The 57,671-nt window shown below is 70.6% G+C and carries 47 protein-coding genes, 1 tRNA gene and 5 pseudogenes (2 of these 53 cut by a window edge); 32 read left to right on the top strand and 21 right to left on the bottom strand.

Annotated features, from left to right (window positions below; translation table 11 throughout):
• A protein-coding gene (locus ACIBJE_RS21645; RefSeq protein WP_396751018.1) for a phosphatase PAP2 family protein crosses the window boundary here: on the top strand, nt 1–587 show its 3' portion. 241 nt of this gene lie to the left of the window's left edge; 587 of the gene's 828 nt are visible here — the last part of the coding sequence; the start codon falls outside the window, past its left edge; it ends in the stop codon at nt 585–587.
• Between the two features lie 19 nt (nt 588–606).
• Here the strand turns inward: ACIBJE_RS21645 and ACIBJE_RS21640 are convergent, their stop codons facing one another.
• Nucleotides 607–1,059, bottom strand: a complete 453-nt coding sequence (locus ACIBJE_RS21640; protein WP_396750990.1) for a YbhB/YbcL family Raf kinase inhibitor-like protein — start codon at nt 1,057–1,059, stop codon at nt 607–609.
• A gap of 81 nt (nt 1,060–1,140) precedes the next feature.
• On the opposite strand from ACIBJE_RS21640, the gene ACIBJE_RS21635 reads away from it, so the two are divergent.
• Nucleotides 1,141–1,812 (top strand): maleylpyruvate isomerase N-terminal domain-containing protein, encoded by a 672-nt coding sequence (locus tag ACIBJE_RS21635; RefSeq protein ID WP_396750988.1) that lies wholly within the window; start codon nt 1,141–1,143, stop codon nt 1,810–1,812.
• Nucleotides 1,813–1,836: 24 nt separating this feature from the next.
• Here the strand turns inward: ACIBJE_RS21635 and ACIBJE_RS21630 are convergent, their stop codons facing one another.
• Nucleotides 1,837–3,057 (bottom strand): low temperature requirement protein A, encoded by a 1,221-nt coding sequence (locus ACIBJE_RS21630; protein WP_396750986.1) that lies wholly within the window; start codon nt 3,055–3,057, stop codon nt 1,837–1,839.
• 131 nt (nt 3,058–3,188) lie between these two features.
• On the opposite strand from ACIBJE_RS21630, the gene ACIBJE_RS21625 reads away from it, so the two are divergent.
• The 4 genes from ACIBJE_RS21625 to ACIBJE_RS21610 all read left to right on the top strand — a co-directional run bounded on the left by ACIBJE_RS21625 (nt 3,189) and on the right by ACIBJE_RS21610 (nt 6,190).
• On the top strand, nt 3,189–4,184 hold the full coding sequence (locus ACIBJE_RS21625; protein WP_396751016.1) for an LLM class F420-dependent oxidoreductase: 996 nt from the start codon (nt 3,189–3,191) through the stop codon (nt 4,182–4,184).
• A 1-nt stretch (nt 4,185) separates the two neighbouring features.
• Nucleotides 4,186–4,977, top strand: a complete 792-nt coding sequence (locus tag ACIBJE_RS21620) for an SDR family oxidoreductase (protein ID WP_396750984.1) — start codon at nt 4,186–4,188, stop codon at nt 4,975–4,977.
• Between the two features lie 83 nt (nt 4,978–5,060).
• Nucleotides 5,061–5,972: an SPFH domain-containing protein gene (locus ACIBJE_RS21615; protein ID WP_396750982.1), complete on the top strand. Its 912-nt coding sequence runs from the start codon at nt 5,061–5,063 to the stop codon at nt 5,970–5,972.
• 2 nt (nt 5,973–5,974) lie between these two features.
• On the top strand, nt 5,975–6,190 hold the full coding sequence (locus tag ACIBJE_RS21610) for a hypothetical protein (RefSeq protein WP_396750980.1): 216 nt from the start codon (nt 5,975–5,977) through the stop codon (nt 6,188–6,190).
• A gap of 94 nt (nt 6,191–6,284) precedes the next feature.
• On the opposite strand, the gene ACIBJE_RS21605 is transcribed toward ACIBJE_RS21610, so the two are convergent.
• The 7 genes from ACIBJE_RS21605 to ACIBJE_RS21575 form a co-directional block, all read right to left on the bottom strand.
• Nucleotides 6,285–6,614 (bottom strand): hypothetical protein, encoded by a 330-nt coding sequence (locus ACIBJE_RS21605; RefSeq protein ID WP_396750978.1) that lies wholly within the window; start codon nt 6,612–6,614, stop codon nt 6,285–6,287.
• Nucleotides 6,611–6,937: an ArsR/SmtB family transcription factor gene (locus ACIBJE_RS21600; protein ID WP_396750976.1), complete on the bottom strand. Its 327-nt coding sequence runs from the start codon at nt 6,935–6,937 to the stop codon at nt 6,611–6,613. Before ACIBJE_RS21600 ends, ACIBJE_RS21605 begins: the two co-directional genes overlap by 4 nt.
• A gap of 253 nt (nt 6,938–7,190) precedes the next feature.
• Nucleotides 7,191–9,656, bottom strand: coding sequence for a transglutaminaseTgpA domain-containing protein (locus ACIBJE_RS21595; RefSeq protein ID WP_396750974.1), 2,466 nt, complete (start codon nt 9,654–9,656; stop codon nt 7,191–7,193).
• On the bottom strand, nt 9,632–10,768 hold the full coding sequence (locus tag ACIBJE_RS21590) for a DUF58 domain-containing protein (protein WP_396750972.1): 1,137 nt from the start codon (nt 10,766–10,768) through the stop codon (nt 9,632–9,634). Before ACIBJE_RS21590 ends, ACIBJE_RS21595 begins: the two co-directional genes overlap by 25 nt.
• 12 nt (nt 10,769–10,780) lie before the next feature.
• Nucleotides 10,781–11,776, bottom strand: a complete 996-nt coding sequence (locus ACIBJE_RS21585) for an AAA family ATPase (RefSeq protein WP_396750970.1) — start codon at nt 11,774–11,776, stop codon at nt 10,781–10,783.
• Nucleotides 11,777–11,807: 31 nt separating this feature from the next.
• A complete protein-coding gene (locus tag ACIBJE_RS21580) occupies nt 11,808–14,444 on the bottom strand; it encodes a fibronectin type III domain-containing protein (RefSeq protein WP_396750968.1) in 2,637 nt (878 codons plus the stop codon).
• Nucleotides 14,445–14,615: 171 nt separating this feature from the next.
• Nucleotides 14,616–17,003, bottom strand: coding sequence for a tetratricopeptide repeat protein (locus ACIBJE_RS21575; protein WP_396750966.1), 2,388 nt, complete (start codon nt 17,001–17,003; stop codon nt 14,616–14,618).
• A gap of 264 nt (nt 17,004–17,267) precedes the next feature.
• Between ACIBJE_RS21575 and ACIBJE_RS21570 the strand changes: the two genes are divergently transcribed.
• The 5 genes from ACIBJE_RS21570 to ACIBJE_RS21550 all read left to right on the top strand — a co-directional run bounded on the left by ACIBJE_RS21570 (nt 17,268) and on the right by ACIBJE_RS21550 (nt 21,070).
• A tRNA-Leu gene (locus tag ACIBJE_RS21570) sits at nt 17,268–17,351 on the top strand.
• 201 nt (nt 17,352–17,552) lie between these two features.
• Nucleotides 17,553–17,945, top strand: coding sequence for a hypothetical protein (locus tag ACIBJE_RS21565; protein WP_396750964.1), 393 nt, complete (start codon nt 17,553–17,555; stop codon nt 17,943–17,945).
• Complete coding sequence (locus ACIBJE_RS21560) at nt 17,942–18,961, top strand: tyrosine-type recombinase/integrase (RefSeq protein WP_396750962.1); 1,020 nt, start codon at nt 17,942–17,944, stop codon at nt 18,959–18,961. Before ACIBJE_RS21565 ends, ACIBJE_RS21560 begins: the two co-directional genes overlap by 4 nt.
• Nucleotides 18,962–19,620: 659 nt before the next feature.
• The gene (locus ACIBJE_RS21555) at nt 19,621–19,806 is read left to right on the top strand and encodes a hypothetical protein (RefSeq protein WP_396750960.1); all 186 of its coding nucleotides are present in this window, start codon (nt 19,621–19,623) and stop codon (nt 19,804–19,806) included.
• Nucleotides 19,807–20,188: 382 nt separating this feature from the next.
• Nucleotides 20,189–21,070 (top strand): hypothetical protein, encoded by an 882-nt coding sequence (locus ACIBJE_RS21550; RefSeq protein WP_396750958.1) that lies wholly within the window; start codon nt 20,189–20,191, stop codon nt 21,068–21,070.
• A gap of 103 nt (nt 21,071–21,173) precedes the next feature.
• On the opposite strand, the gene ACIBJE_RS21545 is transcribed toward ACIBJE_RS21550, so the two are convergent.
• The 3 genes and pseudogenes from ACIBJE_RS21545 to ACIBJE_RS21535 form a co-directional block, all read right to left on the bottom strand.
• Nucleotides 21,174–21,608: a hypothetical protein gene (locus tag ACIBJE_RS21545; RefSeq protein WP_396750956.1), complete on the bottom strand. Its 435-nt coding sequence runs from the start codon at nt 21,606–21,608 to the stop codon at nt 21,174–21,176.
• Nucleotides 21,605–22,042, bottom strand: a pseudogene (locus ACIBJE_RS21540) (transposase); the annotation flags it as partial. The pseudogene ACIBJE_RS21540 and the gene ACIBJE_RS21545, both read right to left, overlap by 4 nt.
• A gap of 314 nt (nt 22,043–22,356) precedes the next feature.
• Nucleotides 22,357–23,052: a hypothetical protein gene (locus ACIBJE_RS21535; RefSeq protein WP_396750954.1), complete on the bottom strand. Its 696-nt coding sequence runs from the start codon at nt 23,050–23,052 to the stop codon at nt 22,357–22,359.
• 132 nt (nt 23,053–23,184) lie between these two features.
• Between ACIBJE_RS21535 and ACIBJE_RS21530 the strand changes: the two genes are divergently transcribed.
• Entirely contained in the window at nt 23,185–23,349 is a 165-nt protein-coding gene (locus ACIBJE_RS21530) for a hypothetical protein (protein WP_396750952.1), read from the top strand.
• A gap of 35 nt (nt 23,350–23,384) precedes the next feature.
• Here the strand turns inward: ACIBJE_RS21530 and ACIBJE_RS21525 are convergent.
• Nucleotides 23,385–24,163 (bottom strand): annotated as a pseudogene (locus ACIBJE_RS21525) (transposase family protein).
• A gap of 104 nt (nt 24,164–24,267) precedes the next feature.
• On the opposite strand from ACIBJE_RS21525, the pseudogene ACIBJE_RS21520 reads away from it, so the two are divergent.
• Nucleotides 24,268–25,562, top strand: a pseudogene (locus tag ACIBJE_RS21520) (IS701 family transposase).
• Between the two features lie 539 nt (nt 25,563–26,101).
• Here the strand turns inward: ACIBJE_RS21520 and ACIBJE_RS21515 are convergent.
• Nucleotides 26,102–27,109 (bottom strand): hypothetical protein, encoded by a 1,008-nt coding sequence (locus ACIBJE_RS21515; protein ID WP_396750950.1) that lies wholly within the window; start codon nt 27,107–27,109, stop codon nt 26,102–26,104.
• Nucleotides 27,110–27,257: 148 nt separating this feature from the next.
• Complete coding sequence (locus ACIBJE_RS21510; protein WP_396750948.1) at nt 27,258–27,527, bottom strand: WXG100 family type VII secretion target; 270 nt, start codon at nt 27,525–27,527, stop codon at nt 27,258–27,260.
• A 241-nt stretch (nt 27,528–27,768) separates the two neighbouring features.
• Here ACIBJE_RS21510 and ACIBJE_RS21505 point away from each other — a divergent pair, with 241 nt between their 5' ends.
• The 5 genes and pseudogenes from ACIBJE_RS21505 to ACIBJE_RS21485 form a co-directional block, all read left to right on the top strand.
• A complete protein-coding gene (locus ACIBJE_RS21505; RefSeq protein WP_396750946.1) occupies nt 27,769–32,154 on the top strand; it encodes an FtsK/SpoIIIE domain-containing protein in 4,386 nt (1,461 codons plus the stop codon).
• A 218-nt stretch (nt 32,155–32,372) separates the two neighbouring features.
• Nucleotides 32,373–32,615: a hypothetical protein gene (locus tag ACIBJE_RS21500; protein ID WP_396750944.1), complete on the top strand. Its 243-nt coding sequence runs from the start codon at nt 32,373–32,375 to the stop codon at nt 32,613–32,615.
• Nucleotides 32,616–32,696: 81 nt separating this feature from the next.
• Nucleotides 32,697–33,944 carry a hypothetical protein gene (locus ACIBJE_RS21495; RefSeq protein WP_396750942.1) on the top strand — a complete coding sequence of 416 codons (1,248 nt, stop codon included), beginning with the start codon at nt 32,697–32,699 and terminating at the stop codon, nt 33,942–33,944.
• A 309-nt stretch (nt 33,945–34,253) separates the two neighbouring features.
• Nucleotides 34,254–35,370, top strand: a pseudogene (locus ACIBJE_RS21490) (IS630 family transposase).
• 18 nt (nt 35,371–35,388) lie between these two features.
• Nucleotides 35,389–35,904 (top strand): annotated as a pseudogene (locus tag ACIBJE_RS21485) (IS701 family transposase); the annotation flags it as partial.
• A 712-nt stretch (nt 35,905–36,616) separates the two neighbouring features.
• Here ACIBJE_RS21485 and ACIBJE_RS21480 read toward each other — a convergent pair.
• Together ACIBJE_RS21480 and ACIBJE_RS21475 are read right to left on the bottom strand one after the other, a co-directional pair.
• A complete protein-coding gene (locus ACIBJE_RS21480) occupies nt 36,617–37,468 on the bottom strand; it encodes an ABC transporter ATP-binding protein (RefSeq protein ID WP_396750940.1) in 852 nt (283 codons plus the stop codon).
• Between the two features lie 109 nt (nt 37,469–37,577).
• Nucleotides 37,578–38,633: a hypothetical protein gene (locus ACIBJE_RS21475; RefSeq protein ID WP_396750938.1), complete on the bottom strand. Its 1,056-nt coding sequence runs from the start codon at nt 38,631–38,633 to the stop codon at nt 37,578–37,580.
• Nucleotides 38,634–38,974: 341 nt separating this feature from the next.
• Here ACIBJE_RS21475 and mpaD point away from each other — a divergent pair, with 341 nt between their 5' ends.
• From mpaD to ACIBJE_RS21450, 5 genes are all read left to right on the top strand, one after another.
• On the top strand, nt 38,975–40,384 hold the full coding sequence (mpaD, locus tag ACIBJE_RS21470; RefSeq protein ID WP_396750936.1) for a daptide-type RiPP biosynthesis aminotransferase: 1,410 nt from the start codon (nt 38,975–38,977) through the stop codon (nt 40,382–40,384).
• On the top strand, nt 40,381–41,592 hold the full coding sequence (locus tag ACIBJE_RS21465; RefSeq protein WP_396750934.1) for a cytochrome P450: 1,212 nt from the start codon (nt 40,381–40,383) through the stop codon (nt 41,590–41,592). The genes mpaD and ACIBJE_RS21465 overlap by 4 nt, the downstream gene beginning before the upstream one ends.
• 41 nt (nt 41,593–41,633) lie before the next feature.
• Nucleotides 41,634–42,650, top strand: coding sequence for an isopenicillin N synthase family dioxygenase (locus ACIBJE_RS21460; protein WP_396750932.1), 1,017 nt, complete (start codon nt 41,634–41,636; stop codon nt 42,648–42,650).
• A 34-nt stretch (nt 42,651–42,684) separates the two neighbouring features.
• On the top strand, nt 42,685–43,701 hold the full coding sequence (locus ACIBJE_RS21455) for a 3-oxoacyl-ACP synthase III family protein (RefSeq protein ID WP_396750930.1): 1,017 nt from the start codon (nt 42,685–42,687) through the stop codon (nt 43,699–43,701).
• Nucleotides 43,702–43,772: 71 nt separating this feature from the next.
• Nucleotides 43,773–44,828 (top strand): MupA/Atu3671 family FMN-dependent luciferase-like monooxygenase, encoded by a 1,056-nt coding sequence (locus tag ACIBJE_RS21450; protein ID WP_396750928.1) that lies wholly within the window; start codon nt 43,773–43,775, stop codon nt 44,826–44,828.
• Between the two features lie 47 nt (nt 44,829–44,875).
• Here the strand turns inward: ACIBJE_RS21450 and ACIBJE_RS21445 are convergent, their stop codons facing one another.
• Genes ACIBJE_RS21445 through ACIBJE_RS21430 form a run of 4 tightly spaced genes read right to left on the bottom strand, consistent with a single transcriptional unit; the run spans nt 44,876 to nt 48,177 of the window.
• Nucleotides 44,876–45,163, bottom strand: a complete 288-nt coding sequence (locus tag ACIBJE_RS21445; RefSeq protein WP_396750926.1) for an acyl carrier protein — start codon at nt 45,161–45,163, stop codon at nt 44,876–44,878.
• A 33-nt stretch (nt 45,164–45,196) separates the two neighbouring features.
• Entirely contained in the window at nt 45,197–46,357 is a 1,161-nt protein-coding gene (locus tag ACIBJE_RS21440; RefSeq protein WP_396750924.1) for an aminotransferase class I/II-fold pyridoxal phosphate-dependent enzyme, read from the bottom strand.
• Nucleotides 46,347–47,900 carry an AMP-binding protein gene (locus ACIBJE_RS21435; protein ID WP_396750922.1) on the bottom strand — a complete coding sequence of 518 codons (1,554 nt, stop codon included), beginning with the start codon at nt 47,898–47,900 and terminating at the stop codon, nt 46,347–46,349. Before ACIBJE_RS21435 ends, ACIBJE_RS21440 begins: the two co-directional genes overlap by 11 nt.
• 19 nt (nt 47,901–47,919) lie before the next feature.
• Nucleotides 47,920–48,177 (bottom strand): phosphopantetheine-binding protein, encoded by a 258-nt coding sequence (locus ACIBJE_RS21430; protein WP_396750920.1) that lies wholly within the window; start codon nt 48,175–48,177, stop codon nt 47,920–47,922.
• A gap of 702 nt (nt 48,178–48,879) precedes the next feature.
• On the opposite strand from ACIBJE_RS21430, the gene ACIBJE_RS21425 reads away from it, so the two are divergent.
• The 9 genes from ACIBJE_RS21425 to ACIBJE_RS21385 all read left to right on the top strand — a co-directional run.
• Nucleotides 48,880–50,517 (top strand): carbamoyltransferase, encoded by a 1,638-nt coding sequence (locus tag ACIBJE_RS21425; RefSeq protein ID WP_396750918.1) that lies wholly within the window; start codon nt 48,880–48,882, stop codon nt 50,515–50,517.
• A gap of 4 nt (nt 50,518–50,521) precedes the next feature.
• On the top strand, nt 50,522–51,292 hold the full coding sequence (locus ACIBJE_RS21420; protein ID WP_396750916.1) for a sugar phosphate nucleotidyltransferase: 771 nt from the start codon (nt 50,522–50,524) through the stop codon (nt 51,290–51,292).
• Nucleotides 51,274–52,422, top strand: coding sequence for a CDP-glucose 4,6-dehydratase (rfbG, locus tag ACIBJE_RS21415; protein WP_396750914.1), 1,149 nt, complete (start codon nt 51,274–51,276; stop codon nt 52,420–52,422). Before ACIBJE_RS21420 ends, rfbG begins: the two co-directional genes overlap by 19 nt.
• Nucleotides 52,419–53,696 (top strand): glycosyltransferase family 4 protein, encoded by a 1,278-nt coding sequence (locus ACIBJE_RS21410; protein WP_396750912.1) that lies wholly within the window; start codon nt 52,419–52,421, stop codon nt 53,694–53,696. The genes rfbG and ACIBJE_RS21410 overlap by 4 nt, the downstream gene beginning before the upstream one ends.
• A complete protein-coding gene (locus ACIBJE_RS21405) occupies nt 53,689–54,774 on the top strand; it encodes a nicotinate-nucleotide--dimethylbenzimidazole phosphoribosyltransferase (protein ID WP_396750910.1) in 1,086 nt (361 codons plus the stop codon). The genes ACIBJE_RS21410 and ACIBJE_RS21405 overlap by 8 nt, the downstream gene beginning before the upstream one ends.
• Nucleotides 54,774–55,478 carry an HAD family hydrolase gene (locus tag ACIBJE_RS21400; RefSeq protein WP_396751014.1) on the top strand — a complete coding sequence of 235 codons (705 nt, stop codon included), beginning with the start codon at nt 54,774–54,776 and terminating at the stop codon, nt 55,476–55,478. Before ACIBJE_RS21405 ends, ACIBJE_RS21400 begins: the two co-directional genes overlap by 1 nt.
• Nucleotides 55,475–56,887 (top strand): class I adenylate-forming enzyme family protein, encoded by a 1,413-nt coding sequence (locus ACIBJE_RS21395; protein WP_396750908.1) that lies wholly within the window; start codon nt 55,475–55,477, stop codon nt 56,885–56,887. The genes ACIBJE_RS21400 and ACIBJE_RS21395 overlap by 4 nt, the downstream gene beginning before the upstream one ends.
• Nucleotides 56,884–57,417, top strand: coding sequence for a chorismate--pyruvate lyase family protein (locus ACIBJE_RS21390; protein WP_396750906.1), 534 nt, complete (start codon nt 56,884–56,886; stop codon nt 57,415–57,417). The genes ACIBJE_RS21395 and ACIBJE_RS21390 overlap by 4 nt, the downstream gene beginning before the upstream one ends.
• Before the next feature lie 149 nt (nt 57,418–57,566).
• Nucleotides 57,567–57,671, top strand: the 5' end (the start) of a protein-coding gene (locus tag ACIBJE_RS21385) for an ABC transporter ATP-binding protein (RefSeq protein ID WP_396750904.1). It continues 1,680 nt past the right edge of the window; only the first 105 of its 1,785 coding nucleotides appear in the window; the start codon lies at nt 57,567–57,569; its stop codon lies beyond the right edge, outside the window.

The raw sequence follows: 57,671 nt of genomic DNA, 5'->3' as shown, positions 1-57,671 counted from the left end.
TCGGCGCGAACGTCACCACCCAGCTGCTCAAGTACGTCCTCGCCCGGCCCGACTACGGCATCGACCCGGAGCGGGCCGGGGTCGGCAACAGCCTGCCCAGCGGGCACGCCTGCGTGGCGGCCTCGGTGGCGGTCGCACTGGTCCTCGTCCTGCCCCGCAAGGTCCGGGTGCCCGGCGCGTTCCTCGGCGCCGGGTACGCCGCCGTGAACGGGGTCGCCACCCTCTCGGCCGGCTGGCACCGCCCCAGCGACGCGATCGCCGCGTTCCTGGTCGTCGGCGGCTGGGCGGCCCTCGGGGGGCTGCTGTTGCTGCTCACCCAACGGGAACAGGCCCAGGTCGAACCGGCCGACGCGCACCGCACCGCGGCCCTGGTGCTGGGCGTCGCCGGCCTGGTCGCGATCATCGTCTCGGCGTTCGCCCTGGCCTGGCTGGACGGTCAGCCCACGGAACCGGTGAGCGAACTCACCCGGCGACCCCTCTTCGTCGGGTACGCCGGCAGCGCCGCCGGCATCGTCGGGACAATGGGTGTGGTGATGGCCCTGGTGCTCGCCTCGGTGCACCGGCTGGTGCCCCGGGTCAAGGGCTGACCACCGCGCTCACGGTGCCTCAGCGGTAGAAGGTGCCGACCGTCGTTCCGCTGGCGATCTCCTGGCCGCCGAGCGCGCGGTGCACGTCCGGAGCGTGCGGGGTCGCCGGCAGCTCCAGCGGCCGGTCCAACGCGTACAGGCGGAAGAAGTACCGGTGTGCCTCCTCGCCCTGCGGCGGGTGCGGCCCGGACCAGCCCGTTTCGCCGAAGTCGTTCGGCCACTCCCGGCCGCCCACCGGGACCGCGCCCTCGTCCGTGCCGCCGGTGGCGGGGTCGATCCCGGTCACCAGCCAGTGCAGGAACGGGGTCTTCCCGGCGTCCGGGTCCTCCACCATCAGCACCAGCTCCCGCGCCGAGTCGGGGACCTCGGCCCACTGCAACGGCGGTGACAGGTTGCCCCCGTCCCGGGCGAACCGCCCCGGCAGCAGGTCGTGGTCGTTGAACGCCGTGCTGCGCAGCATGATCCCGGCCATCGCGCCTCCACCTCCGCTTCTCCTCGTCTGGCCGCGGGTACCCGCCAGGTCCGGGCCGAAACGGTGTGAGAGGGTACGCCGATGACCCCGGCGCAGGTGGCGTTCCGCGACGAGTGCGCGCAGCTCGCAGCGGTCCTGCGTACCCTCGACGCCGCCGACCTCGACCGGCCCACCGGCTGCCCGCCCTGGACGGTCCGGGAACTCCTCGCGCACGTGCGCACCGGCGTCGGCCGGCTCACCGGCATGCTCGCCGCCCCCGCCCCACCCCGCGCGGAGGTCGACGCCGCCGGCTACTTCGGGGCGGCCAAGTTCACCCCGTCGGTGGACGCCGACCGGGTCGCCGGTGCTCGCCGGGAGGCCGCCGCGCTGCCCGACCGCGACGCCCTGGTCGCCGACTTCGACCGGGCCTGGCGGGCCACCGACGCCGCCGTCCGCGCGCAGCCACCCGGACGGCTGGTGCGCACCCGGCACGGCGATGCGATGACCCTGTCGGACTTCCTGGTCACCCGGGTGGTCGAGGTCGGCGTGCACGGCCTCGACCTGGCCGCCGCGCTGGGGCGTACGCCCTGGCTGACGCCCACGGCGGCGGAGGTCGTCGCCGGGCTGCTCACCGGCGGCCGGGAGGTCCCACCCGAGCTGGGCTGGGACCGGTCGACCGTGGTCAGTCGGCTCAGCGGGCGGTCATCGCTGACCGGGCCGGAACGGGCCGCGCTGGTCGCCGTCGGCCTTCCCCGGCTCTCCTTCGCCGGCTGACCGGCGGTTGTCGGCGACGGCCGTTCAGAACGGGGGAGCGGCGGCCTCGGGCGGGCGTCGATAGGCGCGTCGGGCGTCGGCCACCGCCACCGCGAGCAGGATGGCCGCCGCGGTTCCGGCGGAGAACAGCAACGGATGGTGGAGGAACACCCAGGCCGGGGCGATCAGGGCGGCCATGGCGATCCACCGCGACCGGGACACCCGCCCGAACACCTCGTACTCGAAGCGGGACCGGCCGGCGAGGAAGACCAGCGGCCCGCCGAGGATCATCGCGATCCAGGCCGCCTCCGGGCGCTCGAGGGGGTGCTCGACGGCCAGCTCGTAGCCGATCGCGGTGGCCACCACCCCGGTGACCATCACCAGGTGGGTGTCGGCGGCCGAGCGGGCGATGGCGGCGGGTCGGGCGGCTACGGCCACCGCCTCGGCCAGGATCCGCCCGGCCCGGTGGAAGTAGATCCGCCACAGCAGCACCGAGGTCAGCAGCGCGAGCCCGAACGCGGCCGTCCGGGCCGGGGTGAACGACCGGGCGCTGTAGGCCAGGCCGCTGATCAGGATCGTCTCCCCGACCGCGATCAGGAAGAACTGCTGGTAGCGCTCGGCCAGGTGCTCGCCGGCCGGCCGCCACCGGTGGAGGCGGGAGCGGCCCAGGCCGGGGACCGGCCAACCGGTCCGGGCGGCGCCGAACTCGATGGCCAGGGCCAGCGTCCACAGCATCACCCGGGGCGTGGTCGGCATGACCGATCCGACCAGCCAGGGCACCGCGGCCACGCCGTGCACCACCAGCATCCGCACCTTGAGCTGACGCAACTCGTAGCGGTGCGACGCGACGAGCAGGATCAGGGGACGGGAGACCTGCGCGACGACGTACGCGGCGGCGAACGTCGACCCGTGGTTGGTGAACGCGTGGGGGATCGCCACTCCCATCACCATGGCGCAGACCAGCGAGGTGATCACGAGTGTCTGCAACCAGAGGTGGTACGGGTCGTAGCGGCCGATGGTCCAGGCGGTGCCCTGCCAGACGGCCCAGAGGGCGAGCAGGAGCAGCAGGGTCTTCGCGCCGCCGGTCACCGGGTGCCAGCCCGTGGTGCCGCCGGGCTCCAGGGCGAGGTCGTCGAAGGCGCGGGCCGAGATCCGGGTGAAGGCGAAGACGAACACGAGGTCGAAGAAGAGTTCGAGGAAGGAGGCCCGCTGAGCCCCGTTCGCCGTCGGCTCGAGCCGGTCGTCGGACGGGGGGCGGGTGGTCACCTGGCAGTCGTAACACCTCCGCACCGACCGACGGGTCCTTATCGGCGGAAGCCGGGTCCGGTGGTCGGTCGGGGATCTTGCCTCCCACCGGGGGTCGGCGGGACGATCGTCCGGTGACGAATCGATGGGGTATGACGGTCCCGCTCACCGGGGTGCCGCTGGTCGACCACGCCACCGTGTACGCGGCCCTGGACCGGGCCGGGTTCACCGACGTGTGGTCGGCCGAGGTCAACGGCACCGACGCGGTCACGCCGTTGGCGCTCGCCGCCGCCTGGCAGCCCCGGCTGCGCCTCGGGACGGCGGTGACACCGGTGTTCACCCGGGGGCCGGGTCTGCTGGCGATGAGCGCGGCGTCGCTGGCGGAGGCCGCGCCCGGACGGTTCAGCCTCGGCATCGGCGCGTCCTCGCCGACGGTGGTGCGGGACTGGAACGCCGTGCCCTTCACCGAGCCGTTCCGGCGGACCCGGGACATGCTGCGCTTTCTGCGGGCGGCGCTGCGCGGCGAGACGGTCGACGAGGTCTACGACACGTTCACCGTCCGCCGGTTCCGGCTGGAACGGCCGCCCGCAGTGCCGCCGCCGATCCTGCTCGCCGCCCTGCGGCCGGGGATGCTCCGGCTGGCCGCCGCCGAGGCCGACGGGGTGATCCTCAACTGGCTGGCCGCCGAGGACGTGCCCACCGTCGTCGCGGCGGCCGGCGAGCGGCGGCCCGGTTTCGAGGTGGCCGCCCGGATCTTCGTGTGTCCCACCGAGGACGCCGACTACGCCCGTACCCTCGGCCGCCGGCTGATCACCAGTTACCTGACCGTGCCGGCGTACGCGGAGTTCCACCGCTGGCTGGGCCGGGAGCCGGTGCTCGGCGGGATGTGGCGGGCGTGGGCGGCGGGGGACCGGCGCGGTGCGGGCGCGGCGGTGCCCGACGAGCTGGTCGACGCGCTGGTGATGCACGGCTCACCGGAGGCATGCCGGGCCGGGGTGCGCCGGTACGTCGAGGCCGGCGTGGACGTGCCGGTGCTGGCGCTGCTGCCCACCCCGGGGCTGACCGCCGGAGGTGCGCCGGCCCTGGCGGCCCTGGTCAGCCGACTCGGCCCGCCGCCGTCGGACGGCGTCGGTCCGGCGGGCAGCTGACGTGGACCTGACCGACCGGATCGTGGTGGTCACCGGCGGGGCCGGCGGGATCGGGGCGGCGCTGGGCCGCCGTTTCGTCGCCGAGGGGGCCGCCGCCGTCGTCCTGGCCGACCTGGACGTCGACCGGGTGCGGGCGGTGGCCGGCGGGATCGGGCCGGCCGCCCACGCCGTGGCCGTGGACGCCGCCGACGCCGACCAGGTGTCCGCCCTGGTCGCCGACGTCGAGCGGCGGTACGGGCGGATCGACCTGTTCTGCGCCAACGCCGGGGTGGCCACCGGCCGGGGTCTGGACGCCCCGGACGCCGACTGGGAGCGCGCGTGGCGGGTCAACGTGCTGGCGCACGTGTACGCCGCGCGGGCCGTGCTGCCGGGCATGCTGGCCCGGGGCGAGGGCCATCTGCTGCACACCTGTTCGGCGGCGGGAGTGTTGACCGCGGTGGGGGACGCCCCGTACACGGCGACGAAGCACGCGGCGCTGGGCTTCGCCGAGTGGCTGTCGATCACCTACCGGGACCGGGGGATCCGGGTCAGCGCGCTCTGCCCACAGGGCGTGGACACGCCGATGCTCGCCGACGGGCTCGCCGCCGGTCACCTCGGTGCCCGGGTGATCGCCGCCTCCGGCGCGGTGCTCACCCCGGAGCAGGTCGCCGACGTCACCGTGGCCGGGCTGGCCGAGGACCGGTTCCTGATCCTGCCGCACCCGGAGGTCGCCGACTACGCGCGGCGTCGCGCCGAGGACCCGGACGGCTGGCAGGCCGGCCTGCGGCGACTGGTCGGCCGGCTCCGGGGCTAGTACTCCTGGTGCGGTGCCGGCCGCTTGTAAAAGTGATATCACATTGCTAGCTTGATGCTCTCACTTCTCTGAGGGGGTCTCACGTGACACAACACCTCGACCTGCCCGCCCCGCAGGTACGCGAGCGCCTCGCCCGGGACGCCTCGGGCTGGCCGGTCCTCGCCCTGTCCGTCCTGGTGGTCATCTTCGGCGTCGCCGCCTTCGTCGTCGGCGTGCAGCAGGCGGACCCCGTAGTCGTGACGAGCGTCGTCGGCGGCAGCGTCCTGTTGGTACTGGCCGCCCTGACTGCCCTGGCCGGGCTCACCGCCGTCGCGCCCGGCGAGGCCCGTGTCCTCCAGCTCCTCGGCCGCTACACCGGAACCGTCCGCGCCGACGGTCTCCGCTGGGTCAACCCGTTCACCGCCCGGCGCAGGGTCTCCACGCGGATCCGCAACCACGAGAGCGACGTGCTCAAGGTCAACGACGCTGACGGCAACCCCATCGAGATCGCCGCCGTCGTCGTCTGGCAGGTCGAGGACACCGCCCGCGCCGTCTTCGAGGTCGACGACTTCATCGAGTTCGTCGCCATCCAGACCGAGACCGCCGTCCGGCACATCGCCAACAGCTACTCCTACGACTCCCACGACACCGCCCAGATGTCGCTGCGCGACAACGCCGACGAGATCACCGCCCGGCTGTCGGAGGAGATCGGCGTGCGGGTCGCCGCTGCGGGCGTGAGGATCATCGAGTCCCGTCTGACCCGCCTCGCGTACTCACCCGAGATCGCCCACGCCATGCTCCGCAGACAACAGGCGAACGCCATCGTCGCGGCCCGTGCCCGCATCGTCGAAGGCGCGGTGGGCATGGTGGAGATGGCGCTGAGTCGCCTGGCCGAGAACCATGTCGTCGACCTCGACGAGGAGCGTAAGGCCGCGATGGTCAGCAACCTGCTGGTGGTCCTGTGTGGCGACCGGGACGCCCAGCCCGTGGTCAACGCGGGCACACTCTACTCCTAGGCATGGCCACCGAACGGAAGAAGCTTCTCCTCCGGCTGGATCCCGCCGTGCACGACGCGCTCGCGCGCTGGGCCGGAGACGAACTTCGCAGCACGAACGCCCAGATCGAGTACCTGCTACGCAAGGCCCTCGCCGACGCCGGCCGCCTCCCCGGGGGAGTGGGCCGGATGCGAGGGCCTGGCCGGCCTTCCGCCGCACCCGACCCGGAAGAGGAATGACGTGTGGGTGCCCGACAACGGCAGGAACGCGACGGCGCCAGAGCCCCGCCGGGTCCGGGAGCCCGCTCGGGTCGGGCCCGCGGGGGAGGGGCGGTCAGCCGACCTGGCTGAGCAGGCGCTCCACCTCGGTCAGGCGTTGCCGGACCTGGGTGAGTTCGGTGTGCGTGGCGGCCAGTTCCGACCGGAGCCCGGCCAGTTCGGCGGTGGTGGCGCGGCTGCTCTCGGCGATCTGGGCCTGGGCGGTGCCGGCCTGCTCGGCCAGTTCGCGGTACTGCGTCTCGCGTGCCGCCGAGTGTCGGGCCCGGTAGACACCCAGGGCCACGAAGGCGACGATCGCGGTCAGCGCGACCAGCATCAGGGTGCCGGTGATCATGCCGGTCTGGGCCATCTGGTCGTTCGCGGTGGTGATGTCGGTGGTGCTCACTTCTCGTCCTTTCCGGGGCCGTCGGCGCCCAGGGTCGGTGCGGCGGCGGCGATCGCCGCCGGGGTCAGGTCCAGCGCGAACGGCACGACCTCGAACCACTTGACGGAGTTGCCGTCCGGTGCGGTCTCCAGCGTGCCGGCGACGAGGCCGGCGGCCTCCAGCCGTTGCAGGTGCATGTAGAGCAACGGGCGGTTCATCTCGAGGCGGCGGGCCAGTTCGCTGACGTAGCTGCGTCCCTCGGCGAGGGTGGCGATTATCCGTAGGCGGTGCGGGCTCGCGAGCGCGGCGAGCGTCCGCAGCAGTTCGTCTCCCGTCGGTGTCACCAGTGCCCACCCTCGGCTCGTCGTCCAGGTGTCAGTATCTTCTGACACCCCCATGTCAGAAGATACTGACACCTGGGGGAGTGGGGCGTCAAGCGAGGGGCGGGTGGTGACGGACACCTCCGCCCCCGCTCGGGTGGGTTCGGATCGGGGGGAACGATCAGGACCTGGGCCGGAGCGGGCGGGCCGGGCTGGACGAGCAGGTGTCCGAGCGCCGGGTGCGGCAGCTCCGGCCGGCAACGCCGGTGCAGTCGGGTCAGCGGCGCCAGCGCAGCGGGCCGGGGTGGACGGACCAGAGCACCCGCCGCCAGCGGGGCTGGGCCGCGCGCAGCTCGCGCACGTAGTCCGTGGCGATCCGTCCGGCGTGCGTGGCCTCGCCGTCGTCAGCCCCGTCCGGGGCGAACGTGACCCGGTTGACCAACGCCGCCAGCTCCTCCACCGGGGACGCGGCTGTCACGACCGTCGTCCCGCCTCCCGGGCCCGGATCCACGGCCCCCGCCGCCGGGGCGGAAACCGCCGCCCCGGTACGCGGCTCGAACGTCGCCGCCCCGGCTTCCGGCTCGTACGTCGCCGCGCCGGTTCCCGGACCCGAGGGCGTCGCCCCGTCCCAGCGGCCCACCAGCCGGTGGGCGTGCACGGCGACCTCGGTGGCAGAGAGGTCCCCACCGACCGGCTGCCCGGCGAGCCGCAGCGCGTCGGTCACCTCCCGCCAGGCGCCGGCGATCCGCTGCGCGGGGTCACCCCGGTCGAGCCGCCGCCGGGTCAACGTCCGGCGTGCCGCGGCCAGCGCCGCCAGCACCGCCGCGACGAGCAGCAGCAGCGCACCGGAGCCGCCGCCGACCAGCACCGCCACCGGTGTCCCCGTCGACTCCCGGCGGGGCGGCGCGGCCACCGCCGGGGGAGTAACGGACGGTTCGACGGTCGGCTCCGGCGCCTCCGACGGGGGCGGATCCTCCGGGGTCGGCCGGAAGTCCTCCTCCACCGGGCGCGGTTCGTCGTCCGGCCGGGGCAGCGGGTCGAATGCCACCCAGCCGAGTCCGTCGAAGAACACCTCCGGCCAGGCGAACGCGTCGGCGGCGCGTACCGGACCGCTGCCGGGGGTGCTGAACCCCACCACCACCCGGGTGGGCAGCCCGGTCAGTCGGCCGAGCACCGCGAACGCGGCGGCGAACTGCTCGGAGGTGCCCCGCTGCCCACCGGCGTTGCGGGGCCCGAACAGGAAGAAGTTCAGGTTCGGGTACGCGTGACCGCTCGGCGCGTCGGCCACCACCCGGTAGTGCTCGGCGAGGAACTGCTCGATCGCCGCCGCACGGGCGTACGGGGCGCCGTTCTCCTCGGCGAGCTGGGCGGCGAGGCGGCGCATCGGATCGGGCACCCCGTCGGCGACCCGCAGCACCCGGGCCACCTCCCCGCCGGCCGGTACGTCAGCGGTGGCGAGCAGGTTCAGGTCGGGGCGTTCCCGTACCGAGGTCACCGTGTACCGCAGTCCCGGCGTCAGCCCCTCCGGGCGGATCAGCGTCCCGGTCGTCGGGTCGTAGGCCACCCGTGCCCCGCCGACCTCGCGCGGGGTGGCGACGGCCGGCAGGAGCCGTCCACTGAGGTCGGCCACGGTGATCTCCTGCCGGACGGTGTCCAGCCGGCTGCCCGCCGCCGGCTCGACGGCCGGCAGCACCCGGCCGGCGTTGCGGTAGGTCGCGCCCACCCGCCAGGTCACCCCGTCGTAGTCGCTGAGCACCGCCAACCGCAGCCGCACCTCACCGCCCGAGCCGGAGTCCGGCCCCGACCCGGAGTCCGAGCCCGGCGGCCCGGCATCCGGAGCCGGACCGGCGGCGGTCGCCGACGCCGCCGGGGCCGCGCCGTCGACCGACACGTCCAGCAGCTTCCGCTCCGGGTGCAGCGCCCACCCGGAGATTCTGATCAGCGGGTTCTCGTCCAGGGTCTCCACCTGGGGCGGCTCCACGTACCGGCGGGGATCGACCGGCCGGTCGTCGACCTGCCCAGCCACCACGGGAGCCAGCAGGGCCACCAGCCCCACCACCACGGCCAGCCCGGCGGCCGTGGTGACCGTCCGGGTCGTCCGCAACGCCGCCCGCGTCCCGGCGGGCAGATCGTCGTCGGTCTGCGCCGGCGTGGTCCCGCCCGTGACGGCCAGCCCGAGCGCGGCCAGGGCGGCGAAGGCCAGCGTCGGCCAGAGCGCCGGTCCGGCGTTCGGGCCGACCACGTACACCGCGCCGACGAAGAGCAGCGTCGGCGGCAGGTAGCCCAGCAGCGCCCGCCCGGCGCGCAACGCCACCTCCGCCCCGGCCAGCCCGGCCAGCCAGGCGGCGACCAGCGGCACCAGCACGGTGTCCGGGGACGGCTCCACCGGGATCATCGCGGTCAGCAGCCGGGCGACGCCGTTGCCGGCCGCGTCCACCACGATCCGGCCCAGGCCGCCCGGCAGCTCGGCGCGTTGAGCCGCCACCCGCAGCGCCACCGCCGTGTAGCCGGCCAGGGCCAGCACCGACAGTGGCGCGACCAGCCAGGACCGCAGCCGACGGGCGGCGACACTCACCAGCACCGACCCGACCGCCGCGCCGACCACCAGCCGGATCAGAAGATCACCGGCGTACACCCGGCCCAGCACCACCCCGGCCAGACCGATCATGGCGACCAGGACCAGCGGCAGCGGCACCGCCCGCAGCACCCTCCGTACGGTCACCACCGGCGCACCCCGTCCCACTCGGCGGCGAACGCCGCGCCGTCGACCGCGTCGATCACCACCAGGCCCGCCCCGTCCCCCGGCGTCGCGTCCGCCGCGCCGAACACCGCGACCACCACCGACGGGTACGCCCCGCGTAGCGCGCCCACGTGCCCGAGGCCGGCCCGACCACCCGGCCCGGTCAGGAAGACCAGGGTGTCCCCGGCCCGTTGCCGGCGTAGCCGGGTGGTCGCGTCCGACAGCGAGCCGGTGGCGAGGCCGACGCTGGTGAGCCGGTCCAGGGGGTGCGCGTCCGGATCGTCGTCGGGCACCACGGTCAGCAGCGTCACCGGCAGGTCCTCGCGGATCGCGGCGGCCACCACGGACGCCGCCGCCTCGCACCCGGACTCGAAGCTCTCCGCCGTGCCGTCGGCCCGGTCCGGGTGCGCGTCGACCCGGTTGTCCAGCAGCACCACGAGCCGGGGCAGACTGGTGTCCACGTTCTCCCGGACCATCAGCTCACCGACCCGGGCGCTGGTGCGCCAGTGCACCCGCCGCAGCTCGTCGCCGACCACGTACTCCCGCAGCGAGTCGAAGGTGATCGACCCGTGCGGCACCCCGTCCACCCGGCCGTCGAGGCTGCGCCCAGCCCCGGTGGGGACCGCGGTCAGCGGGTGGATGCGCGGGTGCACCCACACCGGCACGGGGTCGCCGTACGAGCGGGAGAGCGCGACCAGGCCGAGCGGGTCCCGGCGGACCACCCGCAGCGGGCCGATCGGCACCACACCGCGCCGGGTGGTGGGCACGTCGTAGGTGACCGTGGTGTCGCGGCCGGGACGCAGCCGCAGCAGCGGCACCGGGACGGTCCGGCCGCCGCACCGGTCCTCGGCGACCAGGCTCGCCGCCCGCAGCCGCCCGGTGTTGCGGACGGTCACCGACATCCGGGCCGGCTCGCCGCGGGCCACCCGGTCCGGGTCGGCGTGCCGGGTCACCGTGAGCCTCGGCCGTCGGGCCGCGACGACCAGGGCGTAGCCGACGGCGGTGCCGGCCGCCGCGCCCAGCACGGTCAGCTCCGGGTACGCGAAGGCGAAACCGGCGGCCAGCAGGGCGACGGCGGCGACGAGCAGCCCGACTCCCCGGGCGGTGATCCCCATCCGCGCGACGGATCAGCCCTGCGCCGGGACGGTCTGCCCGGACGGCAGTGGCACCGGCACCGAGGCGATCGCCTGGCGGAGCACCTCGGCCGCGTTCACGCCCCGCACCTGCGCGTCGGAGGAGAGCAGCAACCGGTGGGCGAAGACCGGGCCGGCGAGGGCCTTCAGGTCCTCCGGCATGATCCAGCCCCGCCCGTCGATGAGCGCGTACGCGCAGGCCGCGCGGGTCAGCGCGATCACCCCGCGGGGGCTGACCCCGACCCGCACGTGCGGGTGGTTGCGGGTGGCCGCGGCGAGCCGCACCGCGTAGGCGTACAGCGGTTCGGCGATGTGCACCCGCTGCGCCATGCCGATCATCTCGGCGACCGCGGCGGTGTCGGTGACCGCGGCCAGCGCCTCCGGTGAGCGGACGGTCGCCCCGCGCAGCACCTCCACCTCCACCGCCTCGTCCGGGTAGCCCACCGACAGCTTCACCAGGAAGCGGTCCAGTTGCGCCTCGGGCAGCCGGTACGTGCCGTCCATCTCCACCGGGTTCTGCGTCGCCACGACCAGGAACGGTTGGGGCACCGGGTGGCGGACCCCGTCGACGGTGACGGTGCGTTCCTCCATCACCTCCAGCAGCGCCGACTGGGTCTTCGGTGACGCCCGGTTGATCTCGTCGGCGATGACGATGTTCGCGAACACCGGCCCCGGATGGAACTCGAAACCCCGGGTCGCCTGGTTGAAGATCGTCACCCCGGAGACGTCCGAGGGGAGCAGGTCCGGGGTGAACTGGATGCGCCGCCACTCGCCGGTGACGGTCGCGGCGATCGCCCGGGCGAGGGTGGTCTTGCCGACCCCGGGCACGTCCTCGAGCAGGACGTGCCCCTGGGCGAACAGGGCGGTCAACGCCAGCCGCACCACCTGCGGCTTACCCAGCACCACCGAGTTGACGTTCTCGGCGAGCCGGGCGGCCAGCGCGGCGAAGCGCTGCACCTCCTGCTGGGTGAGCGGCTGGTGGGTCTTCACGGTGCGTGGTGCTCCTTGCCGTTCGGCGCGGTCAACAGGTGGGCAGGACGTTGATGTTGTCGCCGCCCTCGAGGTTCAGCCAGGCCCAGGGGATGTAGTTCCTCCCCTCGTAGTTGATCCGCACCCACCAGGTGCTCGCCTTCTGGTCGTTGTAGACGTACGAGTCGACATGCTCGCCCTTGACCTTGCAGAAGGCCTGCCAGCGGGTGCCCGGCTTCGCCCAGCCGGCCTGCCGGTCGTTGTCCTGCCGGGCCACCTCGAACACCTCGTTGCCGTTGCGCTCGCCGGGCCGGTCCTTGTCGCAGTAGGTGCGCTGGTCGGGGGCGGAACCGTTGTTGCAGGTCGCGATCCCATACAGCGGGTCGGTCTTCTGGGTGCTGGTGACGGTGCCCTCCCCGGCGGCGTTGGTCGCGGTCACCGTCACCGGGTACGACGTGCCCGGCGCCAGCCCGCCCACGGTGAGCGTCCCGCACGCCCCCGCCGGGGAGGTCTTCCCGCCCGCGCTGGCGGTGCAGGTGGCCTTCCCGCCGCCCGCGTCCACGGTCACCTTCACCGTGACCGTGGTGGCCGTGGTCGACCCACCGGTGACGGTCACCCGGGGCGGCGCGACCGTCCGCGCGGTGGCGGTCGCCTCCGCGCCCGGTCCGGCCTCGTTGACCGCCCGCACCGTCACCGTGACGTTCTGCCCGTCGCCGAGGCCGTCCACGGTGACCCGGTTGTCGGTGACGTCGCGGCGCTTCCCGCCGACCTCGACCTGGTACGCCGTCACGGGGCGGCCGTTGGCCTCGGCCGGGTCCCACTCCGCCACGATCGTGCCCGGCTTGTCCGGCACGGTCGCCGCCCGCAGCTGCCCCGGACGCTCCGGCGCGGCGAACGGCACCACCGTGTTGCTCACCTCGGACGCCTTCGACCCGGCACCCCGGTCGTTGACCGCGACCACGGTGAACGCGTACTGCCGGCCGTACTCCAGTTCACCGGCCGGCACCACCAGCTCGGTGCCCTTCGACTCACCGGCGGGCGCGTTCGCCCCGGTCGACGCGGCGGTCACCACGTACCGGGTGATCTTCGCGCCCTGGCCGTTCGCGGCCGTCCACCGGACCTGCACCGTGCCGTCCGGTCGTTCCTTCGCGGTCACCCCGGTCGGGGCGTCCGGCACCTCCGCCGTGGGCACCACCGGGTTGCTCGTCCGCGCCGGGCCGGCGCCCTTGGCGTTGACCGCGTGCACCCGGAACCGGTACGTCTCCCCGTTGGTCAACCCGGTGATCTCCACCGCGCGCTGGTTGGCGCCGACCTCGACGCGCTGCCCGGCGCCCTCCACCACGTAGCGGGTGATCGCGGCGCCGTTGGCGGCGGCCGCCCGCCAGCTCACCCGGGCCGACGCGTCACCGGCGGCGGCGGTCACCCCGCGCGGCGCGCTCGGCTTGCCGATCTTCGGCTTCTTCGGCGGGGGAGGAGGTGGGGGAGCGGGCGGCGGGTCACCGCCGAGCACGTCGTTGGCGTACTTGTCGACCTCGCTGATCTGGTGCTTGTCATCCACCACCCGGGCAGTGGAGGAGTCCGGCGCGTTGATGAACAGGTGGTTCTCCCGGACCTCCAGCTCCAGCGGACCCCGGGTGCCCCGGCCGGAGATCGTGTCGACCAGCTTCCCGTCACCGTCGAAGGTGTAGATCACCCCGCCGGTGGAGTCGGGGCAGTAGAACCGGCCCGCCCACGCCACCGCCGGGCGCAGCCCGTCGCCGCTGCCCGGCACGGTGAACTCCCGGACCTGCCCGTCGTCGCCGACCACATGGACGGTCCGCGCGTCGGGGACGGTCACCGGCACCGTGGGGCCGCTGGTCCGCGCCGGAAGCGTGCCCGGCCCGGTCGCCGGCAGCGGAACCCGCCGCACCGTGTCGCCGCGTACCGTCACGAGCGCCCCGGCCGTGCGGTCGAGCACCGCCACCCCGTCGTCGAGGGTGGAGACCACCAGCTCGTGGCTGCCGTCGGCGACGGCGTGGGTGCTCACCTGCTTCGGGCTCAGCCCGCCCCCGGCGCTCGCCGCCGTGGCCGGTTTCTCCGGCAGCTCCGCCGGAGTGATCGCCGAGACGGTACCCTCGCTCGGCACCGCCACCCACAGGCGACCCTTGCCGTCGAACGACCCGCCGGTGATGCCCGGCGGATAGCGCACCGGCTCACCGACCGGCACCAGCGACCGTGGGTCGAGCTGCCGGACGATGCCCTGCACCGCGTCCACCACGAACGCCGCGTCCTCGTGCAGCGTCACGTTCACCCCGAGGCCGGGGGTGGTCCGGGTGGTCGCGGTGATCTGGAGGGTGGCCAGGTCCAGTGAGCTGACCTGACCGGTGTTCAGGTCCCGCAGGACGAGCAGCCGGTCGGTCTGGGCGACCTGCATCTGGTGCTGCTTCGCCTGCGGCACCTCCACCCGGGTGTCCACCTTGGCGGTGATCCCGTTGACCCGGGCCAGCTCACTGCGGGCGGTGCTCCAGAGCCACGAGGAGGCATCGTAGTTCGCCACCGCGTTGTCGGCGTAGCCGAGGTTGAGCACGGTCACGCCCATGGCGGCCAGCAGCGCGGCGACCGTGCCGACGGTGACCAGGCCGCCGCGCATGCGCGACCGGCGTTTCGTGGTGCCGGATCCGGTGCTGGCGTCGTCGTCGGTGGTGGCCACAGCTGGCTGTCTCCCCCAGGTGATCGGACTCGCCCGCGCATCGGGCCAGGCGGCGCGCCGTTCCCCGGCGGCCCGCCCGTGAGCCGGCTGCCATCATATGGCCCCGTCGATACCGGGGGAACCCGCACCGTCCGGTCTCGGACACCCTCCGTATGCAGGGAGGATGCCCGTTCAGCTGGGTGTCGGCCCCGGTTCGCGGGTGGTGCAGACCTGACCGGACGTGGCGTACGACTCGGTCGAGTAGACCGCCAGGACGGTGAAGCAGTAGTCCACCCGGGGGTTCAAGCCGTTGACCGTCCAGGTCGTCCGTCCCGGGTCGAGGGAGGCCATCGCGCCCAGCTGCTGACCGGTCCGGCCGCCCGCCACCACGAACGGCACCACCCCGCCGGACGGGTCGGTCCAGGTCAGCGTGACGCTGGTGGTGTCGTCGCGCAACCGCAGGTCACCCGGCGGATCGAAGGTCGGCGCCGGGGTCGGCGGGGCGGCTGCCGGCGGCGTCGGCGGGTTGGGCGCCGTCTGGTCCCGCACCACGTTGACCACCAGCAGCGCCGCGCCGGCCAACACCAGCAGAACCACCAGCACGGCGGCCAGCACCATCACCACCAGCAGCCGCCGGCCCCGGTGGCGGTCCGGCTCCTCCACCGGGTACACCGGGGGAACCTGGTCCGGTGCCGGCGGGGACGGCGGCGGGCCGAAGAACTCACCAACCGGCTCGCCCGACACCGGGCCGAGCCGGCCGGTCCCGTCGACCGGGCCGCGTCGGAGCGGGTGGAACGGGTACCCGCCCACCGGCGGTTCCGTGGTCGACGGCGGGGCGGGCGCGAACGGGGCGGTGGCGTCCGCCGGCAGGGGGCTGCTGACCGCCGGGTCGGGTGGCGCCGGGAGGGATGGTGCCGGGGCGAACGGCGCCGAGACCGGTGGTGCTGAGACCGGTGGTGTCGGGGCCGGTGGTGCCGGAACGGGTGGTGCCGGAACGGGTGGTGTCGGGGCCGGTCCGCCTGCCGGCGTGATGAGATCCCAGGCGGGGGTGCTCGCCTGCCCGGTGAAAGCGGCGGCCGACGGCTCGCCTGCTGGTGGCGGAACGTGGGGCACGCCGACCGGCGGTGGCCCGGCGTACAGCGTGCCCGTCGGGGCCGCGCTGTGCGGCGGCGCACCGGTGTGAGGTGCGGTCTGTGCCGGTGGCGCACCGGTGTGAGGTGCGGTCTGTGGTTGTGGGGCGACGGGTGGAAGGGTGTGCGTACCGGGTAGGGGAGTGGGGTGCGACGGTGCGGCGACCGGGAAGTCGGTGCCCGGAGGCTCGCCGGCCGGCGGCGCGCTGACCGGTGAGGACAGGTGCGGTGGACCGCTCGTCGGCAGCCCGCTCACCGGGCCCGGGTACGGCGGGCCACTGACCGGCGCGTACGGCGCACCGCTCACCGGCGACGCGTACGGGGCTCCACTGATCGGCGGCGCGTACGGCACACCGCTGACCGGAACGTTCGGAGGGCCGCTGACCGGCGGGACACCGGCAACGTGTGCCGGTGGCATGGGCACCTGCTGGTCGCCGGACGGCCCGCCTACCGGCCGTCGCCCCTCATCGGACGTACTGATCTGCCGGACCTGCACGGTCGGCTCGTCCCACTCCTGCGCCGGCACCGGCCGGGTCGCCTCATGTGCCGGCGCCGGTGGCGGTGGCGGTGGCGAGCTGCCGGGTGGGCCGGCAGGCGCGTGCGGCGACGCCGACGGGTGGCCGGATGCCGGTCTGGCGCCCCTCGCCGGGGGATGGGGCGGTGGTCGGAGCGGAGCGGGAGATGCCGACGGCGGTGCCACCGGTGGTTCGAGCGGAGCCGGCGGTGCGCTGCGGGGGCGGGGGACGGCCCGGCCGGTGGGCTCCCCGGCGGGCGGTACGGGCGGCGGGGCGGCCGGTCGCGCCGTGCGCTCAGGAAGCGTGCCGAGCGGCGGCTCCCCCTGCTTCCCGGCGGGAACCGGTGTCGCTGGTAGGTCTGGTGGCCCGGGAGCCGGGGAAGGCGGGGGCGGTGGCGACCATGCGACGCCGACCGGAGCCGGGACGGTGACGTCGGGCTGGCGGGGTGTGGGAACGGGGGGCATGGCAACCGTCGGCTGATCCCGGCCCGGCGACGCCGGGCCGGTGGAGGCCAGACCCAGGTAGGCGCGTGCCGCCCGGACCGCCGGGTGGTCGTCACCGAGTACGCCGGGACCGGACGTGGCCACCCGCTGGTAGTTGCGGCGAGCCTCGTGCCGGTTGCCGAGTTCCTCCGCGACAGAGGCCAGGTCGAACGCGATCGCCACCATCAGCGGGTCGGCGTGCCCCCACCGGCGCTCCCCGGCGGCGAACGCCTCCTCCAGGACCCGCCGCGCCCCGGTCGGGTCGTCGGCCTCCCGGTGTAGCCGGGCGAGAAGATGGGCGGTACCCAGCAGGTCCGGGTGGTCCTCGCCCAGGCGGGGACGGGCCGCCTCGACGGTGTCCGCGAGAAGTTGACGGGCGCCGGCGAGATCGCCTCCGGCGCGTAGGGCGAGGGCCCGGTTCCGGACGGCGGACAGTGGAGACGGCTGGGACACTCCGTCATGCTGCCGGTAGCTGCGGGTGGAACGCCACCCCGGGTGTGCGACGTCCGGTCCGGGACTCTCCGGCGATGTGGGATTCCCATGGGCGATCTTGAGTTGCAGGCTGTTGAGCTGGGGAAATGTCTGCCCAGAGGCTCGGGGGAAAGGCGATGTGCATGATCGAGTTCGGCGGTGTAAAGTAATGCCCCGTGCGGCCCGCCGGGCAGCCAGAGGGTGGCGAAAAACCACTCCGGCAGTCAGGGTAGGCTGGACGAGTAGGTCCGGGTGGCGGAATGGCAGACGCGCTAGCTTGAGGTGCTAGTGCCCGTATAGGGCGTGGGGGTTCAAGTCCCCCCTCGGACACTCCCGCGTAGCATTCGTGCGACGTTTTGCGGACCGGTGGTTGAGCGGCTTCAACCACCCTCCTTGACTCTCTGTAAGCCCTCAGCGGCCCCGCTCACGGGGCGGTGGGCATCATGAGTACCCGTGCTGTCTCCTCCGTGATCCCGGCTGTGGTTCTGCCGGCAGCCCAGCGCTGGTCGAGGGCAGTCCTCCGTAGGTGCGATGAAGCGACCGCCCTTGCCGCTGGCGAGGCTTGCCGCCCGTCGCGTTGCGAGCACGGTCTATGGCCTGACCACTCTCGATTCCCGTGGACGCGTTGCCGATCGGGCCGCGATGAGGGCGCTCGACTGGGTTCCCGGCCGTCGGCTCGACATTCGGGAACATGCCGGGCTGATCGTCGTGGCCGCCGATGAGCAGGGTGTGTTCGCCGTGACCAAGGAGGGGCACCTGAGGTTGCCGGCGGTGGTCCGGCAGTGGTGTGGGCTCGCCGCCGGTGATCGTGTGTTCCTGGCGGCCGAGCCGGATGCCTCCCGGCTCGTGGTGCACCCGCCGGCTGCGCTGGACGCGATGATCGCCCAGGCCCACGCGGCGGCCCTCGGCGGTGATGACGCATGAGCGGCACCCCGGCGGGCCGGGCGGAGTTGGATGCCGCGCGGTTGTTGCTGGCGCGGATGGGTATCTCGCCGGCTGACCTTGTCGAGGCGGCGTCGGAGCGTCCACCGGCGCCGACGTTCGCCGAGTACGTCCCGGTCGTGTCGGCGGCGGTGACTGCGGGTACAAGGCGGGCGTATGGCTCGTACTGGAATCGGGTCCTGGAGCACTGGGGACAGCGACGATTGGACGAGCCGACACCGTCGGAGATCGAGCGGTTGGCGGAGTACGTCAAGACGCATGTGGTGGCCCGGCGTAACGCCCGGGGTGGGCGTAGTGCGGCGGAGCATCTGATCGCGGCGTTGCGGTGCCTGTACAGGCGGGCGGTCGCCGACGGGTTCATTACGGCGGCGGACAATCCGGCGCTGAAGGTGGCCAAGCCGCGGCGGTTGCCGAGCACCCGGCGGGCGGTGGCGGACAGCCGGTTGGCGGAGATCAACGCGGTGGCGGCAAGCACCGGCGATGACCCGGCGTTGGACAGTCTGCTGCTGCGGCTGCATACCGAGACGGCGTGCCGCCGTGGCGGGGCGCTGGCGTTGCGCCCGGTCGACCTCGATCCGGACCAGTGCCTGATTCTGCTGCGGGAGAAGGGGGACGCGGTGCGGTGGCAGCCGGTGTCACCGACCCTGATGAGACACTTGCAACGACATGCCGAGGAGCGGTACGCCACGGGAACGGGGCAGTTGCTGCGGTACCGGAACGGGCAGCCGATCACGTACCGACGCTATGACCACCTGTGGGTTCGTATCGGTGAGCACCTGCCGTGGGTGTACGTGCAGCAGATCAGCACGCACTGGTTGCGGCACACGACGCTGACTTGGGTGGAGCGGAACTTCGGCTATGCGGTGGCCCGCGCCTACGCGGGCCACTCGGACAGTGGCGGCGACGTAGGCACGACCACGACCTACGTCCGGGCGAGCCTCCAGGAGGTCGCGGCGGCGCTCGCGGCCCTCACCAGCGAACCTCATCCCTTGGCGTAGCTACCGCAGAGCCAGGGTGGGCCCGGTGGACATGTCCAGGCCCACCCTGGCCGGTGGCGCGATTGTTTGGACGTCGCTGCCTCAGGGCCGAAGAAGGCGGCAGCATCGGAGGGCAGATACTCCTGGTCTGCGCGATCCTTGCCGCGTAGCTTATCAAACTTTTTCGATGTGCTGTCGCTGGTTCGTTACGAAGAGGATGATGCCTCGTCATCCATAGCCGCGACGGTCAACGTCCAGCCCCGCGGCCGTATCAGGAGACTTGCGATGCGGCTTGACCGACCCCCGTTCCGTCAGCTTGTTTCTCGTCGTGGCCGTGCCACCGCGACCGCGCTTGCCGCCTTGGCCGGCGTGTGTGGTGGGTGTAGGGGCCCAGGCGGCGTCGGCGACGCCGCCGGGTGTCCCGTCGAAGGCGACGGCCCAGTCACAGCTCAACGCGTTAACCGTGTCGACCGGGGGGGCCGCTGACGGGTTACTCGCGGGACCTGTTCCCGCACTGGATCACCATCAGCGGCACGTGTAACACGCGCGAGCAGGTTCTCAAGCGTGACGGCACCTCCGTGGTGACCGATAGTTCCTGCGCTGCCACGTCGGGCCGCTGGTGCAGCCCGTACGACGGCGCGACCTGGTATGCCGCCTCGGACCTCGACATCGATCACGTCGTGCCTCTGGCGGAGGCGTGGCGATCCGGGGCCAGCTCCTGGACGACCAGTCGGCGGCAGAGCTTCGCCAACGACCTCACTCGACGGCAGTTGATCGCGGTCACGGACAACGTCTACCAGGCCAAGGGCGACCAGGACCTGTTTGCCGCCAGCGGCGCAAGGGCCCAGCCCGGAGGACGTGGCTGAGGTGATAGCCGAACTCATGGTCGAACTCGCCTGCCACGCGCCGGTTCCCAACGATCACCGAACACGAGTTCGCAGCAGTTGACGTCGGCTCCGTCGGGCTGTCCTGGTGCGGGAAGGGCCCGCCATTCCCGCCTGTCCTTCCGCCACAGGAGAACTCGCAGCTGCGGCACCGATCCTAGCCTCTCCGCTCGACCAGGCTGCCCAACCAGTTGGCGAACGCCGGTATCAGCGGAGCCGTCATCCCTTGAGCCGCGGAGTGCGGGCGACTTCGTCGTGCGGTCGCGGCTTTCTGCTCGTGACGGACTCGCGAACCGATGACGCACCATGACACCGTCTGCGACGATGTTCCGGCGAGTGCGGCGTTCGCGGCGCAGGTGGATGGTTGGCTGAGACGGGGACGGCGATGCAGGAAAAACCGGCACTGCAAGGAAACGGTGGAACGCAGGGCGAGCCGGAGATGGTATCCGAAGTGATGCGGGTATGGCGGCCGGCTGGGCAGGGTTTCTCCCGCTCACAAAAGGTGCCGGGAAGGCTAAGCCCTTCGACCCGTGTCCCTGGTTCGAAGAAGCTCAGCGAGGCCACCCTCGAGCCACTCGCCGACAACGAGCAGGTGGTCTCCACTGATGCGTTGCGACCCGCCCGCCAGTACGAACCGAATCCCCGGTCGCGCAGGCGCGAGGAAGTCGAGAACATCGCCCTCGACGCAGCCGCGCACCTAACGCATCGCTTGATCGAGCGAGGCACTCCGATACTCATGAGCTTTGTCTTCGATCGGGTGATTCCGGCGGCGACGTCAAAGGCGAAGAGGGCAATCGCATCGAGGAAGGCGCGCCGACAGGCCACCGCTGCGACACAGAACGGTGCGGCGCAGGTGAACGTCACGAATCCGGATGACGCCGCGACGGTGCAGGTCTGCGTGCCGCCGCCATCAGTGGAAGCGGTGGACGAAGTCGGTGTCGACATCGAGGTGCAGAGGCCTGTCATTGGCAGGGAAGAGGCACGGCAGAGGCGGGAACTGCGCCGGGCCGCCCTACTGCTCGCCGCCAAGCAAGAACGAATCCTGCAGCAAGCGGTGGTCGTGGATGACGAAGACCTGTTGCAGTTGGACGATAACGCGGTGACACAGGAGAAGCTGGAAGCCGATCTCCCGCTAAAACTCGAGGCGGCGCCGTTGCCAGCCAGCGACGGCAGGGTGGCCTCGCTCCGCGATGTCCTCGGCGCTGAGGCCGACCTGCGGGAGCAGTCACGCGTCCGATCCGACTGACCGCGCCGCCCACCTGAACCGACCCGGTTTCCCCTCACTGCCAGGGCTTTTCCTGGGCCCACTTGGTGCGAGCAATTGGTCAAGAGTTGTGGATGCAGTGGTCCTATAAGCCGCTCCGGCCCGATAGCTCGGTGATCGCCTGGGCTGCGGCGAGTAGTACTGCCGGCTCGGGGTGTTTGAGGAACGCCTCGATGGTGGGGCGTGCGTTGGGGTCGTGGGTGGCAGCGAGGATGTCGAGGGCGTACTCGGCGAGCAGGGTCGGCGGCATCGCCGGCAGTTGCCGCTGCAGGGTGTGGAACAGCCGCAGTGGCAACTCGTAGTGAGCGAATGCCTCGGCTATGGCGTGTAACGCGGATTCCTGAACGACCACGTCCGGGTCGTTGGTAGCCGGGGTGACAAGCGCGGCCACCGTGGTTTCGGCGTCGGAGTGGTCGAGCGTGCCGGTGCGCAGCAGGTCGCCGAGGGTTTCGGCGGTGAGGTCGCGCTGCCGTGCGTCGTGGTGGGTGAGTCCGGCCAGCGCGGTCAGGAAGGGGCTCATGCCACTGCCTGGTCGTGTCGCTCGATGAGGCGGCCGTTGACGAAGATGGCGCTGGCGCGGACCAGGGCGACCAGGTGTGGGGCGTTGACGGCCCGCCATCGGTCCTGGGCGGACTCGGTGAGCTTGAACGCCATGGCCAGCCCGGCGGCGCGGCTTCCTGGCCCCTTGGTGACGCGGGTGCGGTGGCGCACGGTGGCGAACGTGGACTCGATCGGGTTGGAGGTGCGCAGGTGGATCCAGTGCTCGGCCGGGTAGTCATAGAAGGTCAGCAGCACGTCGAGATCGTCGGTGATCTTCGCGGTGGCCTCCGGGAACTTCGCCCCGTAGGCGGCGGCGAACCGCTTCGCGGCCACTGCGGCGTGCTGCTTGCTTTCGGCGTTGTAGATCTCGGCCAGAGCGGCCTTCGCGCCGGGGTGGGCGGACTTCGGGAGCGCGAGGCGGTCGTCGACGGCCCGACGGTGCCGTGGCTGCTGTACCTGGGCGCTGTACGGGGACCAGGGCGAGAGCGAGTTCCGAACCCGCCGGGGGAGCGCCATGGGGCCGGTCTGCATGTTCAGGCGGGCAAGCAAACGGCTCAGGAACGGTATAGCGCTTGCCGGGCAGATCCTCGTTCTACCAGGGGATACGCCCGACCGGTCACCATCGGCGGTTGATCATTCCGCGCATGTTCCGGATCTTGTTGCGCTGGCCGGCCCCTCGCGCACTTCGTGGTCTGCGACCGGTCGCGGCTGCTGCATCGGTCACTTGTTCAGGTTCGCAGGTCGGTGCCCCACCATGCTTGGACAACCACGTCGTGGCCGAGTTCGGCGTCAACGGTGTGGTGTAGGCCAAGGTCGACGATTCGGTCATCGTGTGGATGGAATGGCTGCAGCGGATGCTCGCCCAGGACCGGGCCGAAGGAGTCGAGCAACGGTTTCCAGAGGTTGGCCCAATTGCGGCTAGGGCCGGTCGTCACGGCGACCTGCATGCGGACCGGTCCTGCGTTGACCTGAGTGGCCTGGGCCGCCAGCAACCGCTCCCGCAGGGTCTGCTTCCAGAGCTTGCTCTCGTACGACCCGGCGATGCGGGTGGCAAATTGCGGCTCGGTGGCCACTGCCTGTGGCACGGCTGGCCCGACCGCCAGCGAGGAGGACTCTCCGCGAACCTTGCGGCCGAACGCGGCGTGGATCCGCTTTGCCCCGAGTCGTTGTGCCACCGGGTGGAGGTAGTTGTCCAGGTCTCGTCCGCCGGCCGTCAGCGGCAACGGGTCCGGCAAGCCTACGACCAGTTCGACGGCGACGGGCCCGTCCACTGCCGTCATTACCGGGTCAGCTATCGAGGCGATGTGGTCCAGGAACCGCGCCAGCCGCTGTTGGCTGGTATGGCCCGCAGCGTCCCAGCTTTCTAACTCAGGCCGGACCTCAAGCTGCATGGCCTTGTCTGGACGGGAGTACAACGTCGTCACGCACATGATTCTTAGATCCGTCGGCTTTCACCACAACAGTCGTCCGAGCCGGGTCTACATCGATTGCGGCGTCAGGGCCATGACCGAGGTTCCATCAGGGACCTTTGGAGATCCTCGGTCTACCCTGATCGAATGGGGTTTGAGACGCTGCGCCGAGACATCAAGACCGACCTGGCCGACCTGACCGAGCGCGGCCGGGTCCGCCGAGCCGATCAGCTTTCGGCAGCCACCGGGCAGCCGTTCCTCGCCACCGATGTGCCGCCGTACTTCACCGGCAACCTAAAGGATGTCTCGTAACTCGGTGATGGCGTTGCCTGGCAACGGTGCTGGTGTTACCCCGCGAGGATGATGTTGTGGAGGTAGGCGATGCCGGATGCGGTGTCGGTCAATGTGTGGGCGGCGCGGCGGTAGTCGCGCAGGATCTTGAAAGTCTTCATGCGGGCCAGGGCGTGTTCGATCTGGGCGCGGACGGTGCGGTGGTGCTTGTTCAGGTTCACCTTCCAGTCGGGTAGCTCGCTGCCGTTGGCGGGCTTGCGGTACGGGATGATCACCTCGGGGTTGCCGCGGTAGGCGCCGTCGGCCATGACCGGTCGTCCGGCCAGCTTCTGGTCGATGCCGCTGGTCCGGTAGACGATCGTGTCGTTGCGGTTGCCGGGTTGCGGATCACCGAGGGCGACGACCAGGCGGGTGTGGGCGTCGATGGCGACCTGCAGGTTGATGCTGTAGCGGTAGTTCTTGCTCGGGGCGGCCAGCCGGTGATCTCGGGTCGGGATGAGCGTGCCGTCGACGATGGTGATCTGCTCGACCCGCCGCTGTCGCCCCGGCGTCAGAGCGAGTAGGGGGCCGACGGTGTCGATGATCCGGTGCGCGGCGGAGTGCGACACCCCGAACAGCGGGCCGATCTGGCGCATGGTCAGGTTCGTGCGCCAGTACGCGGCTACCAGCATCACCCGGTCGGCGAGGTCGAGAGACCATTGCCGTCCCGGCCGACCGTCGGCGATCGCGTCACCGCCACGCTCTGCGACCAGCCTGACGAGGCGGCGGAACTGGGCGGGCTGCAGCCCAGTGAACGGGGAGATCCACTCCGGCGGACTGCCGTGATCACCTGCACCCCACCATGATCCACCATGGACCGGCCACCGAGTTACGAGACGTCCCTTAGTACTGCAACGGCAGTAGGCGAATCGAGTTCGCCTCGTGTTCGTTGGTCAGGTCGTGACGGATGTTGATGTCGACCGGTGGCGTGCGGAGTTGGATCGGCTCCATGCTCGGATCGGTGGGCGGTTCCGCAGGTCGGAGCCGCGTCGGCGGGCGCGGCAGTATCTGTGTGGGCTGGTCTCGGGCTTGGACCGGAAGAACGGGTGGACTCTTGCTGAGCAGGCCGGTGATGTGTCGCCGGACGGGATGCAGCGGTTGTTGCGGTGGGCGGACTGGGACGTCGACGCCGTCCGTGACGATGTGCGGTACTACGTGGTCGAGCACCTCGGCGACCCGCACGGGGTGTTGATCGTCGATGACACCGGGTTCCTAAAGAAGGGTGTGCGGTCGGCCGGGGTGCAGCGCCAGTACTCGGGCACCGCCGGCCGGACGGAGAACTGCCAGGTCGGGGTGTTCGTGGCCTATCGGTCGTCCAAGGGTCACGCGTTAATCGACCGGCAGCTGTACCTGCCGGCGTCGTGGACTGATGACCGGGCCCGGTGCCGGGCCGCCGGGATCCCGGATGAGGTGGAGTTCGCCACGAAGGTGCAGATGGCCCGCACCATGCTGGCCCGCGCACTCGATGCGGGGATGCCGATGGGGTGGGTGACGATGGACGAGGCCTATGGGCAGTCGAAGTCCCTGCGGGTGCGGTTGGAACACCGGGATGTGGCGTATGTGGTCGCGACCCGCCGCAACGACGACATGGTCACCACGACGATGGGGTCTGCCCGCGCCGAGGAGTTGATCGCCGCTCTGCCCGCTCGGGCGTGGTGTCGGCTCTCGGCCGGTGCGGGCGCGCACGGTCCGCGGGAGTACTGGTGGGCGCGGGTGCCGGTGCGGATCTGCTGGAGGCCGGGCCGCGGGCACTGGCTGTTGGCTCGGCGCAGCATCACCACCGGGGAGATCGCCTACTACGTCTGCTACGGGCCCCGCCGGACCCGGCTGGTCGACCTCGCCCGTGTCGCTGGTGCGAGGTGGGCGATCGAGGAGTGCTTCCAGCAGGCCAAGAACGAAGCCGGACTCGACGAGTACCAGGTCCGTGACTGGCGGGCCTGGTACGCCCACATCACCCTCGCGATGGCCGGCCACGCCTGGCTGTCCGTGGCCCGATCGCTGACCATAAAAGGGGAACCAGCCTCGGTGACGGCATGATGATCGGCTTCACCGTACCGGAGATCCGAAGACTCCTCACCGCACTCGCAGTGCGACACATCCACCAACCCGAACAGGTCTGGGCCTGGTCCCGATGGCGACGACGCCGCCAACACCAGGCCCGAACCTGCCACTACCGACGACGCGGCTACCCCTAACCAACTGCCGTTGCAGTATTAGGCCGGGGGTCGTCCGATGTATTTGCGGTACACGATACCGACCCCGACGAGGGCGGGCCGGTAGCGGCGAGTTGTGTGTCCACGCTCGATGGGCTCGGTCGGCTATACCAGACGGAGATTTCCCACCTGATGGCCTGGGCGAAAGAGCACCAAGAAACGGAACTGCTGAAGTTCCTGAGAAGCCGATTCAGTTTGTTGTGGTGAACGTCGCCTTCGCAACATGAGCGGCCTGTCTCCACTCGAACCGTACCGCCATTATTGGCTGCGATGGCGCCGGACAACCGTGCTGGCCGAGCACCTTCCGCGCTGACTGCCCCCGATGGTTGACCTCGATGTCATTAATGCGACGACTGGGGAAAAAGAGTAAAGAAGATTTCGCTACCAGTCAGCATGAATCCGGGAGATCCTTCGTCGCCCGCCTTTGCGACTGATGGCGCGGGCCGGCGGTCAGCCTTGGGGGTAGCGGGCCGGAGTGGCGAGTCGATCCGGATGAACTGGACCCTTTGCTGGAACGGCTTTCACGGAGGCGTAGGACCAGTCCCCGGGGCCGGCGTGGATGTGTTTCGAGGTGTAGGTGGTGTAGGCGTAGGTAGGGGTAGGGAGGTGGGGGGTGTCCCGTCCCAGTCGGGCAGTGCGGCGTTCAGGAAGTCGGCGTGGGTGCCCGTCCAGAAGGCCATGTCACTTTGCGGGTCGAGGCCCTTTTCCCCTCTATTCAACTTGTCGATCATGTGTTCATCCCAATTTTCGAGGTCCTTCGCCTGATACAGATAGGTCAACATCATGTTGTTGTTACGGATGTCGTAGCCGTGTCCGTGGGTAGCATCGGCAAAAGCGCCCATGATCGCTGCGATATACTTGATTGATCCTTCCGGCGTGTGGAGAATTTCTATGCGTTCAAGCAATTCTTGCTCAGGAAGATATCCCCGGCTCTCGATTTGACGCACCACGCCCGTATTGTAGTGAACCTTACCGGGTCCGTATCCTACCCGTCCCGTGGGGCTAAGCAGGAGTTCTCCAGGCGACGGCTCCTTGCGGTTTTCTAGCGCCTCCCAGGCGATTGCGGCGACGATGGCCTTCGGGGAGATGTTCCTTGCGCGAGCCTCTCGGATAATAATTCCCTGATGGGCTTGTATCCAACTCAAAACCGCCTGCTCCTCGGCCGAAAAAGTGTATCCCGGAGGCAGTTGCGCAGGAGGAAGGAATGCTGCAGCGCGGAGTTCCCACGACAGATTGTGGGCCGCCGGCTGCTGGATCACCCACCTTCGTTGGGCCGAGCCGGGTTGCTCCATTGCGCGAACCAGGGCTTGGCGCCGCTGCAGGTCTTGCGCCTGAACACGGGCCTTGGCCGCAAGCTGCCGGACCGCCTCTGCGGGGGCTGTGTCTGCTTTGAGCGTGGTCAGGTGGGTCCACAACGCGGGAGCGAGTTGCTCCAGCGCCAGCGCGGCCTGCGTATGAACGCGTACGAGAGCGTCGAAGGCCGGCTGCGTAACTCCGGCGAAGTTGGGGTCGTTCTGCGGGCCGGTCATGCTTCCTCCCCAGTGATCTGTGAAATCACTCCGCCAGCCCCGCGTGATCGTCTTCAGGACGCTCCTGGGTGGTTCGGCTGCATCCGGCGCCGTCATTGCCGGCTCAGGTGCCGGCCTCAGTTCGCGAGAGCCTCCTGCGGGCCCTGGGTCAGCGGGTTGCGGCCTCGATGTTCTGCGCGCTCTTCGTCACGGCGGTGCCGGCCTCGTCGAGAGCCTGGCGCATCTTCTCGAACGCGGCTCTCGCCTCGCTCCAATCGGACCGGAACCGGTCCGCCGCCGGGCCGGTCCAGATCGCATCGCTGCTGGCCGTCCGGCCGTTGAGGTCGTTGATGATGCCGTTGAGCTTCGCGGCATTCGCTGTGAACATCTTCGCGAGCTGGTGCATCTCATCGATGTTGCCACCGCGCAGATTCGCCATGATCACTTCCTCCGAGGGGGGTGGTTGGTTTATCGCGATATCTAGAGAATCATCCCACGTTCCGGTCGGGGCCGTCCAGGGTGCGAGTCGGGTTTCCGTGAACTGTCGCTCGGTGGTCTCGCACGTTCAGTCAGATGGTAGGTCGGCCGTTTCGGAGCCGGAGACGCAGCTTGTGTCGTGAATCCGACGCTGGCATCGGTACGGGTTCGGCTGATCAATGGGCTTTTTATAGGGTGAACGGATGCGGCTCTCCGTTACGATCATCGATTTGGCCGCCGCCAGTGCGAAGGACGTCATCATCGACGCGCATCCGGAATCCGGTGTGGATCTGGTGGCGCGGGAGATCGGTCGGGTGCTGCGGGGTGTGCGCGGCACCGGGTACGACGGGCTCTCACCGGTGCTCTACGTGGACGGGCGGCCGATCGATCCCCGACTTTCCCTCAAGGCTTCGCCGATTCGCGAGGGCACGGTGGTCAGCCTCGACGACCCAGCCGGCTGCCCAGCAGCGGCGCCGGTCGGGGTTGTGGAATTACGCGTCACCGGAGGCCCGCAGGCGGGCACAGTTTACCACCTCCCGCCGGGGGAGAGCGTTGTGGGCTCCGGCATCGATGCCGACATTCCAGTCGGGGACGGCTACCTGCCGGATCGGGCGTTCACCGTGTCGGTCGAGCCGGACGGGCAGTGCCAGGTGTCTTTCACCCGGGACAGCTATGGCCGACTCGACGGTGAGCCGGTGGCGGGCGCGAGGGACTGGCCCTTTACCGCGCAACTGGCGGCGGGCGGCAGCCTTTTCGAGGTTGCGCCGCCCACCCGGCCGGACGTCGCGCTGGAGCCATCCCAGGATGGCGTGGGCCTTGACTACAACCGCCCCCCGCGGGTGACGCCGCGTCGGCCCCAGACACATTTCCGGCTTCCTCAGGTGCCGAGGCAGAGCGAGTCCGGGGCGTTGCCCGTGGTCCTGGCGCTGTCGCCGGTGTTGTTGGCGATTGGTACGGCGGTTCTGCTGCGGCAGTGGCTCTACCTGTGGATTGGCCTACTCAGTCCGCTCGCGATGGTGCTGCACTACGTTCTTGAACGGCGCCAGGGTCACCAGTCGTTCGGCCGGCGGGTGGCCGAGTACCAGCAGCTTCGGGATCGCATCGAGGGCGACGCCCGGCGGGCACTGGCCGCCGAGCGGAGCCGTCGCAGGCGTGCCCACCCCGATCCGGCCCAGGTGTTGCTCGCGGCCGTCGCGCCCGGCTCGATGCTGTGGGAGAGACGGTGTCTGGACACAGACTTCCTGACCGTACGGGTGGGAACCGGGCAGGTGCGCTCGGAGATACGGGTGGAGGATCCGGAAGCGCTCGACCACCAGCGGGAGCAGGAAGAGGTGTGGCGGCTGGTCGATGCCCCCGTGGTCGTGGCGCTTCGAGACGTCGGCGTGCTGGGAGTGGCGGGCAACGGGGACCTGCCCTGCTCGCTGGGACGATGGCTCCTCGCTCAGATCGTCACCCTGCACAGCCCTGTCGACGTCCGGGTCTGTGTGCTGACCGACCCCGCTGGCAACGAGAGTTGGGACTGGGTGCGTTGGCTGCCGCATTGCCGATCGGACGATGACCAGAGCGTGGTGCTGGTCGGCAACGACGAGGACACGGTGCTGCGTCGTATCGCCGAGTTGAACGCGGTGATCTCGGCACGGCAGGATGCTCGCGCGGGAGGCCCGGGCACCAGCACCGACGCCAATGAGCCAGCTGTCGTCGTGGTTCTCGACGGCGCCAGGCGCATCCGGGCGTTGCCGGGAGTGGCGCGAATGTTCAGCGAGGGTCCTGAGGTCGGCATCTACGCGATCTCGCTGGAGACCGACGAATCCCGGTTGCCGGCGGAGTGCCAGGCGGTTGTTGTCGAGGAAGGCGCGGCTCTGCGGGTACAGCAGCATCAGGCCGACGTGCTTGAGCAGGTGCGTCCGGACCTGGTGGGACCGGACTGGTGCCTACGCCTGGCGCGGGCGCTGGCCGCTGTACGGGACATCAGTGACCACGCCGAGGAGGCGCGGCTGCCCGACACCTGCCGCCTGCTGGACCTGCTGGATCTGGAGCCGCCCGACGCTGCGGAGGTGGTCGCCCACTGGGCGGACGGCGGTCGATCGACCCAGGCGACGATCGGGGTCGGTCTGGACGGACCCGTCACCGTCGACCTGCGTACGGACGGCCCGCACGGGCTGATCGCGGGCACCACCGGGGCAGGCAAGTCGGAACTGTTGCAGACCCTCATCGCCTCCCTGGCCGTGGCGAACCGGCCGGACGAGATGAACTTCGTCCTTATTGACTACAAGGGTGGATCGGCGTTCAAGGACTGCGCCAAACTGCCGCACACCGTCGGCATGGTGTCCGACCTCGACGGGCACCTGACCAAACGGGCGCTGGAATCGCTCGCGGCCGAGCTTCGCCGCCGCGAGACCATCCTTCTGCGGCACGATACGAAGGACATCGACGATCACTGCCGGCTGCGTGCGGCCGGTGACATGGCCATCAGTCCACTTCCTCGCCTCGTCATCGTCATCGATGAGTTCGCCTCGTTGGTCAGCGAGCTGCCCGATTTCGTGGCCGGCCTCGTCGACATCGCTCGTCGTGGCCGGTCATTGGGTGTTCATCTGGTCCTGGCCACACAGCGCCCGGCGGGCGTGGTGACCCCCGACATCCGCGCCAACACCAACCTGCGGATCGCGCTGCGGGTGACCGATGCCGCCGAGTCGTCGGACGTCATCGAGACCACCGACGCGGCGCGCATTTCGAGGTCGTTACCCGGACGCCTCTACCTGCGGTCCGGGTCCTCCGTGCCGCAGATCGTCCAGTCGGCCCGGATCGGAGGCTGGCGACCCTCGGAGGCGTCCTCGGCCGCACCACCCCCGGTACGGGTCATCCCGCTGCCGTGGCGCAGGCTCGGACGCAGCGTTCCCGCAGCGTCGCGCGAGCCGCAGGACGACACCACGATGGTCACCGACCTCGCCGTCCTCGTCGAGACGATCCAGCAGGCGGCCCGACGGTCGCGGGTAGCCCAGCAGCGTAGCCCCTGGCTGCCCCCGCTGCCCGACATCGTGACCCTCGACGACTTGCCGCTGGCGACGACGGGCGGCCCGGCGGTGTATCCGATCCCGTTCGGCCTCACCGACCTGCCTTCCGGACAGACTCGCGTTCCCATGGTCCTCGACGTGCAACAGGGCGGTCATCTCGTGGTGGCGGGCTCGCCGCAGACCGGCCGGACCACGGTGCTGCGGACGATCGTCGGATCCGCCGCTGCTCGATACGCCCCAAGCGAGGTGCACGTCTATGGGATGGACTGTGGCGCCAACGGGCTACTGCCGCTGACGGCGCTACCGCACTGCGGTGCCGTGGTGAGCCGCGACCAGGTCGACCGGATGGAGCGGCTACTCGCCCGCCTGCGCCAGGAGGTTGCCCGGCGGCAGCAGGTGCTCGCCGCTGAGGGCTTCTCCAGTCTCGCCGAGCAACGTGCCGCAGTGCCACCGTCTGAGCGGATGCCCTGGATGGTGCTGCTGCTGGACGCGTGGGAGGGCTTCGTCGCGGCGTACGAAGCCTACGACTACGGACGGTTGGTCGACAGCGTGGTCCATCTACTCCGCGAGGGACTCGCTGTCGGGCTGCGCGCCATCGTCACCGGCGACCGTAGCCTGCTCACCGGGCCGATCTCTACGGTCTTCGAGCAGCGGCTGGTGCTGCCCATGGCCGAACCCTCGGACTACGGCTATGCGGGCATCAACGAACGCCACCTTCCGACGCGGATGCCCCCGGGGCGGGTGGTCGAGCCCGGTCCCGGCGGCACCGTCCGAGTAAGCCAGATCGCCCTGCTCGATCCCGACCCATCCGGTCCCGCGCAGGTCGCCGCGTTGCGCAGACACGCGTCGGCCGCGTCCGCACTACCGAGGTCCCTGCGGCCACTGCGCGTCGACACGCTTCCGGTGCGGATCACCATGGCCGAGTTGGCGCAACTGGACCTGCCCGTGGCTCCGTCGTCCGGGCTCACCGCGCTCATCGGTGCTGGTGGCGACGAGATGGCCCAGATCAGCGTCGATCTGCTCACCGAGGGTCCCGGCTTCGTCGTTGCTGGCCCACCACGATCCGGCCGGTCGACCGCGCTGCTGACGATGGCGCACTCCCTGCTGGCCCAGGGCACGCCCGTGAGTGTGGTTACGCCACGGCGATCCCCCCTACGGGACCTGGCGGGCCTGCCCGGCGTGCTCGCCGTGCTGAACGCGGACGTGACGGGCGAGGCGTTGACCGCGTCGACTCAAGGCCACCGACGTCACGTGGTCGTCGTCGACGATGCCGAACTCCTGACCGACACGTCGCTTGACAGCACCCTGGTCGAAATGCTGCGCACGGCACGCGACGGTGAGCACGCAGTGATCGCCGCAGGTCTGACCGATGACCTCAAGAACGCCTACCGCGGGTTCACCGCCGATGCTCTGCGCTCCCGGATCGGGCTTCTGCTCGCCGCTCGGTCCCCAGACGACGCTGACATGTTCGGCGTGCGGCTGCCGCGCAACGCGGGTACGGGGAGCGGGCCGATTGGTCGGGCCGTCCTGATCCGGTCCGCCACGGTCCTGCCCGTTCAGGTTGCCCTGCCCGGGTAGCATGGAAGGCGACCGTGAGTGCAGGCGTCCTCACGACCGGCTTACCTTGGCCGGCTGCTGCTTCGCCAGGCGGGCCCGCCCCCGACGTCAGCTGGCAGTATCCACCGCGTCCATGGTTGCCGCCGCGGGACAGGTGCCCGCACGACCGGTCCGCCAACACTTGAGTCGATCCTGACAGGCACGTGAGGTGAGGTGTCCACTTGTCTAACCCGTCCTTCGTGGATCAGCTGATCGCGCAGCGCGCGGCGCAGTCGATCCAGCGATTATCTGACGAGAACTGGCGCGCGCTGGATCCCTCCTGCAAGGCGCTGGAGGACGACGCCTGGGTCGGCCCAGAAGGCCGCCGCTTCAACGACGAGGTCCACGCCATGCGTCGAGTGCTGCAAGCCCAGCTCTCCAGGGCTGTGCACAACGCAAAAGCAAAGCTGCAGTCGATGGAACCACTGCCCAAGAGGCCCTGAACCCCAGACCAGGGTGGGACCCGAGAACACGCGTCCGAACGGCACCGCCGGACTCGGGCGCACGCCGAGGGGAGGTGCCGAGTGTCCGAAGAGCCGATCGCAACCATGGACCTGTCGACGTTTGTGCGGCGGTACGCGCCGATGACGCCGCACAAGGCCGCGCTGTTTGTCGCCAGCCTGGCCGATCAACTGGCCGCTCGGCATGCTGAAGGGCTGTCGTCCGGGATGCTCGGAGAGCACGTACAGGTGGAGATGTCCGGCGGACAGCCACGGCCGGTACTCGGTGAAGCAGTCTCGCGCGACAACACCCGGATATCCTCAGACATTCGTCAGATTGGCGTCACCCTCGCCCGTCTGCTCGGCGTGGAGCCAACCGATGACTCCCACATGGCGATGGATCGCGGCGACGTGCCCGGTCCCTTGTGGAAGCTGATCGTCGCCTGTCTGCTGAGCGATTCCACCGAACAACCCACCGCCGCCATCCTGGCTCGTGAGCTGCGTGTCGCCGGCCGGGATCTGCTCCTTGGCGCCACCACGCCGGGCGCGTCCAGGGACCCCGCCGCCGTCGAGGCTGGCGCTGACACCCCAGCCCCGGCGTACGTGCCGTCCGAGGCGGCGTCCGACGGCTCAGACCAACCGCCGGCCAGGTCGCCAATGCGTCGGCGGTTACTGTTCAGCGCCGGGCTCGCCGTCGTCTTGGTCGCGGCACTCGGTATTGCCTGGTACCACGACGCATCCGAGCCGTCGCGCCCGTCGACCAATGGCGCGGCTAACTCCGTGTCTCCCCAGAAGGCACCGGACGATTCGGATAGGGCGCACCCGGCCGGATCAGGCACGCCAGCGGCCGTTGGTAACCCGGCGACCGCACGGAACCTGCTGCCGGACCCTGGTGCGGAGCAGTCACCTCCGGGTTGGGCCGCCTTCGGCTCCGGTGTGCTGTCACAGGTCACCACGGGCCGCAACGGATCGCACGCGCTACGAATCACCACGAACGCCACCGAGGCAAACAGCGCCGGTGCCACCAACCGACCAGTCCAGGCGATCACCGTCGCAGGTCGCAGCTACCAGGCGTCGTGTTGGGTGCGGTCGACGGCGAATGTCGGAGCGTACGTGCAGGTGCAGGAGTTCACTACCAACTGGAAACGGGCCTCGGACCCCGCACCGTCGCCGAAGATTACCCTCGGAGACCCAGATCGCTGGTATCAAGTATCGATTACCTACGAAGCTGACCGTAGCGGCAACCTCCTCCCGTTGAGCGTGTTCTCCAACGGGCTACGAGCCGGTGGCGCGGAATTGCTCATAGACGACTGCTCGCTGACCCAGAACTGACCGCGAGCCCAGCGCTCGCGCGGGTGCTGACTATCCGCCGGCGGTGGGCGCGGCAATCCGACCCATCGGCAGAAGATCGACTACCGCCTCACCGAGGCGGCGGTCGAACTCGTCCCGCTTGTGGCGCAGCTCGGCGACTGGGGCAACCCGGTGGCTGCCCACGTCGCCCGGCGTACTCGCCGAACTGACCCTCGTCCGTCAACGCGCCGCTCTCGCCGGCTAGTGCCGTGACCACGAACGTTCGCGGTGTTGGATGACACGCCGTCTGACCTATCGGTCGGGCGGCGTCGCTACGGCCAGGCTGTGGCGGTGGCAGATCTTGTACGCGTACGGCGGCTGAGTGATCAGGAGGGTCAGCAGCTGCTCAGAATCACCCGCCGGGGCTCCGGTTCACCGATCCGACTACGGCGGGCGATGGTCGTGCTCGCCTCGGCCGGCGGGAACACGGTGCCGGCGATCGCCCGTCTGGTTCAGGCCGACGAGGACACGATCCGGCAGGTCATCCACCGGTTCAACGAGATGGGGATGGCCAGCCTGGACCCTCGGTGGGCGGGTGGCCGTCCCCGCCAGATCAGTCCTGACGAAGAGCAGTTCATCGTCGAGACGGCCCACACCCGCCCCGAGAAGCTGGGGCGGCCGTTCACCCGGTGGAGCATCCGCAAGCTCGCCGACCACCTGCGCCTGCATGCCATCCGCCGGGTCCGGATCGGGCGGGAACGGCTACGGCAGATCCTGCACCGACACCGGATCACCTTCCAGCGGACCAAGACGTGGAAGGAGTCCACCGACCCGCACCGCGATGCCAAACTCGCCCGGATCGAGTACGTCAGCAGCTACTTCCCGCAGCGGGTGTTCGCCTTCGATGAGTTCGGGCCTCTGGTCATCCGCCCGCAGGCCGGAACCGGATGGGCGCCGGCCGGGCACCCGCACCGGCTGCCCGCGAACTACCACAAGCTGCACGGCGTCCGACAGTTCCACGGCTGCTACAGCATCAGCGACGACCAACTCTGGGGCATCGTCCGGCGGCGCAAGAGTGCGGCGAACACCCTCGCCGCACTCAAGTCCATCCGCGCCGCCCGCCCAGACGGAGCACCGATCTACGTCATCCTGGACAATCTGTACGCACGCAAAGGCCGCAAGATCCGCACGTGGGCTGCCCGGAACAAGGTCGAACTCTGCTTCACCCCGACCTACGCCTCCTGGGCCAACCCCATCGAGGCCCAGTTCGGGCCACTACGCACCTTCGTCATCGTCGGATCGAACCACCCCAACCACACCGTCCTGACGGCGGCTGCAGGCCTACCTGCGCTGGCGCAACGCCAACGCCCGTCACCCCGACGTCCTGGCCGCCCAACGCCGCGAACGCGCCCGCATCCGCAGCGAACGACAACGACGCTGGGGACAGGCCGCCACCCGCGCAGCCTGACCCACACCGTCAACGTTCGTGGTCACGGCACTAGCGCGCATCGCGCACCGGTTCGGTCGTGCGGAGCCGCGCCGGCAGGCGCTCAGCTACCTGGTCGGGTTGTTGTCGCCGTTGGCGGCGAAGAACGGCTGGACCCTCGCGGAGGCAGCCGGTGACGCGACGCCGGACCGGATGCAGCGACTGCTCAACCGCTCACTGTGGGATCCCGACGCGGTCCGCGATGACCTGTTCGCCTACGTCGCCGAGCATATTGGCCATGACGACGGGGTGCTGATCGTCGACGAGACCGGCTTCCTGAAGAAGGGCGTCAAGTCGGCCGGGGTGCAACGGCAGTACTCCGGCACGGCCGGGCGGACGGAAAACTGCCAGCTCGGGGTGTTCCTCGCCTACGCCACCTCGACCGGCCGGACCCTGGTCGACCGGGAGTTGTACCTACCGCGCGGCTGGTGCGAGGACCCCACCCGCCGCGCCAAGGCCGCGATCGGCCCCCGTATCGGGTTCGCCACCAAGCCGGCCCTCGGCCTGCGCATGCTCAGGCCGATCATGCAGCCGCCACCCGCTAGGCTGCCGGCCATGGACGTCGCCGACGACAGTGAGCGGGTCGCCGCATCACTCGCCCGTCGGCTGGCCGGGTTGACCTTCCGGGACGCCGCAGCCGACCAGGTGACCGCGCTGGTCATCGACTCGGTGGTCGAGTGGGCACGTGCTGAAGGCTGGCGGGTCTATCGCCGGGCGGCCAGCGTCCTGCCGCTGCCCCCGCCACTGTCCGGACAGTACTCCGTACTCGATGTCGCCTGTGCCCGACCGACCGGTCCGCCGGTGGTCGTCGAGGTGGACCGCACCGACCGGCGGCGCACCGTGGAGAAACTCCTGGCGGAGGCGGCGGCGGGCCGCGTCCCGATCTGGGTGCGCTGGGGGCCGGGCCGATTCGTCGCACCACCCCCGCCGGTTCGTCTGGTCACCTGCGTGGTGACCCGGGGAGCCGGCCCGGCGGGGCAGGTCCGGCTCTTCTCGCGGATACCGGCCATCGACCGGCCGCCACCGGCGCACTCAGTGGCTCCGGTCGGCAGTGCGGACGCCCTCGCGCTGCCGATCCCGCTGGACGACGGCCGCCCGCGCTGAACGCGCGGAGCGCGGCCGTAGATGTTCGCCGGTGCGGTCGGTCGAGCTTCCCGCGACACCTCCCCGCACGAAGCCGCCGCACAGCCGTCGTCGAGTCGGAACGTGACGTCGAACGGACCGACGGTCACCTGGGCGGACCGGAACCGACGATCGCGTTCTCCGGGTGCTCCACCGCGGCCATCCATCGGTTACCGACTTTCGTGACGGTCAGGTCGAGTCCAAAGCACCGGGAGATGTTCTCCGACGAGAGAACCTCGTCGACGGGCCCGTGGGCGAGAAGTGTCCCTCCCGTCAAGAGGGCGGCGTGGGTCGTGCTGGCCGGCAGTTCCTCGAGGTGGTGGGTGACGGTCACCGTCGTGAGTCCTCGGTCCACGCTGGCCAGCTCGCTGAGGGCTGCCATGAGCCTTTCCCGGGCGGCTACGTCCAGCCCGGTCGCGGGTTCGTCCAGGAGCAGGAGCCGCGGTTCGGGCATCAGCGCGCGGGCGATGAGGGCCCTTCCCCGTTCGCCCTGGGAAAGGGTCGACCACGCCTCCTCGGCGACCTTGCCGACGCCCATCCAGCGGAGCAGCCGGTCCGCGCGGTCGTGCTGGGCCTCGCTGGCGACCCAGCGTGGCACGAGGTCGTTGCTGCCGGTCGCGCCGGTGAGGACGACCTCGCGCAGAGTCAGCCCGGCACCCGCCGGGTGCCGGGGATCGACGTGGCCGATGAGGCCCCGCAGCCGGCGAAGGTCGACACGCCCTACCTGGTGGCCCAGCACCCGGACGGTGCCGCTGGTGGGATGGGTACGGCCGCCGCAGAGATTCAACAGGGTGGTCTTGCCGGCGCCGTTGGGCCCGAGCAGGGCCCAGTGTTGGCCTCCGAGGGCCCGGAAGCCGACGGCGTTGAGCAGCCGCCGTCCTCGCCGCACGAGGTCGATCTCATCGACCTCCAGTACGGGTGCGCTACCCCGGTCGCCTTCGTCTGACGCTGCTTTCATGCGGTCAGGGTGGCAGAGGGAGATGCGTGCGTCGCGGCGGGCCCCGCCGGAGCCGACCTGCGGCGGGCGTCGACATGTGCCACGGCGGTCACCGCCCGGGCGGTGACGCTCACGGCACGGGCGTGAGCGGCAGCAGGACATCCTCGTCGGGCAGCCTCTGCAACAACCGGCAGAGCGTCCGCTCCTCCTCGGTGCGAAGGTTCTCCAGCGTCCGCAGCGCGCTGTCGAGAAACCCGGCACGACCGCCCTGAAGATGATTGCGGATCATGGAGTTCCGCAGCCCCTCGGCGTACGCTTCGGCGCGGTCGACCTCCGCCGTCAGATCGTCGAGCGGCCCCACCAGGTCGGCGATCCGGCGTACCCGCAGGGACATGAGCTTCTTGTGTTCCCACAGGACGTGGACGTGGCGGACGTCGTAGGCGGCCCGGCCGGCGGCGTACTGGCGTAGGAAGGTCTCCAGCGGTCCGTAGGATTCGACGCCGTACGCGCAGTCGCGCGGCTCACGCAGCGACTCGAAGTGCCGTGAGGTGTCGATGGAGCGCAGGTATTCGTCGATCGTCCTGCGCACCAGACCGAGGTTGAAGTCGTAACGGATCGGCGGATAGCCGAAGTCAGGCTTGTCCCGCAGCCGGTAGAAGACGACCGGGCTGTGCTCCACACCCTGGTCGTCGAGGCTCCGGTGCGCCGCGCGGAACTGCGCCTGCGTCACGCGGGTCGACCTGAATTGCATCCGCTGGTCATAGCCCAGGACGTCGAACGTTCCCGACGCGTCGTCGACGCCGTGCACCAGGATGTCGTGCGGGAACCGCTCAACGGCGAACCGTTGACGCATGGGTATGTGGAACTCATCGACGATGAGGTAAGCATAGTAACCCCGGGCGAGAGCGGCGCGGACGACATCCGTCATGTCCTGCGTCGAGTACCACAGTCGAGTTCCGCGTACGGTCTCCAGCCACGGCGAGAGTGCATAGTCGTAGAGGTAGAACGAAAAGGGGACGTCGCACTCCTGGCCGCGCCGGTCGTACTCTACCTGGATGAAGTTGCTCAATACCCAGTCCGTCGTGCGGACATCGGTAGCCTGAATGGCGAGGGGGTAGGCGAAAAACTGATACCCAAAAGCCAGCGGGTTACCCACAGGCAGTTTCTTGATGATCTGTTCCGCCATGCAAGCACCTCTCCTTCGGGCCCCGGCGGCTGCGGAACGCACCCGGAGGCGGCGACACCTCGTCCGACCCGAGGCGCTCCGCGGCGAGCGGATCCGGCCAGCCGGAGGGATCCCGGCGGACGTGCTGTCCCCACCCGAGTCGACGCCGGAGTGCCGAGAGTAGACACGGATGTGGCGTTGGGCAACCCCGAGTCGGTTCCGGTGGGCGACGCCCCCAGCGCGGGCCGTCAGGTCTTGCGAAAGTCGCCCGGCTTGGATCTACTGGTGCTGGCAGAGGAAGTTGTCGATCTATCGACACCAGTACGGGAGAGGATTTCGTCAGGCTCTGCGCACCTCGGGGCATGAGGGCTCGGGTCGCTCTGTCCGCGTCGGTGCCGGACCGGCCTCCCGCTCGCCGCTGGCTGCGAGAGTCTCTGACCGCGATTCCTGTCCCTGGTGGACTACCCGCTGAAGAACGGGAGGGGTTCGTGGCCGGAACCGGCTCGCAGGCTCCGTTGTGGGAACTGTTGTCACCGCCCAGTGACTTCGGTCGACCGGAGCACACCGCCGTGCGGGCGGAGGGCAGGAGAGTGCTCTTCGCCGATGGCCGGTGGCGATTGTGCGCCACCAGCGGGCTGTGGAACGCCAACCTCGGGTACGGCAACCGGCGAATCGCCGACGCGGTGCATGGGGCACTGCTGGACGCCTCCTACCTCACCCTGTTCCGTGGGGGACACCAACTGGCCACCCGCGCGTCTCGAGCGCTGCTCGACATCTGCGGCGCGGAGGATTTCAAACGCGTTGTCTACTCCACCTCCGGCGGCGCGGCCAACGACCTGACCATGAAGCTGGTGAGGCAGTACTGGGCACTGCACAGGCAGTTTCAGCGCCGCGTCGTCGTCGGCCTTCGCGGCAGTTACCACGGTCTCACGTACGGCAGTCACGGCCTGACCGGAATGTCGCTCGGACAGAGCTACTACAGCGTCGACCAGCGGTTGGTCCGGCACGTGGGGCACGAAGACCCACAGGAGTTGGAGGATCTGCTCGACCGGGAGGGCGACCGGGTGGCTGCCGTGGTGGTCGAGCCCGTGCTCGGCACCGGTGCCTTGCCCCTGTCCGCGCAGATGGTGACCGGGCTGGACCGGCTACGTGCCAGGCACGGGTTCCTGCTCGTCGCCGACGAGGTCGCCACCGGCTTCGGTCGCACCGGTTCGTACTTCGCGTTCCAGAACTGGCCGGCGCCGCCCGATGTCCTGTTGGTCTCGAAGGGCCTCACCAACGGCACCTGCGCGTCCGCAGCCGTGCTGGTGTCGCATCAGATCTGCGCGGCCTTCGAGCGCCATGACGTCGCGCTGACCCACGCCGAGACGCAGGCCGGAACGCCCTCGACCTGCGCGGCCACCATTGCCACGATCGAGGAGATGGAACGGCTGGCGGCACTCGACAACGCCGCACGGGTGTCCGTGCGGCTGGATCAGCTCATCACGAGAACATCCCGGCATCCACTCGTCGACGGCGGTCACGGCGTGGGCTGCTTCCGTGCGATCCGCCTGAGCGACGACGGCGCGGCGGTGTCCCCCGAGATCGTCAACCAGGTGGCCGGAGAGGTGCGTTCGGCGGGTGCGCTGGTCAGCGTCGGGCCGAGCTGTCTACAGCTTGCCCCGGCGTTGCTCTACAGCGACGACGAGGTCGACGCTCTCGGCGCGGCCCTGCTGCGCGGGCTCGACCGGGCGGCCGAGTCCCTGCTGTCGAGGTCGGGCAGGCGGCGATGACCGCTGCGCAGCAGGACGACCAGCCCGCCGCGGAGCAGGCGGTCTTCCCCGCGGCCCGGCGGGACCACTTCGCCCCGCCGCCGGCCTACCGCACCTCCGACGCGGTACGCCAGATGCGGTTGAGCTACGGCGGCAGCGCCTGGCTCGTCACCGGGCACCGGGAAGCCCGGGAGGTGCTCGCAGACCACGAGAGCTTCAGTTCGGACCCCAGCTTCGAAGGCTTCCCGGCGTTCCCGTTGACCTCCAAGCGTTACGTGCCCGGTCACTTCCTTTCCATGGACCCGCCTGAGCACGGCCGGCTCCGCCGCCAGGTCGCCGCCGAGTTCAGCGGCAGCAACACCCGTCGGCTGCGGCCTCGGATCGAGGCGGCGGCCCGGGAACTGGTCGGCCGCCTTGCCGCCTCGGAAAGGCCCGCGGACCTGGTCGACACCGTGGCCGTCCCACTGCCGGCGATGAGCGCCTCCGAACTTCTCGGGACACCCCTCGACGACCGCGACTTCTTCCTCAGCTGTGCCCGGGACCTCCAGGTCCACGACGCGACGGTGGCGCAGCGGGTGGTCGCCGCCGGGCGGATGGACCGCTATCTGCGGCAGCTCGTCGTCCGCAAGCGGGAGGAACGCTCCGAGGACCTGCTGGGACGGCTGGCCCGAGCGGTGCAGGAGGATGTCCTGGTCGTCGACGAGGTGATCGGCATCGCGAACCTGATCATCGTGGCGGGGCTGGAGACGACCGCCGGACTGGTCGCGCTGACGATGCTGTCCCTGCTGGTCGACGCCGAACAGGGCGACCTGGTGCGAGCGGACCCGACGCGCTGGGCTGGTCCGGCGGTCAACGAGGCACTGCGGTACTGGACCCTGGCGCAGCACGGGGTGGCCAGGGTGGCCACGCGGGAGGTCGAGGTCGGCGGTCGGACGATCCGTCGCGGCGACGCCGTCGTCGTGCACCTCGCCACAGCCAACCGTGATCCTGCCGTCTACGCCGAACCCGACGCCTTCGACCTGCGCAGGGACCCTCGGGGCCAGTTGGCGTTCGGGCACGGTGTGCACCGCTGCCTCGGAAGCTCCATCGCCCAGGTGCAGGCCGAGGTAGCCATCCAGGTGTTGATGGAGGAGTTGCCGAACCTGCGACTGGCCTGTGCGGTATCAGAGCTGAACTTCCTCGACGAAATGTTGATCTATGGCCTGCGGTCCCTTCCGGTCACCTGGTGACCGCCCCGCCGGTCGTGTCCTTCCCCGTGAGCGGAGCCCTCATGCCTGACGCGCACTTCTCACCCTCCCCGGCGCTCGACGAGACCGTGACCGTCGCCGACGGGTACGTTCCGGTCATCGACCTGGCTCTCGACCGCGGGGCCGGCCGGGACCGGCGGGCCGCGACAGCCCGCGCGATCCGGCAAGCCTGCGAGACCAGCGGTTTCCTGGTGGTCACCGGGCACGGCTTCCCGGCGGACCGGATCAGCGGCATGTACCGGGCGGCGCGCCAGTTCTTCGCGCAGTCGGCCCAGGTCAAGGCCGGGGTCACCCGCGACCCGGTCGACCCGCTGCAACGCGGGTTCGGTGGATACGAACGCCTGGAGATGTACTCCGCGACGTCGCTCGGCGAGCAGCCCAGCGACCACGACCGGTTCACGGAGTTTCCCACGTTGCTCGCGGCTAACCGCTGGCCCGACCTGCCCGGCTTCCGGGAGGCGTACCTCGCCTACTACGAGTCGGCGGCGGAGCTGGCGCGGGACCTCATGCGGTTGTTCGCCCTGGCCCTGGAGTTGCCGGAGCCCTGGTTCGACGACAAGTTCGACCGGCACATGACACCCCTGATGGTCAACTACTACCCCCCGCAGCCCTCTGCGCCGAAGCAGCACGAGTTCCGCAACGATCCACACACGGACTTCGGCGTGGTCACGGTGCTGTACCAGGACGATGCCCCCGGTGGCCTCCAGGTGCGCCACCGAACCGGGGAGTGGATCGCCGTGCCGCCGGTGGCGGGCTCGTTCGTGGTCAACCTCGGTGACCTGATGGCCAGGTGGACCAATGGCCGGTGGGCCAGCACCGTGCACCGGGTGGTGAATCCGCCCCGCGAGCAGGCCGACCGCGACAGGATCTCCATCGCCTTCTTCTACCAGCCGAGCCCGGACGCCTGGATCGAGACCATTCCGACCTGCCGTGCCGACGTCGCGACCACCACGCCGGCGGCGATTCGTTCGGGCGACTACTTCCTGGCCAAGTCCCGGCGGGCCTTCCTCGAACGCCGCCTCGGCAGACGCCACATGTGAAGCCGGAACCGAGCGGAGACTGGGAGGAGGCGAGGTGAGCTTCGGCATCGCCGGGATGGGATACGCCTTGGGCGAGCCACGGTCCGTGGCGGAAGCGGCACCGGGATACACCGACGATCTCAGGCGCGTCCGGGACTGGGGCTACGAGACGTTCCACCGCGCCGCCGACGGCGTCGGGCTGACCGATCTCGCCGCCACGGCCGGCCGGGAGGCATTGGCCCGGTCGGGCATCGACCCGGAGCAGGTCGACCTCGTGGTCCTCGCCATGGCAGACGTCCCCGAACATCTGTACTGGGACCCGGCCGCCGCCACCCAGGCGAAGGTGGGAGCGCACCGGGCGGAGGCACTGCTGGTCAACCAGGCGTGCAGTAGCGGCGTGATGAGCTTCGACGCGGTGGCGGGCAAGTACGCTACGCATCCGGACTACAAGGTCACGCTCCTGGTGGCGGCGAACCGGGTCTGCGAGGCGTACTGGAACAGGATGGAGTCGAGCACGGCGGTGACCTCCGACGGCGCGGTCGCCGCGGTGCTGGTACGGGATCACCCTGCCTGCCGGTGGCTCGCGACGGAGATCCGGACGGACGGCCGGTACGCCGACTTCGCGCGCCTGGCCCTCGGCGGGGCCGCCGCACCCTTCGTCGCTGGTGGCCCCGCACCCCCGCAGATGGGTGACCCTGCGGAATTGATGACCGAGTTCCTGGGCGGCGATGTCCGCGCCGTAATCCGCTTCGCCCGTTACACGCGGGACAACAGCCGGGCCGTCATGGAGGCCGCGTGTCGTCGAGGCGGCGTGCCGGTCCGGGCGGTGCGGCACATTCTGCACATGAACGGCACGAGCAAGGGCCTCGAACAGTACGCCCGCGACTTCGGCGTGGACCTGGCCAACACCAACGCCACCATCGCCCGGACCCACGGCCACTTCGGCAGCGCCGACCAGCTCCTGGCGCTGGGACGGATGCTGGACGAGGGTCGGCTGGCTAGCGGTGACGTCGTGGCGCTGAGCAGCACCGGCAACGGCATGCACTGGGCGTGCACGCTGCTGCGGGTCTGACCGGCTCGCACCCCGGCGAGTGTCGTCCGGCCCCGATCCCGTCCGGCCCCGACGGCTGACCAGGAGACCTCATGGATCTGAGCCTTTTCTACTTCTCCGCCGACGCCCGCAGTGCGGCGGCGGACCGGTACCGGCTACTCATGGAGGGGGCACGCTTCGCCGACACCCACGGCTTCGCCGCGGTGTGGACGCCGGAGCGACACTTCCACCCCTTCGGCGGCAACTATCCCAACCCTGCGGTGACCAGCGCGGCGATCGCCGCCACGACCCACTCGGTCGCGGTTCGTGCCGGCAGCGTGGTCGTGCCCCTGCATCACGTGCTGCGCATCGCCGAGGACTGGGCGGTGGTGGACAACCTGGCCGGAGGGCGGGCCGGTATCTCGCTGGCCTCCGGCTGGAACCGGGACGACTTTCTGCTCAGGCCCGGTGGCTACGAGGAGCGTGCCCGTCTCACCCGCGATGCCATCGACGTGCTACGGAGGCTGTGGCGTGGCGAGGAGCTTCCCGCCGAGGCCCCCGGCGCTCCCGCCGGCCCCCGTATCTATCCGCTGCCGGTGGCCGGGCCGCTCCCGATGTGGTTGACTGCCGGCGGCAGCCCACAGACCTTCCGGGACGCCGGCCGCGCCGGGGTGGGTGTGCTCACGCACCTGGCGAACCAGGACCCGGCCGAGCTCAGCGCTCGGATCGCCGACTACCGGCAGCATTACGAGGCGGCCGGATGGCCGGGGCGGGGGCACGTCGTCCTGATGCTGCACACCTACCTGGACAGTAGCCGCGCTGCGGCCGTGGCCGCAGTCGACGAGCCGCTCTACGACTACCTCGTCAGCGCGATGAACCTCTTCCAGCCGTCGTCGGCGGCAGGTCCCGTTCCCAGCCGGGCGCTGCGCAGGCTCGCCGTCCGCCCGGCGCACGAACGCTACCTCAACCAGGGACTCGGACTGTTCGGCACGGTCGACGACGCGGAGTCCGTCGTCGCGCGTTTCCGGCAGTGCGGCGTGGACGAGATCGCGTGTCTGATCGATTTTGGTGTGCCCGCCGAACGGGTCCTGGACAGCCTTCAGCACCTCGACGACCTACGTCGGCGGGTCGCCGACGTGGTCGGACCCGCCCCGGCTCCGCACCGTTGACCCGTCGCCCCGACGAGCACCGCTGCGAAGGTGTCGGCGCGACCACGTCACCCGGCGAGGCCAGCGCGACGCACGGCCGCCTCCACCACGGCCCCGATGCCATCGACGGACACGAACCCCGGGTCCGACAGCTCGTCGTCGGTCAGGACGATGCCGTACCGGTCCTCGATGTGGGCCACCAGGTGCACCACACCGAGGGAATCGAGGTAGCCGCCCTTGAACAGGTCGATGCCTCGATCGAACGCGGGATCGTCCGGCTCGATCCGTCCCTCGGCGCGGACGAAACGTTCGAGCTCGTCGGTGACGGCGTGGCCAAGACCTCGTAACTGGTCCATGTCTCTCCAATGTCTGCTTCGGCAATCAGCCCGTCACGTCGGAAGTGCGGCGCCGACCCGCCGAAGAACCTCGTCGAACCTGTCCGACCCCACGTTGAGCGCCAACCGGAAATGGTTCGGCTCGTGGAACAGTGAGGACGGCATGGCCAGCAGGCCTTCCCCGGCGAGCCGCCGGACGGCCTCCCAGTCGTCGACGCCGTTCGGGCAGGGCAGGTAGACGAAAGCGGTGCCGTCCGCGGGCACCGGCCGGTGCCCGAGTTCGGTGAGCAGCCGTCGGAGCCGGAGCTGGTCACCGCGTAGCGGAGCGGTGTCCGGCTCAAGGTCGACGAGGGCTGCGGCGAGCTGTTGCATCAGGACGGTCGGCGCACAGACGCCGGTGGACCTCGCGGCCCGCTCGACCGCGTCGACGCGCCGGTCGTGGTCGCTCAGCGAGGGTGCCAGCGCCAGGTACCCGAACCGCTGCCCCTGTAACGACCAGGCCTTGCCGAAGGAGTAGACGCTGACCGTCTCCGGGTACGCCCGCATGGGGCTGGTGAAGGGGGTGTCTCCCCAGTTCTGGTCCCGGTGGACCTCGTCACTGACGATGAGCGGAAGCCTGCCGTGCCGTTCGCCCGCTGCGACGAGCGCCTCGGCGAGCTGCGCCAGCTCGTGCCGGTCGTGGACCACGCCGGTGGGGCAGGCCGGCTGGCTGAGCACGACGCCTGCGGTTCGTGGCCCACAGGCCGCCGCGACGGCCGCCACGTCGAGCCGCTTGTCGTCGCCGGTCGGCACGCGGACCGCCCGGACCCCGAGTCGGCGGAGGTACAGCGGGTAGTCCATCCAGGACGGCGTGATCACGAGGACCTCGTCGTCCGGACGGAAGAACGCGGCGAAGGCCACGGTCAGCGCTGCGGTCGCCCCGGGAGTCAGCAGCACGTCCCGGTACGCCAACCGGAGGCCGATCTTGCGGCCCAGGGCCGCGGCCACCCTGCGCCGGACGATCGTGGCGCCACCGAACGGTGAGTACTGCAGCTGGCTCTGCTCGACCCGTCCGACCAGGTTCCGCAGCAGGTCCAAGGCACGACCGTCACGGGCGGCGCGGGGGTTGGGATAGGACAGGTCGATGACATCCCGCGATCGCCGCAGAGCGCTCGCGTGCAACGTCGCGAAGTCCTCCAGCGGTCGGGCGAGGTCCTCGTCCGGGTCACTCCACATGCGGTGCCGTTCCGGCCGGCTCCGCCGGATGGCTCGTCAGAGCCTGCACCGAGCGGCGGTCGACTTTCCCCGACGACGTCCGGGGAAAAGCGGGAAGGGGAGCGAAACGATGCGGCTGTTGATGCGCGGGTAGTGCGTCTCGGCAGTACTGCTGTAGCCGGCTCACCTGACGGCGCGCGTCATGGTCGGTCACGACAGCCGCCACGATCTCGGCATCGCCGTTCGCGCCGGGTGTCGGGTAGACCACCACTTCCGCGACGAGCCCGGAATCGAGCAGGGCCGCCTCGATTTCCCCGGGATTCACCCGGAATCCGCGGCACTTGAACTGCTCGTCGCGGCGGCCGACGTGGTAGAGGAATCCCTCCGGGTCCTGACGCACGTAGTCACCCGAGTAGACCACGTACTCGGTCACCGCGCCGGGCGGCGCGTGCGGGTGAGCGCGGAACACTCGGGCCGTCGCCTCCGGATCCCGCCAGTATCCAGCGGCGACCGTCGGTCCGCGGTGCACCAGCTCGCCCGTTTCGCCGGGCGGGACCGGCTGTCCCGAGGGCGACACGACGAGGATCTCGGTGTCCGGGATGGCTCGCCCGATCGAGCCGGCTCGATCGTCGACCAGTTCGGGTGGCAGGTAGGTCGAGCGGAATGCCTCGGTCAGCCCGTACATCAGGTAGACGTCGAGGTGCGGATGAGCCTGGCGGATCCGGCCGAGGGTCTGCCTGCGCAACGGGCCGCCGGTGTTGGTGATGTACCTCAGATCCGGCAGTGTGGCTCGCAGCAGCCCGCCCGGACGCCCGTTGACCAGCAACTCCCACAGTGGCGGCACGCCCGCCATGCCGGTGGCACCCGACGCGGCCAGTGTCCGGCAGACGTCCGGTGGGTACGTCGAGCCGGCGATCACCAGTCGGCCCCCGGCCCAGAACGTCGCGAGCACCTGATTCAGGCCGGCGTCGAAGCTCCAGGGCAGCACCGACAGGGTCCGGTCCGCCGCGGTGAGCCCTAGGTAGGCGGCGACGATCCTCGCACCGGCGACGAGGTTGCCATGTGTCACCATCACGCCCTTGGGCTGGCCCGTGGAACCCGAGGTGTAGATCAACGCGGCGAGGTCACGGCTGACGACCGGGGCGAGGGGCGCCGACCGTCCGGCGGCGGCCACCGTCACGTCGACGATGTGACGGTCGTCCAGGTCGCCCTCGTCGAGCAGTGGGCGGAGACGCCGGTTGGTGACCGCCACGGTGGCTCCGCTGTGACGGACGATATGACTGACTTGACGCTGCCGCAGCGAGTCGTTGACGAAGACCGCGACCGCGCCCAGGCCAAGGGCCCCGAAGAACCACGAGGCGGCGTCCGCGCAGTTCGGCAACAGCAACGCGACTCGGTCTCCCCGACGCACGCCCAGGTCGTGCAGCACCGCGGCTCGACCTGCGGCCAGCACCGCGACGTCCCGATAGGTGAGAATCTCGTCCAGAGACGAGATGGCGATTTCGGTACCGCTGTCCGTGGCCCTCTGTTCGAGCAGGTGGACAAGCGTGAAGATCGGTAGCATAGGCGATCGGCACGTTAGCTCAGGGGCGACGTGAGGCGACGTAGTCCACCATTCTGCCCATGGTCGAGAAGTGGTCGACGACCAGATCCTCGTCGGGGATCGTGACGGCGAACTCGCTTTCCAGCCAGACCAGGACCTCGAGCAGCCCGAGCGAATCAAAGCTGGCGTAGTCCCGGAGGTCCTTGTCCTCTGACGGGGGGTCCTGAGCGATCTCCGGCATGAACTTGCCGAGGCGATCAAGGATGACACCAGCGATTTGTTGGCGATCGGTGGTCATGGCGGCTCCTCCCTATCACGTGACCGCGGACGGCCGGCCGCCGCGTAGGACGATCCGGGACCGCACGCCCCACTCACCGGCGATTCCCGTTGTCGTGCGTGGCCGATCACGTGTCGAACGGGTGGCGTGACCCAGCCGGGCATTGCTCCTCGGACGGCGGTCGCGCCGGTTGACGCAGTTGCGCCACCTCATCCCCCCGTGAATCCCGCCTCATCCCCCGTGAATCCCGCGCCATCCATTGGCTCAGGTCGACATAGTAGATCCAACTCGTGGCCGCTTGGCAAGCCTTGACTAATGGAAGGATCACCGGTCCAATCGAACCGCCGCGGGTGCCGTCACCCCGGCCGGCCACCCCGCTTCGGTCACGCAACCGGGCGGCCTTCGACCCGAAAGAGTTGAGGATGACCATTTCCTAAACCAGATCACCCCGAACCTACCGGCATCATCCGCGACGTTGGCAGCGGCGGTGCCCCACGGTGCGGAGGATCCGCCCGAGCGGCTGGTGAGTCCGCTCCTCGTCGGCAGGCCGGACCGGACGTCGCGATCGGTCCGACAGTGCCTCTCCGTGGCCGGAAGCGGTCACGGTCCGACGGCGCCGCGGCACACACCAATTCGGCGGGCGGTTCACGCCGTCGCCACCACATGCCTGCCCCCGGTCGAGAGCGGTCGGTCCGGCGGAGGAACCGACGAAGGGGGAGGTTCGTGCGAGTACTCGGCCTGGGCGGGTCGCACCATGACTTTTCCGCGTGCCTCGTGGAGGACGGTCAGGTCGTCTCGGCCGTTGAGGAGGAGCGACTGACCCGGGTGAAGATCGGCTTCGGCCTCGGACCCCGGCTCCAGCGGTGCCTCGCCGCCGACTACGTGCTCGCCGAAGCGGGTGTGCGGGTCGACGAGGTCGATGTCCTCATCGCCAACGACTTCCTCAACCCCGTCTATTCACTGCGGTTCCGGGACCGGATGACCTGGATCGGGCACCATCTGTCGCACGCCGCGAGCACCTTCTACACGTCGCCCTTCGAGCGGGCAGCGGTGATGGTTCTCGACGGACGCGGCTCCGAGCTCGACCACCATGGTGAGCGACATGGCGAGACCATCACCCTCTACGCGGGCGACCCGGATGGCCTGCGCGTGGTCCACCGGGTCCACGGACGCATCCAGGAGGCGCCCCGCCGCCTGGACGACATCTACGAGAACTCCGTCGGCTGGATGTACGAGGCGGTGTCAAAGGGCATCGGCTTCCACACCGTCGGCGGGATGGGAGCCCCCGGCAAGACCATGGGGCTGGCCCCGTACGGCACCCCTCGCTACGTCCCCGCTCTCGCCGAGCACTACCACCTGGCCGACGGGGTGTTCCGGCAGTCGGCCGAACAGCAGCGTGCGCTGTGCGAACTGATCAGGCAGGAGCTCGCCGGGGCCGATGACGCGGTGGCCGACGAGATCCGGGCGGACTTCGCTTACGCCGTCCAGGCACACACCGAGCGGATCGTCCTCGACCTGGCCCGCTGGCTGCATCGCCGCACCGGGGAGCGGGCACTGTGCCTGGCCGGCGGCGTCGCGCTCAACAGCGTCGCCAACTTCAAGATTCTCGAGGAGACGCCCTTCGAGGAGATCCACATCGTCCCGGCCGCCGGTGACCAGGGCACCGCCCTCGGCGCAGCCCTGCACGGCACCTACGGGACGGGTCACCGGACGTGGGCCCCGTCGCCCGGGTTGTTCTCCCCCTACCTGGGCCGCCACTACGACAGCGGGGCGATCCGGGCCGCCGTGGAGGCGCACGGCGCCGAGCTGCGCACCGAACGGCCGGAGGACCTTTCCGCACGGGTCGCGGTGGAGCTGACCCGTGGCATGGTGGTGGGCTGGTTCCAAGGGCGTTCGGAGATCGGGCCACGGGCCCTCGGCAACCGCAGCATCCTCGCCGACCCGCGCGACCCGGATATGAAGGACCGGATCAACGCGAAGGTGAAGCACCGCGAGCCGTTCCGTCCCTTCGCCCCGGTCGTGCTGGCCGAGCGCCAGGGCGAGTTCTTCGAATCGACCGTGCCGGCGCACTACATGCTGCTCGTGCCGAAGGTCCGACCGGAGATGCGGACGGTCATCCCGGCCGTGACCCACGTGGACGGCTCGGCGCGCCTACAGACCGTCACGGCGGAGCTGAATCCCCGCCTGCACGAGCTGATCGGCGCCTTCGCCCGCCTGACCGACGTTCCGGTGCTGCTGAACACGTCGTTCAACGACAACGAGGAGCCGATCGTCGAGACGCCCCACGACGCCGTGCGGTGCTTCCTGTCGACCGAGATGGATCTGCTGGTGCTCGGCGACACCCTGGTCTGGAAGGCGTGACGACGTGACGCGACCCCCTCCGGTCGTCCTGCTGTGTGGCGGGCTCGGCCTACGCCAGCGCAGTGACGGTGACGACCTGCCGAAACCGATGCGATTGCTGCCCGACGGCCGTCCGTTGCTGCTGCACGTCGTGGACTACTACCGACGTTTCGGCGTGCGCGAGTTCGTGCTCTGCGTCGGCTATGGCGCCGATGCGATCACCCGGCTGCTGGTCGAGACGTTCGCCGGTAGTTCGGCGCAGACGGCCACGGGGGCGGGCTGGCTCCGGATCAGCGGCGTGGACCTGCGGATCACCCTGGTCGACGACGGCCCGTATGCCGAGAAGAACGCGCGGCTGTTGACCGCCCGCGGTCACCTCGACGACAAGCCGTTCCTGCTCGGCTACGCCGATGTGCTCTCCGACCTCGACCTGAACCGCCTGATCGACCGACACCGCGGCACCGACGCCGCGTTGACCCTCGTGGCGACCCGGGTCCGCTCGCGCTACGGCGAGCTGCGCGTCGACGCGGCCTGCCGGGTCACCGAGTTCCACGAGAAGCCGACCCGGACCGCACTGGTCTCCGCAGGCTACTTCATGTGCTCTCCGCAGCTGTTCGACGTGCTCCGCCCGGAACTCGACTTCGAAGTCGACGTGTTGCCGCAACTCACCGCAAGTGGTCGGGTCGGGGCCGTGGTCCACGAGGGCCTCTGGCTGCCGTTCGACACCTACAAGGACTTCATCGACGCCGAAGATCTCGTGGCCCGGGAGGGATTCCGATGGCTGAATCCCGCCTGACGGGAAGTCCGCCGGCCGACCGGCGGCCCGCCGGCCGGTGGTGGACCGGACGCTGCGTTCTCGTCACCGGCTATTCGGGCTTCGTCGGCGCCTGGCTGACCACGACGCTGCTCGAGCTGGGAGCCACGGTTGTGGGGTTCGCGTTGGACGACGAACACACCCGCCAACGCGTGGCTGGCCTCGTCGAACGCGGAGCGACGCCGGTGACCGGAGACATCCGCCGGCTGGCGGACGTACGCGGGGCGATGGCCACGCGACCGATCGACGTGGTCTTTCATCTCGCGGCGCAGCCCCTGGTCGGCGTCGGCCTCGCCGACCCGCACGGCACGTTCACCACCAACGTCCAGGGAACGGTCAACCTGCTGGAGGCCGTCCGCGAGCACCAGCCGGGCGTCCTGGTCAACGTGACGTCGGACAAGTGCTACCGCAACCAGGGCTGGCCATGGCCATACCGAGAGGTGGACCAGCTCGGTGGCGGCTGCCCGTACAGCGTCTCCAAGGCAGCCGCGGAACTGGTCTTCGAGGCGTACGCCGAGCTCGGACGGAACTGTGGCCATCCCACCACCATGGCCTCCGTCCGGTTCGGCAACGTTATCGGCGGCGGCGACCGAGCGGCGCGGCGGCTGGTGCCCGACGTCGTCGCCGCGCTGATGACGGGCACCCCGCTGCGGTTACGCCGGGCGGATGCCGTCCGACCCTGGCAGCACGTGCTCGACGTCGTGCAGGGACTGCTGCTGACGGCCGAGGCATTGGCCGAACACACGGTCGACACCGGAGAGGTGTTCAACTTCGCGCCACCCGACGACGGTGCCTCGGTACGCCGGCTGGTGGCGGCCCTCACCGCCGCGTGGGTGGCCACGGGCGGAACAGGTGTGCCGGTGCTGGACTCGCAGGACGTCCAGCTCACGGAGGCCGAGGTGCTGCGGTTGGACGGACGCAAGGCGGCGAGCGCACTGGGCTGGCGGCACCGGTTCGACCTGGACTCCGCGTCAGCCGAGATCATCGACTGGCATCGCGCGGTGGCCGCTGGTGTCTCGCCCTCGGCCGCCACCGCCCACCAGGTGAGACAGTACTTCGCGGGCGTCTGCCGGCCGCTCGCCGACCAGGAGACCGGGGAAGCACTCAGATGACCACACGACCCAGCATGTTCGTCTTCTCCCGCGAGTATCCGCCGGTCACCGTCGGAGGTACCAGCACGGTGGCGCGGAACCTCGCCGTCGGCCTCACCCGACACGGCTGGTCGGTCACCGTACTGACAACCGCGCCGGACCGCGACGGGGACCTGCGCCAGGTGCTCGAAGGCGTCCTCGTCCACCGGCTCGGCACGGAGACCATCTACCAGTCCACCACCGGACTCGACGACGGTGCCATCCGCAGCCACCGGCGCATGTACGCCGCCGCCGAGCAACTCGCGGCCGAGATCGGCGCACCGCAGGCCGTCGCACTGCCCGACCTGTTCTGCAATCCGGAGGCCGCGATGTTCTCGCGGCGGCACGGGGTACCGCTGATCAACGTCCTGCTACAGGACTTCCGGGCCATCGTCCCGTACGACCGCGACGAGCACCGGGTCACCAGTGGGGTGGTCGCCAACCGGAACCACCTGCTCGCGTTGGAGGAGAGGACCTTTCGTACCAGCGACCACACGGTCTTCATCAGCCAGGCGCTGTCCGACGCGGTCACCGGTCATTACCCGGACATCGACGCCCCGCACTCCGTGGTGCACCTCGGCGTGGACCTCGCCGAGTGCGCCGCCGTCGAGGCCGACACGACCTGGCAACGCGAGCGTACGCGGTTGCTCGGCTCTACAGGGGACCGGCAGCTGCTGGTGGCCTGCGGACGTCTGGTGCCGGTCAAGGGGTTCGCCCCGCTGCTCGTCGCCCTGCACCGGCTGGTCACCGGAAACCGGCCGTGGTGCCGCCCGCACCTCGCGCTGGTAGGGGTGGGCCCGGAGGAGCCGCACCTGCGCCGCCTGGCGGCGGAGCTGCGGATCACGGACCACGTCTCCTTCCTCGGGGACGTGCCCCGACGAACTGCCCTCGGCTGGATGTCCGTGGCGGACGTCGCGGTCGTGCCGAGCCTGTGGGAGTCCTTCTGCTACGTCTGCGCCGAGATGATGGTGCTACGCCGGCCGGTGGTGTGCACCGCTGTCGACAGCCTGCGCGAGCTGGTGCCGTCCGAGGAGGTCGGTTACCCGGTGGCCGTCTCCGGCGGACCCGGCGAACGGGTGCTGCTGCCCGACGACCTCGCCGACGCGATCGAGCGGGCACTCGCGCATCCGGAGGAGGCACGTCGCCGGGGACAGGCCGCGCACCGTCGGATCGTCGAGCACTTCGGCAACGACAACTTCGCCCGCGGCATCGCCGAACTCGCCGAACAGCTGACCATGACGCGGAACCGTGACTGAGCAGTCGGAGGCTGCACACAGCGACACGCAAGCCGAACGGCTGCGCCGGATCGGTCAGCTCTGCCGCTCCGTCGTGCCCGTCGACCGGCAGGCCGGCAGGCTCTGCGCCGTCCGGCAACGGGCCCGAGCCCGGCCGGCAGGCAGCCTCGGTCGTCTCGACGAGATGATCACCAGGGTCGCCGCCGTGCGCGGGAACCCGGAGCCCGCTCCGATGACCGCCGTGGTCGGGGTGCTCGCCGCCGACCACGGGATCGCACGACGGCAGACCTCCGCCTTCCGCCCCGAGGTCACCAGCCGCCTGCTCGAACTGATCCAGGCCGACCAGGCGCCGATCAACGTCCTCGCCGCCCAGTTCGGCGTGGCGGTCGTGTCGGCCGACATCGGGCTGTCCCGTCCCGTCGGCGACCAGCGCTACAAGGCGGGATCCGGCACCGGTGACATCTCGATCGAGGACGCGATGCGACTCGGCCAGGCGGAACAGGCGGTGCTCAACGGGATACGGTTCGCCGACGACCACCTCGCGGACCGCCCTCTGGTGGGCGTCGGCGAGATCGGCGTGGGCAACACCAGCGCGACCGCCGCGCTCGGCAGCGTCCTCTTGGACGTCGCACCGGACCGGATGGTGGGCGTCGGTTCGGGTATCGACCGCAGTGCCCGGGACCGTAAGCGACAGCTCGTCGAGCGGGCCGTGGAGCGGGTCCAGGGCCGGGGCGCGGATCCTCTGCACCTGCTGGCCGCGCTGGGCGGCTACGAGATCGCCGGCAACGTCGGCGTCATCCTCGCCGCGGCGGCCCGGCGCCAGGTGATCGTGATCGACGGCAGCATCACGACCGTCTCCGCGCTGCTCGCCGCGCGGATGTGTCCCGCTGTGTCCGACTATCTCGTCGCCGCACACCGCTCGACCGAGCCCGGACACCAGCTCATGCTGGACGACCTCGGACAGCCACCGCTGTTGAGCCTGGACATGCGCCTCGGCATGGCAAGCGGAGCCGTCCTGGCGATCGGCCTCTGCAACGCGGCGCTGGCGGTCGCCGACGCCACCCCGGCCGCACGGACGGTCGGCCTGGTGGCCCCGTGATGACCTCAGCGGCGACGGCCGGCGACGACGCCGGCCCACCGCGGGCCGCTCCCGGCTCGCCCCGGCGCGGGGTGATCTTCGACCTGGACGGCACGCTGCTCGACACCTGGGCCCTGCACCGGGCGTGTCTTCGGCACGCCGTCACGGCGGTCGGCCTCCCCGCGCCGAGCGCGGCCCGGGTGTTGTCGGCCCACCGGGCCACCGACCTCGCGACGGTGCAGGCGCTGGTCGGCCCGGACCGGGTCGACCAGGCGATGTCCGCCTACCGTCGCGAGCTTCACCGCCGACTGGAGGTCGGCGAAGGAACCAGCAACCCGGCGGCCGGCCACACAGTCGCCCGGCTCCTCGGTGCCGGGCTGACCGTCGGGATCTGCACCGGCCGCTCCCGGACCGAGTCGGAGGCGCTGCTGCGGACGGGGGGCATCGACGTCGCCGTCACCGTGGCCCGGGAAGACACCAAACGCCCGAAGCCGGCTCCCGAAGGGCTGTGGCTGGCACTGACCCGCCTCGGCCTGACACCACCGGACGCGGTGTACGTGGGCGACACGGTCGACGACGCGCGCCAGGGTGAGGCGGCGGGCGTCAGGACGGTGCTCGTCGGACCGGCGTCGTACCAGCGCGCCGCCGGCCGTGGGCCTCGCGTCGAGCACGTGTCCCAACTGGCTGAGCTGGTGCCGCTCTTGCTGGGAGAGGAGTCCCGATGAGCCATGACGGCATCTACGCCGCCGTCCGTGACAACACCGTCGACCTGGACCGGCCGGCGTTGTCCGACGGGCGGCGGCGCTGGAGCCGGCGGAATCTCCTGTCGGCCGCCGAGGCCCTCGCCACGGTGCTGGGCCGCCAGGCGGACCCGCTTGTGTCCGAGCTGGCCGACCCGTTCGCCATCGCCGCGGTCACCCTGGCCGCCGACCTCGTGGGGTTGCCGCTCGTGCACCGGGACCCCGCCGTCCCGGCCGCGTTCACGGGGCGGGTGATCCGGGACGCGTCCCCGGCCGCCCGCGCCGACGTCGACCATGCCAGCGAGGACATCGACGTCGCCGGCCTGCGGCTGTGGCTGCGGGCCGGGCAGGGCACCCCCACCGTCTCCGGACTCCCGGCAGGCGCCCAGGTCTTCCTGACCTCCGGATCGACCGGTACGCCCAGCATGGTGGTCCGCGACACCGCCTGCGTGCTCGCCGACGCTGAGCGGGTGGCGGCCGTCCTCGCGTACGCGCCGGACCGTCCCGTGGTCTGTGCCGCGCCACTGTTCCACGCCTACGGGTTCAACTACGCCCTCGTGGCACCGCTGGCGTACGGCAGCCCGGTGCGACTCTGCCCGTCTCGGTCGTTGCCCTCCCGCCTGGCCCGCGCCGCGCACGAGAGCACGGCGCGGATCCTCATCGCCCTGCCCGCCCATTACGCCCTGATGGCCACGGACGCCCCGGCCAACACGTCGCGGGACGCCTACGCCCCGCTCGCCGAGGCGGTGTCGGCGGGTGCGCCTCTCGGGCCGCAGGTGGCGCGGACGCTCAGCGGACGACACGCGTTCGCCCTCCGCAACTGCTACGGCTCCTCGGAAGCGGGGGCCGTCACCCTCGATCCGGTCCACCCGTCGGCGCAGGCCGGTGAGATCGGCCTGCCCCTACCGGGCGTCTCGGCACGGCTGGAGCCGACCGATTCCGGCCACAGCGAGCTGCTGCTGCGCTCCGATTCCATGGCAGTTGGCCGAATCGGTCCCGCCGGGATCGAGCCGTTGACCCGCGACGGCTGGTACCACACCGGCGACCTCGTGGAGCGCCTGGCGACAGGCCGTCTGAGGTTGCGCGGCAGGCGCGGCTCGGTGATCAACGTGGCTGGCGAAAAGGTGCTTCCCGCCGACGTGGAGGCCGTGCTGGCCCGGCATCCCGCCGTCGCCGGGGTTCGGGTGCTTCCCACCGCGCACGACACCGCCGGCCAGGTGCCCGTCGCCACGGTCGTGGTTACGGAGTTCGTCTCCACGGTCGAACTCACCCGCTGGTGCCGAGACCGCCTTGCCCCGCACCAGGTGCCCCGAGCCATCGAGTTGGTCGACGCCCTCCCGGCCTCGGCCACCGGGAAGGTGCTGGCCCCCGTCACCCCTGAGGAGGACCGGTGAAGCTGGATGCGGCGGTTCACTTCCGTCGGCTCGACCGGATTCCGCTGCCCGGACGACTGCTGCTCACCTCGGACGGAACAGTCACCCCCATGTTGGAACAGATCGTAGGGGAGCCGATCGTGACCGCCGGACTCACCATCACGCCCGTCGCGGCGGACGACGACTCCGTCGGCCTGCTGCCCGGAGGCCAGGAACTGCACTGCCGGCGCACCGACCTGGTGGGTGCCGTCACCGGGACGGTTCATGTTCGGGCACGCTCGATTCTTGCTGTCGACCTGCTGCCGCCGCAGCTTCGCGCCGACCTCGCCGAGACCGATGAGCCGATTGGTGTGCTGCTGCGCCGGCATCGGCTGGAGACCTACCGGGAGCTGCTGTGGTGGCGCGTCCACCCCGGCGAGGCGGACGAGGACGTCGGGGCGGGACGGCCTCCGACCACCCGAGCCAGCCGACGCTACCGGCTCTTCACGGGTGGACAGGCCGCGTTACTGATCCAGGAAACCTTTTTCGCCTCCTGTCTGCGGAACCAGTAGTATCGAACGGTTTCGCCCGGACGAATGGGAAACATGCAGATGACGGCATCGTCGTTGACCACGAGGCGGGCCGACGGCCAACGTGGCGTACCCACGCAGCTTCCCGCAGAGACGCAGCGACCGGCCGTGATGCAGCTGGCGGCGCAGCCGTGCTGACCAGACTGCGCGATCGACAGGAGTGGGCGTTCTTCCGGGTCCTGCCCCGGGCCAACCGGACGCTCACTGCGGTGTGGTGGACGCTCATCGTCCTGCGC

The sequence above is a fragment of the Micromonospora sp. NPDC050187 genome (genome assembly GCF_044459745.1).
Lineage (GTDB): Bacteria > Actinomycetota > Actinomycetes > Mycobacteriales > Micromonosporaceae > Micromonospora.
The sequence above is the reverse complement of the archived record's forward strand: the minus strand, read 5'-3'. Positions and strand labels throughout refer to the sequence as shown.

Excerpts from the sequence above, each read along its gene's own strand:
- ACIBJE_RS21410 (WP_396750912.1), top strand. The coding sequence starts at position 52,419 with ATGACCACACGACCCAGCATGTTCGTCTTCTCCCGCGAGTATCCGCCG.
- ACIBJE_RS21590 (WP_396750972.1), bottom strand. The coding sequence starts at position 10,768 with ATGGGGATCACCGCCCGGGGAGTCGGGCTGCTCGTCGCCGCCGTCGCC.
- ACIBJE_RS21395 (WP_396750908.1), top strand. The coding sequence starts at position 55,475 with ATGAGCCATGACGGCATCTACGCCGCCGTCCGTGACAACACCGTCGAC.
- ACIBJE_RS21505 (WP_396750946.1), top strand. The coding sequence starts at position 27,769 with ATGCGGCTCTCCGTTACGATCATCGATTTGGCCGCCGCCAGTGCGAAG.
- ACIBJE_RS21610 (WP_396750980.1), top strand. The coding sequence starts at position 5,975 with ATGGCCACCGAACGGAAGAAGCTTCTCCTCCGGCTGGATCCCGCCGTG.
- ACIBJE_RS21560 (WP_396750962.1), top strand. The coding sequence starts at position 17,942 with ATGAGCGGCACCCCGGCGGGCCGGGCGGAGTTGGATGCCGCGCGGTTG.
- ACIBJE_RS21635 (WP_396750988.1), top strand. The coding sequence starts at position 1,141 with ATGACCCCGGCGCAGGTGGCGTTCCGCGACGAGTGCGCGCAGCTCGCA.
- ACIBJE_RS21640 (WP_396750990.1), bottom strand. The coding sequence starts at position 1,059 with ATGGCCGGGATCATGCTGCGCAGCACGGCGTTCAACGACCACGACCTG.
- rfbG (WP_396750914.1), top strand. The coding sequence starts at position 51,274 with ATGGCTGAATCCCGCCTGACGGGAAGTCCGCCGGCCGACCGGCGGCCC.
- ACIBJE_RS21530 (WP_396750952.1), top strand. The coding sequence starts at position 23,185 with ATGGGGTTTGAGACGCTGCGCCGAGACATCAAGACCGACCTGGCCGAC.
- ACIBJE_RS21435 (WP_396750922.1), bottom strand. The coding sequence starts at position 47,900 with ATGCTACCGATCTTCACGCTTGTCCACCTGCTCGAACAGAGGGCCACG.
- mpaD (WP_396750936.1), top strand. The coding sequence starts at position 38,975 with ATGAGGGCTCGGGTCGCTCTGTCCGCGTCGGTGCCGGACCGGCCTCCC.
- ACIBJE_RS21545 (WP_396750956.1), bottom strand. The coding sequence starts at position 21,608 with ATGAGCCCCTTCCTGACCGCGCTGGCCGGACTCACCCACCACGACGCA.
- ACIBJE_RS21440 (WP_396750924.1), bottom strand. The coding sequence starts at position 46,357 with ATGTGGAGTGACCCGGACGAGGACCTCGCCCGACCGCTGGAGGACTTC.
- ACIBJE_RS21510 (WP_396750948.1), bottom strand. The coding sequence starts at position 27,527 with ATGGCGAATCTGCGCGGTGGCAACATCGATGAGATGCACCAGCTCGCG.
- ACIBJE_RS21445 (WP_396750926.1), bottom strand. The coding sequence starts at position 45,163 with ATGGACCAGTTACGAGGTCTTGGCCACGCCGTCACCGACGAGCTCGAA.
- ACIBJE_RS21515 (WP_396750950.1), bottom strand. The coding sequence starts at position 27,109 with ATGACCGGCCCGCAGAACGACCCCAACTTCGCCGGAGTTACGCAGCCG.
- ACIBJE_RS21460 (WP_396750932.1), top strand. The coding sequence starts at position 41,634 with ATGCCTGACGCGCACTTCTCACCCTCCCCGGCGCTCGACGAGACCGTG.
- ACIBJE_RS21450 (WP_396750928.1), top strand. The coding sequence starts at position 43,773 with ATGGATCTGAGCCTTTTCTACTTCTCCGCCGACGCCCGCAGTGCGGCG.
- ACIBJE_RS21475 (WP_396750938.1), bottom strand. The coding sequence starts at position 38,633 with ATGGCGGAACAGATCATCAAGAAACTGCCTGTGGGTAACCCGCTGGCT.
- ACIBJE_RS21625 (WP_396751016.1), top strand. The coding sequence starts at position 3,189 with ATGACGGTCCCGCTCACCGGGGTGCCGCTGGTCGACCACGCCACCGTG.
- ACIBJE_RS21400 (WP_396751014.1), top strand. The coding sequence starts at position 54,774 with ATGACCTCAGCGGCGACGGCCGGCGACGACGCCGGCCCACCGCGGGCC.
- ACIBJE_RS21465 (WP_396750934.1), top strand. The coding sequence starts at position 40,381 with ATGACCGCTGCGCAGCAGGACGACCAGCCCGCCGCGGAGCAGGCGGTC.
- ACIBJE_RS21565 (WP_396750964.1), top strand. The coding sequence starts at position 17,553 with ATGAAGCGACCGCCCTTGCCGCTGGCGAGGCTTGCCGCCCGTCGCGTT.
- ACIBJE_RS21480 (WP_396750940.1), bottom strand. The coding sequence starts at position 37,468 with ATGAAAGCAGCGTCAGACGAAGGCGACCGGGGTAGCGCACCCGTACTG.
- ACIBJE_RS21430 (WP_396750920.1), bottom strand. The coding sequence starts at position 48,177 with ATGACCACCGATCGCCAACAAATCGCTGGTGTCATCCTTGATCGCCTC.